The organism is Baekduia sp. (assembly GCF_035685985.1).
Taxonomy (GTDB): Bacteria; Actinomycetota; Thermoleophilia; order Solirubrobacterales; family Solirubrobacteraceae; genus Baekduia.
This window is the reverse complement of the sequence record NZ_DASRZV010000020.1, coordinates 1-56,105: the sequence shown is the minus strand read 5'-3', so window position 1 is coordinate 56,105 and position 56,105 is coordinate 1. Positions and strand designations below refer to the sequence as shown.

Sequence of the window (56,105 nt, the reverse complement as noted above, 5' to 3'; positions counted from 1 at the left end):
CGGCGATGTCGAAGACCTTCTGGATCGGCGCGTCGATCTCGACCGAGCGCTCGCCGGTGATCTTGCCCATGGCGGGACCGTACCCGTTTGCGGTGTCTAGATGTACCGCTCGGCGGCGCGGCGGGCCGAGGCGCCGTAGGAGCCGCCGAACAGCACGGCGTGCACGAGCAGCGGCAGCAGCTGGTAGAGGTCGACGCGCTCGGCATGGCCGTCGGCGCGCGGCCAGACCTCGTCGTAGGCGCGCTCGAACGACGGTCCGGGGTTCCCGAACAGCGTGAGCATCGCCAGGTCGATCTCGCGGTGGCCGCCGTAGGCCGCCGGGTCGATCAGCCACGGGCGGTCGTCGACGTCGGCGTGGACGTTGCCCGACCAGAGGTCGCCGTGCAGGCGCGCGATCGGCTCGGGCGGTCCGGCGAGGTCGGCGATCCGGTCGGCGACCGACTCGACGGCCTTGACCCCTGCGGCGTCCAGCGCGCCGCGGTCGGCGGCCATGCGCGCCAGCGGCAGCAGGCGCGAGGCGGCGTAGAACGCCGGCCAGTCGTCGGCGGGCGCGTTGGGCAGCGTGAGCGGGCCGAGGACGTAGGCCTCGCCGTCGCGGCCCGGCGGCAGCGCGCCCGCCCGCGGCGCGCCCGCGCGGTGCACGGCGGCCAGCCCGCGGCCGAGCTGCTCGGGATCGGGACGGCCGCCGCCCTCGACCCACTCCAGCGCGAGGAAGCCCTCGCCGACGGCCAGGACCTCGGGGACCGGCAGGCCGCCGGCGTCGCGCAGCCAGTCCAGGCCCGCGGCCTCGGCGGCGTAGGCGCCCGGCGCGGCGTCGGACGCGGTCTTGACGAAGAACGGCGTGCCGTCGGCCAGGCCGCCGAGGTAGGCGTCGTTGAGGTCGCCGCCGGGGATCGCGTCGAGCGCGACGACCTCCTGGCCCAGGGCCGCGGCGAGCGCGTCGCGGGTCACGGCGCGGCGGCGCCGCCGCTGATCGCGCCCTCGGCGCGCAGGTGCGCCAGCAGGCCCTCGCAGGCGTCCTGGATCAGGTCCAGCACGTGCTCGAAGCCGTCCGGGCCGCCGTAGTAGGGATCCGGGACCTCGAGGTCGCCCGCCGCGACCGACTTGGGGTCGAACTCCCGCAGCAGGTGGACCTTGGCCGCTGCCTCGTCGTCGGGCGCGCCGGCGCGCAGCGACGCCAGGTTCCGCTCGTCGGCCGCCAGCAGCAGGTCATAGGCCTCGAAGTCGGCCTCGGTCACCTGCCGCGCCGCGCCCGCCATGACGATCCCGCGCTTGGCCGCGGTCGCCGTCGAGCGCGCGTCCGGCGGATCGCCGACGTGCCAGCCGCCGGTCCCGGCCGAGTCGATCTCGATCTCGTCCTCCAGGCCCTCGCGCGCGACGACCGCGCGCATCACGGCCTCCGCGGTCGGCGAGCGGCAGATGTTCCCCATGCAGACGAAGAGCAGGCGCATCGCGTACAGGACTATCGCACCGCGCCTTGGGGTTCTCGCCCTTGACCATGGTGTAGGTGAACGCGCGAGGCGTGGCCCTTGCGCGCGACCGGTGATCGCGAGCTTGGCCTCGGGCGAGAGGATCCCTGGTCCTCCGTCTAGGCTTGCGTGCCGCCATGCCGCCCACCCCGCTGATCACCGCCCTGCGCGTCCGCTACGTCGAGTGCGACATGCAGGGCCACGTCTTCAACGGCCACTACCTGACGTACTTCGACATCGCCCACACCGAGGCGCTGCGGTCGGCGCTGGGCGTCTCCTACGGCGAGTTCGTGGCCGAGCACGGGGTCGACTTCGTGGTCGCCGAGAGCGGGGTGCGGTACCTCGCTCCCGCCCATTTCGACGACGTTCTCGAAATCGTGGTCACATTCGAGCCGCCCACGAGTTCCTCCTTGATAAGCCGGTTCGCGATTCGCCGTGACGGGACGGCGGTCGCGGCCGGCTTCTTACGTCACGTCTGCGTGGACGCGCGCGAACACGTCAAGACGCCGTGGCCGGACGCGTTCCGGCGCGCGCTGGAGCCTTACGTGGACGACGACGCGGGCTCGAACGACGCGGACACGCCGTCGCGGCCGACGTAGCCGTCGGCGCCGCCGACGCAGTAGTACACCGAACTCGCCGTCGCCCACGTTCCTCAGCGCACGGACGGTGGACGGGTCGACGCGGGCCAGGCCGCCCTCCTCCAGGCGGTGGCGCGTGCCGTCGCCGAAGCGGATCTCGATCGCCCCGCGGTGCACGAAGTAGACCTCCTGCTGGCGCTCGTGGGCGTGCGGGTCGGTCTCGTAGCCGGGCGGCAGGACGATCGCGTTGACGCCGAACGCGGTGACGCCCAAAGGCGCGCGGACCTTGCGCATTCCGGGTCCCTCTCCGAGGTCGGAGAGATGGCCGATCGCGTATCCGTCTCCGGTCGTGATGCTCATCGGGTAACTCTATGGGCATGCCCTACGTGCCTGCTGAAGATCGCTACGCGGATCCGACCCTCTACCGCCGCACCGGCCGCTCCGGCCTGAAGCTGCCGGCGATCTCGCTCGGCCTCTGGCACAACTTCGGCGACGACCGGTCGCTGGAGTCCCAGCGGGCGATCGTCCGCCGCGCGTTCGACCGCGGGATCACGCACTTCGACCTGGCCAACAACTACGGGCCGCCGGCGGGCAGCGCCGAGGTCAACTTCGGCACGCTGCTGGCGACCGACCTGAAGGCCTACCGGGACGAGCTGGTGATCTCGACCAAGGCGGGCTACGACATGTGGCCCGGGCCCTACGGCGAGTGGGGCTCGCGCAAGTACCTGCTGTCGTCGCTGGACCAGTCGCTGCGGCGCATGGGCCTCGACCACGTCGACATCTTCTACAGCCACCGCTTCGACCCCGACACGCCGCTGCACGAGACGATGGGCGCGCTGGCCACCGCGGTCCAGCAGGGCAAGGCGCTCTACGTCGGGATCTCCTCCTACTCGGGCCAGCGCACCGAGGAGGCCACGCAGATCCTGCGCGACATGGGCGTCCCGCTGCTCATCCACCAGCCGTCCTACTCGCTGCTGAACCGCTGGGTCGAGGAGGACCTGCTCGACGTCCTGGAGCGCGAGGGCGTCGGCTGCATCGCGTTCTCGCCGCTCGCGCAGGGCATGCTCACCGACAAGTACCTCGGCGGGAAGATCCCGGCGGGCTCGCGCGCCGCCGAGGGGCGCTTCCTCACGCGGGACATGATCACGGCCGACGCGCTGGCCCACGTCGAGGCGCTCAACGGGATGGCCTCCGAGCGCGGGCAGTCGCTGGCGCAGATGGCGATCGCCTGGACGCTACGCGACGAGCGGGTGACGAGCGCGCTGATCGGCGCGAGCAGCGTCGAGCAGCTCGACGAGAACCTCGCGGCGCTCGACAACCTCGACTTCTCCGAGGGCGAGCTGGCGACGATCGACCGGCACGCGGTCGACGCCGGGATCAACATCTGGGCCCAGTCCTCGGCGCGCTGAGCGGGCCGACCACCTGACCCGGGGGTGTGGCGGACCGTACCCGCGACCGGGTGCCTGCTCCGCTGCCCGGAGGCTGGGCGGCGGCGAGGATCCGCCGATGCAGTCGCACGCGCACCACATCCAGGCCATCCTGGCCCGGGAGCTGGACCTGCACGCCCGCCAGGTCGCGCTGGTCCAGAGCCGCCTGCTGACCGTGCCGCCGCGCAGCCCGGGGATTGCTGCGGGGCCGCGAGCGCAGCCGGCGGGCCAGCGAGCCTGAGCACCGGGGCCGGCCTCAGGCGTTGACGACGCGCCTGGCCGGCCCCGCGTCGGCGACCGCATACGTGCCGGCACCGACGACGGCGCTGACGACGGCCACGGACGGCCACGCGCCGATCGCGTGCCCGAGCACGTGCGAGGCGACGAACGCCGCGAGGTAGAGCCCGACCAGGCCGGCCGTGCGACCGACGCCGACGCGCTCGCGCCACCGCAGCGCGCACCAGCCACAGCCGGCGATCAGCACGACGCCGCCCAGCGGCCGGACGCCCGTCGCCTGCGCGACCGCGAAGCCAAGCGCCAGCGAGCCGGCGGCGACGGGCCACGTGGGGGCGTTCGCGAGGCGACGGCGGGGCATGAGGATCACGGTACCGCTCGGGCTCCGCGCCGTGCCCAAGCGGCCGTGCGGGTCACTCTATGACGAACTATTCGTCATAGAGTGACCCGGATCCCCTCGGCTGCCTAGTTCAGCCGCGACAGCAGGCGCTGGTGCATCGCGGTCTGCGCCGCGCGTGACGTCCCGTCCACCGGCAGCGCCAGCAGCAGCGCGCTCGCGGTCAGGCTGCGCGTCAGGTCCCCGGAGCGCTCGGCGGCCGTCGTCACCTGCCGCAGCACCACGCCGGTCGCCTCGTGCGCGCAGCGCCACGACAGGTCCTCGCCCAGCTCGCGCGGATCCAGCAGCGCCTCCACCCGCGAGGGATCGACGACCGCACCCGGGCCGTGCCCGCGGTGGGCGACGTACAGCCGCAGGTTGTGGCCGACGAGGTCGACGGGCCAGCCCGCGCGCTGGGCGACCGCCACCAGCGCGACCGCGACGCCGACCGGATGGCCGCGCCCCTCGCGCAGGACCTCCGGCAGCAGCAGCGCGCCGTCGCGCCGGGGCCGCAGCACCCGCGCGGCCAGCGCCCGCAGCGCCTCCAGCTGCTCGCCCGGCGAGCGGACGTCGCCCAGGCCGCGCGCCAGGACCCCCAGGGAGCGCCGCGCCGCCGACAGCGCCACGCCGTCGACGCCCAGCTCCGCGGCCAGCTCCAGCGCCAGCGACTCCTGCGGCGGGCACTGCTGCCCGGCCAACCGCGCGAACTCGCTCATCGCTAGCGCCGCGAGTAGAACTCGACGATGAGCTGCTCCTCGATCGGCGCGGGGATCTCCCGCCGCTCGGGAAGGCGCAGCACCTTGCCGGTCAGACCGTCGAAGTCGGCCTGCAGCCACGGCCCGACGCCGCTGGTCAGCTCGGTCGCCTCGCGGATCAGCGGCTCGACCGGCGTGTCGGCCTTGAACGTGATCACGTCGTCGGGGCGCACCAGGTAGGAGGCGATGTCGACGCGCCGCCCGTTGACCATCACATGGCCGTGGCCGACGAACTGCCGCGCCTGCGCGCGCGTCGAGGCGAAGCCCAACCGGTAGACCACGTTGTCCAGCCGGCGCTCCAGCGTGACCAGCAGCTCCTCGCCGGTCCGCCCCGCGTGGCGCTCGGCGCGCGCGACGTAGCGGCGGAACTGCTTCTCGCGGACGCCGTAGTAGCGCTTGGCCAGCTGCTTGGCGCGCAGCTGCGTGCTGAAGACCGTCGGCTTGTTCGGGCGCCGGTTGCCGTGCTGGCCCGGCGGCAGCGGGCCGCGGCGCGCCAGCGCGCTCTTGCCGTTGATGGCCCGCAGGCCCTTGAGGTACAGCTCGACGCCTTCGCGCCGCGAGAGCCGCTCGACCGGCCCCGTGTAGCGTCCCACGCTCTAACTCCTACTGTGGCGGTTGGTCATCCTTAGGGCACCCTAACAGCTTGCCGGGGACATGCCGAGCCGCCGGGACCTGCCTTGGCGCGGCGGGCGTCATGATCCCGTCCGTGATCGCGTGACCACGACCGCTCCCGTCGTCGTAGTGGGCATCGACATCGGCACGACCAGCGCGAAGGCCGGCGCCTTCGACGCCGACGGTCGCGAGACCGGCTCGACCGAGATCGCCTACCCGCTCACCGCGCCGCGCCCGGGCTGGGCGGTGCAGGAGCCCGGCGTCGTGGTCGACGCGGTCGTGGCCGCGACGCGGCAGGCGCTCGCCGCGGCGCGCGCCGCCGGGCTGGACGTCGCGGGCCTGTCGTGCTCGACCGCGATGCACTCGCTGATCGGGCTGGGCGACGACGACGCGCCGCTGACCGACATCGTCACCTGGGCCGACCAGCGCGCCGCGCCGCAGGCCGAGCGGCTGCGCCGCGAGCGGCCCGAGCTGCACGGGGCGACCGGCACGCCGCTGCACCCGATGGCGCCGCTGACCAAGTTGGTGTGGTTCCGCGAGGAGGAGCCCGCGCGCCGCGCGCGCGCCGCGCGCTGGGTCGGCGTCAAGGAGCTGATCGTCCACCGGCTGACCGGCGCGTGGCTGACCGACCACTCCACCGCGTCGGGCACCGGCCTGCTGGCGCTCGGCACGCTGGAGTACCACGACGACGCGCTCGCGGTCGCGGGCGTCCGGCGCGAGCAGCTCCCCGACGTCGCGCCGAGCAAGCACATCATGTCGCTCAGCGCCGACGGCGCGAAGGCGCTGGGCTGCCCGCCCGACCTGCCGTTGGTGCTCGGCGCCGGCGACGGCCCGCTGGCCAACCTGGGCGTCGGCGCGACCCGGCCCGGCGTGGCGGCGTGCTCGATCGGCACGTCGGGCGCGCTGCGCCTGATGGTCGAGAAGCCGGTGGTCGACCGCAAGGGCCGCGTGTTCTGCTACGCCTTGACCGAGGACCGCTGGGTCGTCGGCGGGGCCATCAACAACGGCGGCGTCGTGCTGCGGTGGATCCGCGACGCGCTGACGCCCGAGCTGGGCGCCGACGACGATCCCGAGACCGAGCTGATGAACCTCGCCGCGCAGGCGCCGCCGGGCAGCGACCGCCTCGTGATGCTCCCCTACCTGCTCAGCGAGCGCGCGCCGCACTGGTCGACGCTGCCGCGCGGCGCCTACGTCGGGCTGACGCGCGGCCACCGCCGCGAGCACCTCGTTCGCGCGGCGATCGAGGGCGTCTGCCAGCAGATGGCGCTCGTGCTCGCCTCGCTGCGCGACGCGGGCAACGCGGTCGACGAGATCCGCGCCACCGGCGGCTTCGCGCGCAGCGCGCTGTGGCGCCAGATGCTGTGCGACACGCTCGGGCAGCCGGTCGGCTTCCCGGACGGCCACCAGGGCAGCGGCTTCGGCGCCGCGCTCCTGGGCATGGAGGCGCTGGGCGCGATCGGCTCCTTCGACCGCGCCGCCGAGCTCATCGCCCTCGACGAGGTCCGCGAGCCCGACCCCGGCGCCGCCGAGACCTACAAGAAGATGTTGCCGGTCTTCGACGGGCTCTACGACGCGCTCGCGCCCGCCTTCGCGCAGCTGCGCGACCTATAGGCCTCGCTGCAAGTTCCCCTGCAGGTGGCAGGGGTTCACGCCGCTAGCGTGACGCCGTTGCCGCTCCGCCGGGCCCTCATCCTCGCGCTCTGCGCGCTGCTCGTCGTCGCCGTCTCCGCCAACGGGGCCAGCGAGTCCGGCCTGCGCTCGAAGATCCACGCGGGCAAGCAGCGCGAGGCCGCGCTGGGCGACGCCGCCGCGCACCTGCTGCGCCTCGAGCACGCGTCGCAGAAGGAGCTGACGATCATCGAGGGGCGCCTGGCCGACGCGCAGGCGCAGCTGAACGCCGCGCAGGCGCGCCTGACCCGGACGCAGACCGACCTGGCCGCCGAGCGCAAGCGCCTCGCGCGCCTGAAGCGGCGCCTCGCCGAGTCGCGCACGCGGCTGACCGAGCTGCTGCGCGAGCGCTACATGTCCGACAAGCCCGACCTCGTCACGGTCGTCCTCAACTCCCAGGGCTTCGGCGACCTGCTGGAGCGCATGGAGTTCTACAAGCGCGTCGAGGACGCCGACACCGAGATCGTCGACGTCGTCAAGGACGCCCGCGCCGACGCCGGCCGCGAGACCTTCAAGCTGACCAAGTTGGAGGCCAAGCGCCAGGAGCAGACGATCGCCGTCCAGCGCGAGCGCAACGCGCTGGCCGGGATGGAGGCCGCCGCACAGGCCCGCCGCGACGCGCTGGCCCAGGCGCGCGCCGCCCGCCTGGCCGCGCTGCACGCCACGCGCGCGTCCCGCAAGTCCGCCGAGAAGACGCTGCGCAAGCTGCTGGCCGCGCGCGCGAAGGCCGCGACGAGCAACGTCGGCCCCGGCGGACCCTGGGCGATCCCGTGGGCGATCGTCCAGTGCGAGTCGGGCGGCCAGAACCTGCCGCCCAACTTCGCGGGCGCCAGCGGCTACTACCAGATGATGCCCGCGACCTGGGCGGGCCTCGGCGGCTCGACCTCCGCCGCCTACAAGGCCTCCAAGGCCGAGCAGGACCGCCTCGCCGCCAAGTTGTGGAACAACGGCGCCGGCGCCTCCAACTGGGTCTGCGCCGCGCTCGTCGGGATCATCTAGGCCGCCCCGCCCCTACGGCCGCCCGTTGACCTTCAACATCGTCTTGCCGCGCTTGCCGGTCCGCACGGCCGTCGTGTAGACCGACAGCTTCAGCGGCACCGGCTGGGCGCCGGAGAGGTCCGACATCGCCTGGCGCGCCAGGCGGCGCACGCCGTCGGTCGGCACGACCGCGCCGCGCGTGAACGCCACGCGCAGGCGCCGGGCGCCGATGCCGGGCGCGCGGACGACGAGCTTGCCCTTGGCGAACGTCCAGTGCTTGCGCGCCAGCAGCTTGCCGTTCATCCGCGCGTGCACGCCGCGCGCGGCGCGCGCGGTCCGGGCCGACAGGCCCTTGGGCACGACGATCGTCACGCGGCGCAGCGGGTGCGGGTCCGACGGCTCGGGCGTGACGTCGATGCCGACCTGCGGCTTGGCGGTCGACAGGCCCGACGCGTCGGCGCGCACCAGCGCCCCGGTGCGGCAGGCGGCCGCGTCGATCAGCGGCTGCCGCGACACGCGGGCGCCGTCCTGGGCCAGCAGCGACGCGTCCGACGGCGCGAAGCTCGACGCGCACAGGTCCGCCATGTTGGTGAACGGCCCGATGTGGCCCTTGCGGCCGCCGTAGAAGTCGAGCGTGAAGTCGGTCAGCGGCACGTCGGGCAGGTTCTTGAAGTGCGCCTCCAGGCGCCCGGCCTGCGGGCTCAGCCGCAGCTCGCCGTCGAGGCGGATCATCACGCCGTCGCCCTTGAGGTACACGCTGACGTACGGCAGGCCGACCCCTCCCTCGTCGGGCACGGGCGTCCCGGTGTTGCTCAGGTAGACCGGCCCGCTGAGCTTGTCCTTCAACAACGGGCTCACCGCGTAGGCGGTGCCCAGGCGCGCGTCCGGCGGGCACGCGTCGCGCGCGAGCTGGCCGGGGTCGCAGATGCCGTTGTTGAGCGAGGTCGGGTTGGGCTGGAGCCCGGCGGAGACCAGCAGCGTGACGTCGGCCAGCGCCGAGTCGCTCGCGGGCTTGGTGATCCGCGTGCGGAACGGCGGCTGGCCGTTGGCGGCCTTGACGTCGGGGTCCTCGATCGACGTCCGCACCGAGGGCCGGAACTTCAGCGCGCCGCACTGCGTGGCCTGGAACGGCCCGCTGCCCGCGCCCTGCGTGCCGTCGACGCCGGTGATGCCGACGTCGAACGTGCGCGCGCCGCAGCCCGACGGGTTCTGGAGGAAGCCCTTGCGGTCGATCGTCAGCTGCAGCCGCCGCAGCGCGAGCGGGAAGCCCTGGAACGCGTCGGGCAGCGTCGCGGTCACGTGCACGCGCCCGTCGGTCTTGCCGAGCGTCAGGTAGTTGGGCAGGACGAAGTGCCCGAGGTCGATCGGGCCGACCTTCACCGGCAGGTCGAGCCACAGCCGGGCGACCGACGTCGACGTGCCGGTGCCGAGGTAGAGCTTGCCCTTGAACGTCACCGGCAGCGGCCCCGAGCCCGCCTGCGCGGTGATGTCCCCGATCTCGGTGTTCGACGGGCACGCGCTGGCCAGCGCCTTGGCCGTCGGGCACATCGGGACGCTGAAGACCTTGCCGACCAGGCCCGAGGGCATGACGACGTCCAGCGCCTTGGGACGGCGCGAGTCGGCGGGCCGGCGGATGTCCAGCGACAGCGTGCCCGACCCCATGGCCTTGGTCGAGGACATCTTCCCGGTGACCGCCGGCTGCTCCTTGGGCGTGCAGCTCCCGGCGCCGTCGTCGGAGAACGACGTGGTCAGCGACGTCGTCACCGCGTTGCCGGTGCTGAACGGCGTGGCGGTCGTCGAGGACGTGTAGTCGCCGCAGGCCGGCGGCGTGGTCAGCACGCCGCGCGCGCCGCCGAAGAACGTCAGCAGGAAGCGCGTGTAGGGCACCTGCGGCAGGCCGTCGAGGACCGTCGTGATCTGGCCGGTGTCGTCGTTGAGCGTGACGTTGCCGACGAGCTTGACCGTGACGCCCTGCTTCTGGGCGTAGAAGTAGATCTGGTACGGGTGGCCGGTCGTGCGCCCGAAGTAGACCTTGCCCGACACGACGCCCAGCAGCGGGTTGTCGAACGTCACGGTGCCGATCTGGGACTTGTCGGGGCACTTGATCGGGTCGTCGCCCTGCTTGCCGAACTGCGCGGGCGAGCAGAGCAGCAGGCCGCCGTCGGCGAGCGCCGGGTTGAAGCCGAAGCCCGTGGGCAGGCGCACGACGGCCTTGGACGTGTGCGACGGCGCGCGGCCGTCGACGTTCTCGGGCATCGTCAGCCCGATCGTCGCGCCGGTCGGCTGGTCGATCCCGTGGCTGTCGAAGTCGGCGACCTGCTGCGGCGGATAGGGATCGGAGTCGCAGTTGGTGGCCCGGTAGGGCGCCTTGGCGGTGACCGGCTTGCTCGACGCGTAGGAGTCGATCGTCACGCTGACCGAGTTGGGCGCGCACGACGTCGGGTTGACGATGAAGAACGGCCCGGCCGGCGTGGTGCCGTCGAGCGTCAGCGACATCGACGTGATCGTCAGCGGGATCCCGTTGAGCTTGTTCGGGATGTTCTTGATGACGTTGACGAGCCCGTAGTCGCTGTCGTCGCGCACGTCGATGTCGACGGGCAGGACGATCTTGCCCAGCACGCCGCCCACCGGCCGGACGACGATGCCCAGGCGCGCCGGGCGGTTGGACGGCGGGACGACGTTGTAGACCGTGCCGGTCGACGGCACGTTGAGCGGGATGCCGAGCGCCTGCGCCATCACCGTCGTGGAGCCGACCTCGCTGGCCGGCGGGCACGCGTCGGCGTTGAGCTGGGTCTCGGTGCACTGCGGCACCGCGCGCGGGTTGCCGAGCAGGCCGGTCGGCAGGTTGACCGTCACGTCCTTGAGGTCGTCGCTCGCGTTGGTGAACGAGACGCTCAGCGTGAAGTTGCTGTGGGCGCCCGCCGACGGGTCGACCGACGTGAGGCTGACGTCGCCGATCCCGATCGCGTGCGCGCGGGCCGGGAGCGCGACGAGCGTCAGCGCCCCCAGCAGCAGCACGGCGATCAGCGCGCGCGTCGTCCTTGCCAGACCCCGGTCCCCTGCCAGCACACCAAAAGGCGTACCCACGCGAACCGGCGCGAAACGGGCGCGTTTTCTGGAGGTGTCAGTCCACGAAGAGGTCGGCCTGCAGCTCCGCGTCGCTGCCGCCGTAGGAGTAGGCGCTGAGGTCGGTCACGCCCTCCTCGGCCAGCACGTCCTCCACGAGCGCCAGGTTCCCGGTGTACTGCCGGCTGTCACGGGTGAGGATCGCGTAGGCCGCGTCGGCGACGATCTCGGGCTTGCGCGACTTGGCCATCGCCGCGTCGCCGCCCAGCAGGTTCTGGACCGCGGCGGTCGCGACCAGCGTCTTGGGCCACAGCGCGTTGAACGCGATGCCCTCGCCCTTGAACTCCTCGGCCATGCCGAGCGTGCAGAGGCTCATCCCGTACTTGGCGATCGTGTAGGCGATGTGGCCGCCCAGCCAGCGCGGCTGGAGGCTGATCGGCGGCGAGAGCGTCAGGACGTGCGCGTTGGCCGACCGCTTCAGGTGCGGGACGCAGGCCTTGCTGACCACATAGGTCCCGCGCGTGTTGATGCTCTGCATCAGGTCGTAGCGCTTCATGTCCATCGCCTCGGTGCCGGAGAGGTTGATGGCCGAGGCGTTGTTGACGCAGATGTCGATGCCGCCGAACTTCTCGACGGTCCGGGCGACCGCGTCGGCGACCGACGCGTCGTCGCGGATGTCGCCGACGATCGGCAGCGCCTGGCCGCCGGCCCGCTCGATCTCCTCGGCGGCCGTGTACACGGTGCCTTCGAGCTTGGGGTGCGGCTCGGCGGTCTTGGCGATCAGCGCGACGTTGGCTCCGTCGCGCGCCGCGCGCACGGCGATCGCGAGGCCGATGCCCCGCGAGGCACCGGAGATGAACAGGGTCTGGCCTTCGAGCGTTCGGGACACCCGCGCATCCTAAACCGGCGTCACGTCGCTGACGAAACGGTGCAAATCCGCACGTACTTGTACCACTTGATGTAGGCGGAACCTGAGAATGTTGCACCAGCGTGCGCCAACTTCGCCACTTTGGACCGCTAACCGTCGCGCGGTTCACGATTCTGAGCGATGATGTGCACAGCAACAATCCCTGAACCCAAGGAACGCCATGCCATCCATCACCAGCGTCGATGATCAGCGGTACGTCAAGGCGCTCTCCCATCCACTCCGAGTGCGAATCCTGGGCATCCTCGAGGAGCAGCCTGCCAGCCCGGTCGAGCTGAGCCAAGTACTCGACGCCACCCTGGGGACGATCAGCTACCACGTGCGCCAGCTCAACGAGCTGGGGCTGCTGGAGCTCGTGCGCGAGACGCCCCGCCGCGGCGCCATCGAGCACCACTACCGCGCCAAGCCGCGCCCGAAGAGCGGCGGTGAGCAGTGGGACAGCGTGTCGGTCATCGCCAAGCAGGCCGTGATCGGCGCCGAGCTGGCCCAGACGACCGAGGTGGCCACCCGAGCGGCGGGGGTCGGCGGCTTCGACTCCGATCACGCCCGGCTCGAGCGAGTCCGGCTGGCGCTCGACGCCAAGGGCGTCGAGCAGCTCTCCAAGGCCGTCGGCAAGCTCGTCGACGAGGCGCGCAAGATCCAGGAAGCGGCCTCCAAGCGCCTGGGCAACAACGGCGCCAGCGCCACGGATACCGCGCTCGTCGCGATGCTCTTCGACGCCGTCGGCGCGCCTGACCCGAGCGCCGGCCGGCCCGCCCCGACGCAGAAGCCGCGCAAGCCGAAGCGACGTTCGTCCTGAGAGTCCGGTCACAACCCCGCCGCACGTGCGTCCTAAGGGACATGGCCCCAGGACGCAAGGACCGCTGCGGCGCACGCTCCCGGCGCGGGAACCCCGACGACGAGCCCCACGTCCCCGAGACGCAGGAGCTCGGCCTGACCGGGCTCGGCGAAGCCTTCATCGAGGCGCTCAAGCACGACGAGCGCTTCAGCGAGGTCTTCGCCGACCCGTTCGGGGAGAAGCAGGAGGGTCCGGCGGCGACGGCCTGACGACTCGACGTCCCCACCGCGCGGCGCACGTCTTCCGCTTGGGCGTCGCGAGGTCGAGTGAGGACGCGCGAGGCGGCCGTTCCGCGCGCGGGACGGCCGCCCGCCGCGCGTCCTTCACTGAACGCGTACGATCCTTCGACCATGCCCGAGATCTCCCCCGCGCTCTACCGCGCCGGCGAGGGCGAGCCGCTCGTCCTCATCCACGGCTTCACGGCGACCTGGCGGTGCTGGCTGCCGGTGCTCGGGGAGCTCGTGCCCCGCTTCGAGGTGATCGCCCCGACGCTGCACGGCCACGACGGCGGCTCGCCGCTGCCGCCCAGCGACCACCCGCACTCGATCTCGCGTGCGGCGGACTTCCTGGAGGAGCACCTCGACCAGCTCGGCGTCGGCACCGCGCACCTGGCCGGCAACTCGCTCGGCGGCGCGCTGGCGCTGGAGCTGGCCAAGCGCGGCCGCGCGCGCAGCGTCGTCGGGATCTCGCCCGCGGGCGGCATCCGGCCCGACGACACGGCCGCCGCGCTGAAGGTCATCAAGGTCTTCTCGCGCATGCAGTCGACGACGGCCCGGTCGCTGAAGGTGCTGCCGAAGGTCATGGCCCGGCCCGGCCTGCGGCGGATCGCGCTGCGCGACGTGATGACGCGCGGCCACCAGGTGCCGGCCGCCGAGGCGATCGGGCTGGCGCGCTCGTCGGTGCGCTGCGAGATCGTCGAGGACGTCTACACGGTGATCCGCAACGGCGAGTCGCACCTGACCGACCTGGACCAGATCGACGTCCCGACGCTCATCACCTGGGGCTCCAAGGACCGCATCCTGCCGATCGACTCCTTCTCCCCGCGCCTGCGCGCGGAGATCAAGGACGTCCAGTTCCGCGTCCACCCCGGGATCGGCCACACGCCGATGTGGGACGACCCCGGGCTGATCGCGACGACGATCGGCGACTGGGCCTCCGCGGCCGCTACGACGCCGCAGGCGCCGGCGCCCGCCGCGGGCGACCCGGAAGCCGCCGCGACGGCGTAGCCGCGGCGCCGGTCCGGCCGGCGTCGCCCGCCGCCCCGTCGGCCACACGCGCCAGGCCGGTGGAGATCCCGAGGACGAAGAGGCCGCAGAAGGCGAGCATGAGCAGCGCGGCGGGCGTCCAGAGCCAGCCGGGCACGTAGTCCTTGCGCTCGGTCTGCATGACCTTGCTGTCGGCGAGCATCGTCGCGGTGAAGTGGTCGGGGCGCGTCACGCCCGGCGTCGGGATCGAGGGCTCGCGCGGCAGGTGCAGCGGCAGCGCGATCAGCGCGCGGCCCGACTGGACGCGGATGTTCGTCTTGAACGTGCCGTAGAGCGGGACCGCGCCGTCGGTGCGGAAGACGCCCGGCGAGACCTCGACGAGCTGGCGGACGACGCGGCGGCCGCCCTGCCAGGCGAGCACCTCGCGCATCTCGGCCTTGCGCGCGAGCCTGCCGCCGTCGGAGAACCGCACGGTGGCGACCGCCGAGCGCTGCGCCCCGCTGACCGGCGTCAGCGTCACGTCGGCGGTCAGGCCCTTGGGGTTGCTCACCCACAGCGCGTTGGCGCCGAGGACCACGAGCGTCGCCGCCGCGGCCAGGCCGACGCCGCGGCGCACCGGCCGCGCGGGCAGCTCCTGGCGCAGGCCGGCGCCCAGCAGCGCGCCCAGCGCGCCGCCCGCCAGGCCCGCCAGCGCCGCGCTCGGCAGGCCCTCGGCGATCAGCGACGGCGTCCACGGCACCGGCGCCCAGACGTGCGTCCACGCGTACTGCGCGGCGAAGCCGACGGTCCCGCACAGCAGGCCGGCGGCCGCGCCGAAGCGCAGCGCGCCGCGCTCGGGCCGCAGGGCGAGCGCCAGCAGCTCGACGCCGATCGCCTCCACGAGGAACAGCGGCATCGCGGGCACCGAGCGGCCCAGCGCCCACACGGCCAGCTCCAGCGCGCCGCGCAGCACGAGGTACACCGCGACCACGCGCAGCGCGCCGCCGCGGCCGAGCACGACGCGGCCGCACGTCAGCGCGACGCCGCCGGCCAGCGCGAGCAGCAGCGGGTGCCAGACCACGCGGAACTGCGGCACGCCCCAGTCGAACTCGGTCGCCCAGAACGCGATCGCGAACAGCAGCGCGGCGGGCAGCAGCGTGCGCACGACGGTCTCCGCGGTCGGCACCACCGTGCCGCCGCGCGCTCGGCGCGACTCCAGCGCCAGCACGGCGAGGACCGGCACCGAGAGGATCGCGCCGTTGATCATCACCAGGTGCGTCGGGCCCCAGAGCGTGACGTCCTGGCCGAACATCCGGTGCCAGAAGTCGTCCAGCGGGAAGCCGGTCAGCGCGAACGCGCCGCAGGAGATCAGCAGCGCGCCGCCGACCGGCAGCTTCAGGCCGCCCGCCCACGGCGGCAGCCTCACCGCCACCGGCGACGGCGTCTTGGTCTTCTCGTGCAGCGCGCAGGACATCAGCCCGGCGGCGAAGAGCCCGTAGAGCGCAAGCAGGATGAAGTAGTGCGACGGGTTGGCCAGCGGCCCGGGGTCGCGGCCGGTGTCGATGTGCAGCGAGATGTCCCAGAAGACGCCGAATCCGCCGCACACCAGCGCCAGCGAGCCGACGAGGAACGGCAGACCCGCCCACGGCTCCATCGCCAGCAGCCGGCCGGCGGCGTCGCCGGCGCGCGCCAGCACGGTCGAGCGCCCCGAGCGGTGGCGCATGATCAGCGTCAGCAGCACGGCGGTCGTGATGGCGGCGAAGCCCGAGGCGATCGCGATCTGCTCCAGCGGGGCGCCCGCGGCGGGCGTGTCGGCGGATGCGGCGAGGATCATGGTCGGCGCAATGTACACGACTGTACGTACAGCTGTGTACATAGAATGTCCGTCCATGGCCCGGATGAACGCGCAGGAGCGCCGCGACCAGCTGCTCGACGTCCTCTCGGGGATCGTGCTGAGCGAGGGCTACGGCGCGGTCTCGATCGACCGCGTCTCCCGCGACGCGCAGATCGCGCGCACGGTCATCTACTCGCACTTCGACAACCTCGACGGCCTGCTGCACGCGCTGATCGAGCGCACCGAGCAGCGCGCGCTGGGCCAGATCCGCGCGGTCATCCCCGACATCGACTTCGAGGAGGACCCCGACGCGGTCCTCGTCGAGGCGCTGCGCACGTTCCTGACGATGGTCCGCGACGAGCCCGACACGTGGCGGCTGGCGCTGTTCCCCGTCGAGGGCGCGCCGCCCGAGCTGCGCGAGACGATCGCGCGCGTGCGCGGCGGGCTGCTCGGCCTGCTGCAGCCGGTCGCCGTCCAGGGCCTGGAGCGCCGCGGCGGGCCCAAGGGCCTGGACGTCGAGCTGTTCAGCCGGATGCTGATCGCCTGCGCCGAGGAGGGCGCCAAGCTCGTGCTCAGCGATCCGGACGCCTACCCGCCCGACCGCCTGGCCGCGTTCACCGAGACGATCATGGGCGCGGTCGCGCGCGGTTGAGAGTACGGTGACGTTCATGAGCAAGCTGAAGGGCAAGGTCGTCCTGATCACCGGCGGCGCGCGCGGCGTCGGCGCCGAGACCGCGCGGCGCCTGGTCGCCAAGGGCGCCAAGGTGGCGCTCGTCGACCTCGACCGCGAGCCGCTGGCCGCGCTGGAGGCGGAGCTGGGCGCCGCCAACGCCACGTCGATCGTCGGCGACGTGACCAAGCTGGAGGACATGGAGGCCGCCGTCGACCATGCGCTCAAGGCGTTCGGCCGGCTCGACGTCGCGATGGCCAACGCCGGCATCGCCTCCTACGGCAGCGTCCTGGCCGTCGACCCGGCGACGTTCCGCCGCGTGATCGACGTCAACGTCAACGGCGTCTTCCACACGATCCGCGCGGCGCTGCCCGCGCTCATCGAGACCAAGGGCTATGCCTTGGTCGTCTCGTCGCTGGCCGCCTACGCCGCCTCCCCGGGCCTGGTCGCCTACCACGCCTCCAAGGCCGGCGCCGAGCACTTCGCCAACGCGCTGCGGCCCGAGGTCGGCTACCTCGGCGTCAAGGTCGGCTCGGCGCACATGTCGTGGATCGACACGCCGCTGGTCCAGGACGCCAAGAACGACCTCAGCGCGTTCCGCACGATGCTGCAGCGCCTGCCCGGCCCGCTCGGCAACACGACCTCCGTCGAGGCCTGCGCCGACGCGTTCGTCAAGGGCATCGAGCGGCGCAAGACGCGCATCAGCGTCCCCGGCTGGGTCAACGCGATCCGCTGGCTGAAGCCCGCGCTGACCACGCCGCTCGGCGAGCGCGAGACCGCGCGCCACGCGCACGAGATCGTGCCGCTGATGGACCAGGAGGTCCTCGCGCTCGGCCGCTCGATGAGCGCCCGCACCGCCGCGCTGGACGAGGACCGCCAGCCGGTCACGTGACACCGCCATCCGGGGCGCCGTGACGTCTGTCACGCGCGCCTCGGGAGGTGACCTCCTGGCCTGGAGCCGCGCGATCCGCGATCGTGACGGATCATGGAGTCCAGCACGCTGACGACCGGGATCCGCCTGGAGGGCCTGGTCAAGACGTTCCGCACGCCCCACGGCCCCGTCGAGGCCGTGCGCGGCGTGGACATCGCGATCGAGCCCGGCGAGACGGTGGCGCTGCTCGGCCCCAACGGGGCGGGCAAGTCGACCACGATCGACATGCTCCTCGGGCTCGCCGAGCCCGACCAGGGCACGGTCTCGCTGTTCGGCGGCGCGCCGCAGGACGCGATCGCCTCCGGCCGCGTCGGCGCGATGCTGCAGACCGGCGCGCTGCTGCGCGACCTCACGGTCCGCGAGCTGATCGCGATGATGGCCTCGCTCTACCCGCGGGCGCTGGGCGTCGACGAGGTGCTGGAGCTGACCGGCCTGGCCAAGGCCGCCGAGCAGCGCACCGAGAAGCTGAGCGGCGGCCAGGCCCAGCGCGTGCGCTTCGCCTGCGCGCTGGTCGCCAACCCCGACCTCCTGGTCCTCGACGAGCCGACGGTCGCGATGGACGTCGAGGGCCGTCACGCGTTCTGGGCGACGATGCGCGAGTTCGCCCGCGGCGGCACGACGATCGTCTTCGCCACGCACTACCTGGAGGAGGCCGACGACTTCGCCGACCGCGCCGTGCTGATGGCGCACGGCCAGGTCGTCGCCGACGGCCCGACGACCGAGATCAAGGCGCGCGTCGGCGCCCGCACGATCCGCGCGACGCTGCCCGACGCGCCCGACGCGGCGCTGATGACGCTGCCCGGCGTCGCGAGCGTCGATCGCCGCGGCGCGGCGGTGACGCTGCGCTGCTCGGACTCCGACGCCGCCATCCGTGCCCTGCTGACCCGCTTCCCCGAGGCCCGCGATCTGGAGATCAGCGGCGCCGGCCTCGAGGAGGCCTTCCTGGAGTTGACCGCCGCATGAGCGACCTCGCCTACACCCGTTACGAGCTGCTGCGCGCCTTCCGCAACAAGCGCTTCCTGTTCTTCTCGCTCGGCTTCCCGCTGATGTTGTACTTCCTGACCGCGGCGCCGAACAAGAACACCGCCAACCTCGAGAAGACGGGGCTCAGCGCGCCGCTCTACTTCATGGTGTCGATGGCCTCGTGGGGCACGATGACCGCGATGCTCAGCACCGGCGCGCGGATCGCCGGCGAGCGCCAGGTCGGCTGGAACCGCCAGCTGCGGATCAGCCCGCTCTCCGCGTTCTCCTACCTGCGCGCCAAGGTCGCGATCGCCTACCTGATGGCGGCGCTGTCGCTGGTCACGATGTACATCTCGGGCGCGGCGCTCGGCGTGTCGCTGCCGGCGCGGGACTGGCTGGAGATGACCGCGCTGATCGTGATCGCGCTCGTCCCGTTCGCGGCCGCGGGCATCTTCGTCGGCCACAAGGTCACGGTCGAGTCGGTCGGCCCGGCGATCGGCGGCGGCACCGCGGTGCTGGCGCTGGTCAGCGGCACGTGGTTCCCCGTGACGTCGGGGTTCCTGCACGACTTCGGGCAGATCCTGCCGTCCTACTGGCTGGTGCAGGCGGGGCGCGTGGCGCTGGGCGGCGGCGCCTGGAACGCCACGGGCTGGATGGTCGTGATCGGCTGGAGCCTCGTCATGACCGTGCTCGCGGCACGCGCATACCGAAACGATACGAATCGCGCTTAATGGATCCTGGCCGATCAGCGAGGCCTAGCGTTTTCGCCCAGCGGGTTGCTCAGAGGTGAGATGATCACCGATCGTGACACCCACCATTCCGTCAACACGCCGCCAGCAGATCGTCGAGGCCGCCCGCCGGCTCCTTGAGGAGCAGGGGCCGACGGCGCTCTCGATGCGCAACGTGGCCGCGGAGATCGGCATCCGCGCGCCGTCGCTCTACGAGCACGTGACCGACAAGCGGGCCCTGGAGAGCGCGATCATCGCCGACGCGCTCAACGAGCAGGCCACCGCGCAGAGCACCTTCCTCGCGAGCTACCAGGGCGATGACCCGCTGATGGGCATGGCCATGAACTACCGCGACTGGGCGCTGGCCCATCCGCACCTCTACCGCCTCATCTACTCCCGCGACCTGGACCGCGACGAGCTGGCGGTCGCCGAGGCCGAGCAGCATGCCGCGCGGCCGCTGCGGTCGCTGACACGGGGCGACGTCCCCGCCTCGCGCGCGATCTGGTCCTTCGCGCACGGGATGGTCTCGCTGGAGCTGGCGGACCGCTTCCCGCCGGACACCGACGTCGACGAGCTGTGGCGGCGCGGGATGCGGGCGCTGGGGACGATGCTCGCCTAGGCGAGCGGCCCCGACTGCCTAGAAGTCGGTGGCGTCGATCTCGTCGGCCAGCGCGGTCAGCGCGCGCAGGCCGCCGGCGATCGGCGGCAGGTCGAGGTACTCGTCGAGCCGGTGCGCGTTGCCGCCGGTCGACACCCCCACGGTGATCGCGGGGACGCCCGCTCCGTAGGCCGCGTTGGCATCGGTGGACGACGCGGTCTCGAGCGCGACGGGCAGGCCGGCGCGCTCGCGGGCCCGACGGGCGCAGGCCGGCAGCGGATGGCCCGCGGCCAGCGCGCCGCCCGGGCGGTGGCCGAGCTGCTCGACCTCGACGGCCACGCCGTCGGCCCGCAGCGCGCGGCGCAGGTCGTCGGCGAGCGCGCGCAGGTCCGCGTCGTCGCCGCAGCGCAGGTCGATCACCGCGGAGGCCTCCGCGGCGATCGCGTTGACGGTCGTGCCGCCTTCGATCGTCCCGACGTTGAACGCCACGTCGTCGCGGTCGGTCGGCAGGGCGTCCAGCGCGGCGGCGAGCATCGCCACGAGCGCGTGGACGGCGCTCGGCGCGCCGCGGTCGGCCCACGAGTGGCCGCCCGGCCCGAGCACGGTCACGCGGAAGCGCAGCGACCCGACGGCGCCGACCGCGATCGCGTCCAGCATCGTGCCCTCGACGGCGACGAACGCCGCCGGCGCGTGCTCGGCCACCAGCGCCTTGGCGCCGCGCAGGTCGCCCAGGCCCTCCTCCCCCACCGTCGCCACCAGCCACAGCGGCCGCCGTGGCGGGTGGTCGCGCAGGTGGCGGGCGAGGTGCAGCAGGGCGGCGACGCCCAGCGCGTTGTCCCCGATCCCGGGCGCGGCGAGCCGGTCGCCGTCGCGCCTGAACGCGATCTCGGTGCCGGCCGCGAAGACCGTGTCGAGGTGGGCGGCGAAGACGACCGGCGGGGCGTCGCCGGGTCCGAACCGCGCGATGACGTTGCCGACGGCGTCGGTGTCGACCACCGGCGCGCCGGCCTCGGCGAGCAGCGCGGCGACCAGCTCGCCGCGCGGCCCCTCGGCGAACGGCGGTGCCTCCACCGCGCAGATCCGCCGCGCGTCGGCGACCGCCCGATCGGCGGCCGCCTCCGCATCGTTCACAGCACCTTGTCCAGGAAGGCCTTCGTGCGCTCCTCGCGCGGAGCGCCGAGCACCTCGGCCGGTCGGCCGGCCTCGACGATCACCCCGCCGTCCATGAACACGACCGTGTCGCCGACCTCACGCGCGAAGCCCATCTCGTGCGTGACGACGACCATCGTCATGCCGGTCCTGGCCAGCTCGCGCATGACCGCCAGCACGTCGCCGACCAGCTCCGGATCCAGCGCCGACGTCGGCTCGTCGAAGAGCATCAGCTTGGGATCCATCGCCAGCGCGCGGGCGATCGCCACGCGCTGCTGCTGACCACCCGACAGCTGCGACGGGTAGTTGTTGAACTTGTCGCCCAGGCCGACGCGCGTGAGCAGCTCCTGGGCACGCGTGACCGCCTGCGCCTTCGGAACGCCCTTGACGCGCACGGGCGCCTCGATGACGTTCTGCAGCGCGGTCATGTGGCCGAACAGGTTGAAGTGCTGGAACACCATCCCGATCTCGGCCCGCTTGCGCGACACCTCGTTCTCGCGGAGCTCGTGCACCTTGTCGCCCTGCTGGCGGTAGCCGACCAGCTCGCCGTCGACCCACAGGCGCCCGGCCTGGATCTTCTCCAGGTGGTTGACGCACCGCAGGAACGTCGACTTGCCCGAGCCCGACGGGCCGATCAGGCACGTCACCTCGCCCGGCTGGACGGTCAGGTCGATGCCCTTGAGGACCTCGAGGCGCCCGTAGCTCTTGTGGACCTGCTCGGCCCGGACCATCGGCTCGCTCATACGCCGACCGCTCCTTCCGGAGATCGCTGGAAGCCGCGCCCGAAGTGCCGCTCCAGGAAGTACTGCCCGATCGACAGGATCGTCGTGCCGACCAGGTACCACATGCTGATCACGATCAGCAGCGGGATCGTCTTGTAGTTCTGCGCGTAGATGAGCTGCGCCGCGTAGGTCAGCTCGGTCACCGCGATCACCGACGCCAGCGACGTCGTCTTGAGCATCGAGATCGTCTCGTTGCCGGTCGGCGGGACGATCACGCGCATCGCCTGCGGCAGCACGATGCGCCGCATCGTCTGCGTGCGCGTCATGCCCAGCGCCTGCGCCGCCTCCGACTGCCCCTCGTCGACCGAGAGGATGCCGGCGCGCACGATCTCGGCCATGTAGGCGGCCTCGTTGAGGCCGAGCGCGAGGATCGCCGCGGTGAACGGGTTGATCAGCGTGTTGGCGTCGAGGTGGACGCCCGGCAGCCCGAACGTGATCTGCGGGTAGATCGCCGAGATGAAGTTCCAGAACAGCAGCTGGACCAGCACGGGCGTGCCGCGGAAGATCCAGATGTAGATGCCGCTGGCCCCCGAGACCATGGGGTTCGGCGAGAGGCGCATGACGGCGAGCAGGATGCCGCCGAAGACGCCGATCGCCATCGCGATCACGGTCAGCTCGAGCGTCTTGACGATTCCGCGCATGATGCGCGGATCAAACAGGTAGTCACCCACCACTCCCCATTCGAAGCGCGGGTTGGTCGCCACCGACCGGGCCATCAGGACCGCGATGACCACGACGATGGCGGCCGCGATCCAGCGTCCAGGGTGTCGGACCGGAACGGCCTCGATCGCACCGTGGACGCTGCCGGCCGAGCCCTCCCCAGGCCCGGCCGGGTTCTGCGTCGAAGACATCTGACCTCGCTAGCTCTGGGCCCCGTTGATCACGGGGTTCGAGATTGCGCCGGCTTCGATGCCCCACTTCGTGAGGATCTGCTTGTACGTCCCGTCGGCGATCATCTGCTTGACGGCCGCGAGCACCGGCTCGTCGAGCCCGCTGCCCTTGGGGATCGCGATGCCGTAGGGCGCCTCGCCGTACGGCGTGCCGACGAGCTTGAACTGCCCGTTGGACTTCTTGACCTGGTAGGCGGCGACGGGCGAGTCGGCCATGCCGATCTGCGCGCGGCCCGACTGGATGGCCAAGTTGGCGCCGTTCTGGTCGGGGAACGTCGAGACCTTGACCTCCGGCTTGCCCGCGGCCTTGCACTTCTTGGACTGCGCGGTGGAGTCGTCGGCCTGGGTCGTGCCCTTCTCGACGGCGACCGTCTTGCCGCAGAGGTCGTCGAGGCCGGTGACCTCGGTACCACCCTGCGCCTTGGTGTAGAACGACGTGCCCGCGTTGAAGTAGGTCACGAAGTCGACGGTCTGCTCGCGCTCCTTGGTGTCGGTGAACGACGACATGCCAAGGTCGTACTTCTTGGCGGCCAGACCCGGGATGATCGAGTCGAAGCCCACGTTCTTGACCTCGACCTTGAGGCCGAGCTCCTTGCCGATGGCCTTGGCGAGGTCCGCGTCGGCGCCCTCGACGGTCTTGCCGTCGGAGGCGATGAACTCGTTGGGCGCGTAGCTGGCGTCCGAGGCGACGACCAGCGTGCCCTTCGACTTGATCGCCTCAGGGACGGCGATCGTCGAGGAGCCGGTGGACGCCTGCGTCGACGCCGCCGAGCCCGACGACGTCGAGGAGCTGTTGTCGTTCGACGAGCCGCAGGCGCTCAGCCCAAAGGCTGCGACGGCCGAGGTCGCGAAGATGGCGGCGAACCGCTGGTGCTTGATCTGCATGGTTCTGTGGTCCTTATCACAACAGTGAACGGGCGGCGGGAGCATACGCTCGCCGCCGCCCGAGCACATTGGGCTGGGGTTGAGGCGCTACAGCTGCGCCGAGATCGGCTTGACGCGCTGCCTGGACAACTGGTGCATCACACGGCCAATCCAGTGCGGGTGATGGTCGGTTCCCAGGGGGCGGACGCCCTTGACCACGAACGTCACCCGGCCCTTCGTCTTCGCGTACTTGACCTTGCGCATCGCCGACTTCGGCAGCTTGGCCGCCTTGACCGCCTTGCGCAGCGAGCTGAGCTGCTTGGTCTTGACGGCGATCCGCACGTCGCGGTCGGTCGTCGCGACCGCGACGGCCTTGGAGGACGTCGCGACCTTCGGCATCTCAGCCTTGGCCAGCGGCTTCGCGACGGGCTCGATGGCCGCCGCCAGCTGCGACGCGGTCGGCGTCACGGTGCTCCGCGAGGCCGGGAGCGACGCGCCCAGCGGGTAGAGCACCGCGTTGAGCACGATCCGCTCGTCCTGCTCCTTCCAGGCGCGGAAGAACGGGTCGAACCCGATCAGGACCGCGTGGCCGGAGCCGAGCGGCTGGTCGATCACCGCCGGGCGGCCGTCGAGCTTCCCGGCCCCCAGCGCGTTGACCTGGTAGCCGTAGGCCCGCAGGCCGCCGCCGGTCGTCGTGCCGGCGTAGCTCACCACGGCGCTGGCCGCCGGGATCGTCGTCCCGTTGCCGCCCAGCGTCGCCGGGTCGTACGTCGGGTCGCTGTTGGCGTCCCGGTAGATCCAGCCGCCCTCGTCGAAGCCCCACGCGACCGGGTTGGTCGTGTCGAACCGCGCGTCGAACGTCGTGCCCGGCGTGTTGAGGCCGGAGATCGTCGACGTGTTGGCGGTGGTCATGCTCGCGTTGCGGGCCGTCGTCGTGCCGCCGGCCAGGTTGCCGACGTACACGCCGCCGGCGTTGACGAACGCCGAGATCGCGGAGAGCGACGTGGCGTCGGACGTGGCGATGCTCGTCGTCGGGTTGATCAGCGCCGTGAACCTGCCGCTGGCCAGCACGCCGCCCTGGAGGTCGGCGGTCGTCACCGGGACGATCATCGACGTGGGCAGCTTGTCCTTCTGCGTCAGCGTGAAGTACGCCTGGCAGAAGACCGTGGACGTGCACTGGCCGGTGTTGCCGGTGACGTTCGGGCCCGCCTGGTTGATCGGGTTGGTCGGGATCGTCGCGGAGCCCGTGTAGAGGCCGATCTTCGGCTTGGCCAGCGCCTTGCGGGCGACCGGGAAGGCGCCCAGGCCGGTGACCTGGACGTTGCGGGCCTTGGCCATCGCGCGGAGGTCCGCGGCACCCGACTCGAGGTCGGCCCGGGAGACCATGGCCGCGCCGGACGCGTAGCTCACGCCGTTGGCGGTGAACGGCGCCACGCCGCGGTACACCGTGACGCCCTTGTCGAGCAGCTCGGCCACGAGGGCCAGCGACTGCATCGAGTCGGTGTCGAAGGCGTACACGGGGCTCGAGGTCGCCGGGTACGACGACAGGTCGACGTCGGTCACCGGGATCATCGACGCGGTCACGGTCGCCGGCGGGTTCTGCGTGAGCCACCCGTCGCCGGCCAGGCCGCGCTGGGTCGAGTACGACCAGTCGACCACGTCGTAGTAGTAGTTGTACGGGATGAACGGGTCCTGACCCAGGACGGCCTGGACCCAGTGCTTCATCGGCTGCGCCATCGGGATGTACAGCGTCCCGGCGGGCAGCGTCTCGCTCGTCGCGTCCTTGCCGAACTCGCGGACGCCCGGGAGCGTCACCTCGGACGCGAACCGGTACACGTGCACGCCGACCTGCGTGAGGTTCTGCAGCAGCGCCGCGACGTCACCGGTGTGCTCGGACGGCTTGTAGAAGTAGCCGCAGACCGCGTCCTGGCCGCCCTCCGGCACGATCGTCTGGATCGTGTCGTGCAGCGGCGACACCAGCTTGTTGGGCTGGAGCTCGCACGCGGCGCCCTGGTCGATGGCCTGCTGCCACTGCGCGACCCACTTCTTCTGGATGTTGACCTTGTCCTGGACGGTCAGGTTGATCGTGGTGTCGATCGCCAGGTAGTGGTCGTAGACCTGCTTGGAGTAGGACTCGTCGGTCCCCTTCTCGTAGGTCATGCCGGCCGCGCCCATGATCAGCGACGGGACCGTGTCGCCGTACTCCGGCGTGAACATGTCGTAGGAGTTGTAGTTCTGGTACTGGCTGCTCTGGTCGTTGAAGACCCTCTGCAGCGCCGGCCCGATCGTGTTCTGGATGAAGTCCAGAGAGAACGACGAGATCTCGTGGTGGACCGGGTCCTCGTTGGGCGGGAAGAAGTAGCCCGTGGTCTGCTGGTGGGCGTCGATGAAGAAGACGCCCGGGTACTTGTTCATCTCCGGGATGAAGATGTCGTTCTCGACCTGGTTGCGGGTGCCGAAGTCCCGGTTGGGGTCGAAGGCCCACGAGGTCGTGCGGACGTTGTTGTCACGGCCGTCCGGGTTGCGGACGGGCATGAGGAACGTGTCCATCTTCTTGAGGCGGTCGAGGTTCTCGCAGTCGAGGCGGGCCGCCAGCTCGTAGAGCTCGCGGGCGATCGCCTCGCCCGCCGCCGGCTCGTTGCCGTGCGGCGTCGCGGTCACCCAGCCGAACGTCGGGCGCGTCGTCGCCCCCGCGAGGCCGTCGGCCTCCGAGATCGTCCCGCCGCGCACGCCCGCCCAGAACTCGGCGTCGCCGCCGGGCGTGTCGAGGTTGTCGATGTTGGCCTTGGTGCCGATCACCCAGAAGGCGATGTCACGGCCGTCGACCCCGCGGTTGCCCAGCTCGGACTTGCCGAGGTACTTCTTGACGATCCCGACGCGGTCCTTCGTCCCCGGGGACGAGTTGACCGCGGCCGTCACCGCGTCGAAGTAGAGGTCGAGGTTGTGCGTGGTGTTCTTGCCGGTCGAGCGGCCGGGACCGCCCGCCGCGAACGGCTGGATCGCCCCGTCGTCCGGGTGCTGGGAGAAGTACTGATCCCAGGTCGGCACGTTCGGGTCATAGGTCAGCGACGACGTGCAGTCGGCGGCCGACGCGATGCCGGGCAGGGCCGCCGTGGCCACGGTGGCCACGGCGGCGGTGATCAGGGCCCGAGCCCTGCGCGGGAACATCAGGAGGACCTCCGGGTCGAGCTGGCGGTCGACAGCACCGACGTGCCGTTGAACCGCACGGAGTACGAGAACGCCCCCGAGCCGGACGCGACGCGTCGGGCGGTGACGGTCTTGGTGAACGAGCAGTCGCCCTTCACGTCGATCTCGGCGTTGGAGATCGAGCGGCCGTAGCGCTTGACGACGATCGTCGCCGTGCCGCCCTGGCAGCCCTGGGCGGCGGTGACGCCCGTGGGCCGGACGACCTTGCCCTTGATGGTCTTGCGGACCGTCGTGCGGGTCAGGCCCTTGCTCGCGACGCTCACCGAGAGCCGCGGCGTGAACTTGCCCACGACGACGCTCTGCGTCGCCTCGGCGGAGCGGTCCACCGTGTCGACGACGACGGCGCGCAGCACCTGGTCGCCGACCTCGGAGCCGTTCGGGACGACCCGGCAGGACCACGGCGCGGCCGTGAGCGTGCAGACCTTCCGCGTGCCCAGGAAGAGCGCCACCTGCTTGACGCCGGCCGGGGCCGACGGCGTGAGCGCGAGGGTCGCGCCGGAGACCTTCAGCTTCCCGGAGACCGGGGCCAGGCCGATGGTCGGGCTCGCCGGAGCCGCGGGCGTGTCGGCGGGCGGCGCCTGCGTGATGACCGTCTTGGTCTCACCCTCCGTGGTGATCGTCCTGGTCTCGCCCGCGGTCGTGACCGTCGTGGTCTCGCCCGGCGTCGTGACCGTCACCGTCGTCGTCGGCGTGCCGCTGCCGTCGTCCGGATCGGTCGGCGGGGTGTCGCAGCTGACCGTGATCGTGCCCGAGGACACCGTGGTCTGGCCGAGCGAGTCCTCGGCGATCGCGCTCACCGTGCGGGTACCGCACGCGGCGTCGGCGGGGATCGCCTCGGTCGCGCGGTAATCGGGGCCCTTCGAGGTCCCGAGCTTGGTCGTGCCGTCGTAGAACGTGACGCTCTTGACGCCGAAGTCGTCGGACGCCGACGCCACGAGGGTCATCGTGCGGCCGCGGTAGACCGTCGCGTCACCGGCGATCGTCACCGTCGGAGCGGCGTCGTCGACCGGGATCGGCGCGCTCAGCACCGGCCACTCGCCGTTGGACATGTCCGACTGCTGACCGGAGCGGTACGGGTAGTAGTCCACCGAGTTGGAGGTGGTGCCCGAGCCGTCGGCGACCGAGGCCGTGCCGCTGATCGGGTTCTCCGGCACCGGCGGGTTGTCGGTCGGAGCCACCGCCGGCCCGGGGTTGGTCGAGCGGTAGTAGTTCTCGCCCCACCAGTTGTTCTCGGCCTTGAAGACGTTGCCGAGGTTGCCGGTCGACGTCGGCGAGCCGGTGGCGGTCGTCGTGCCGTCGGCGGCGAGGTTCAGGACGCCGTAGGCGTTGTCGGTGATGTTGCTGCTGCTCGCCGAGCTGTAGACGACCTGGCCGTTGGAGCTGCTGTACGAGGTCAGGCTCGCCCCGACGAGGCGGATGCCCGCGCCCAACGCGAGGTTCGCGTTGTTGGTCGAGTTCGGGGTCACCGTGCCCGACGACGAGACCGTCGTGCGGACCGGCGCGCCCGCGCCGTTGACCAGGTTCTGCGAGATCAGCGTGTCGGACACCTTCATGCGGGCGCCGGCGGTCACGCGGATGCCGTCCTGGCCGAACAGCGGCCCGGTGGTGAGCAGGCCGACCGACGAGCAGTTGCCCGTGCCGGCGTAGTTGACGCACTCGGTGCGGCCGACGATCTGGCTGGCCGTGATGACCGCGCTGTTGACCGTCCCCGACGAGGTCAGCGGCGCCGTGTCGTTGGTGGCGCCGTCGATCAGGATGCCGACCTGGTTGTACTTGTCGACGCGGGTGCGGTCGATCGTCAGCTTGCGGGCGCCGTCGACCGGTGCCAGCAGCGCGTTGGAGGTCTGCGCGATGCCGATGCCCGGCTGCGTCCCGCGCCAGCCACCGGTCTTGTTGTAGGCGTCGTTGCCCTCGGAGGTCACGACGTTGGTGACGCGCGAGCGCGAGATCGAGCCCTTCGCGTCCACGAAGACGATGCCCGCCTCGACCGCGATCGGGCGGCCGGCGGAGTCGTAGCCGTCGACCGTGACGCCCGAGATGTCGACGGTCAGCGGCCGGGTCGGGGTGCCGTCGACGGCGATGATGTCGCCGACGCCGTTGCGGATGTTCGGGCTGGCCTCCAGGATCTGCCCGCCGACGGGCGAGGAGGCCTTCGGGGAGATGTGGACCAGGCCGGCGCCGGCGCCCTTGAGCGTCAGCGACTTGGAGATCGTGAGCGCGTTCGTTCCGATCGCGCCGGTGCCCTCTTCGTAGTTGCCGGGGCAGACCGCGACCGTGTCACCGGTCGCGGCGGCGTCGATGGCGGCCTGGATCGACGTGTACTGCGCCGTGGGGCAGTCGGTCCGGTCGTCATCGACGGTCAGCGTCGCGGCGTTCGCCGCCGACGCGAGCAGGAGTGATCCGACCGCGGTGGCCAGCGCCACGGTCGCCCTTCGCGTTCGCAAGTGTCGTCCTCCGTTCAGGTTGGCGCGGATTCGCGCCGGAGCGGAGCGCAACTCTCACACGACCCTTCACACGGGAGCAACCGCCCAAATGGCGAACGTCACGTGGACGCACTACTCCCTCGTGGCAGAGGTGGGGGCAGACGGTTGGGGGGGTCTTGGACCAAAGGTCCAGTGGATTCCCGCAATTTGCGGGGATGATATTTGACTCCTTGTCAGGTTCGTCGCCCCCGATCGGTCGGGCCCCGAGGTCAGCTGCGACGGTCTGGCGCCCCGATCGCCCCCGGCTCGAGCAGCTCGGTGACCTCGATCGCGGGCACCGGCGCGACGAGCGCGGCCTCGATCGCGTCGTCGAGGTCGCGCGATGGCAACGCAACCGTGCAGTTGCGCTAAGCGGCGACCACCAGGTCGTGGACGATCCCGCCCGCCACGCGCGTGCCCGACGCGATGGCGACCGTGATCGACGGCGGGAAGACCGCCGCGTCGCCGGCCGCCCAGACGCGCGGCACCGAGGTGCGGCCCCAGTCGTCGGCGGCGATCGCGCCCATGTCGGTGTACTCGAGGCCCAGGCCGTCCAGCAGCGACGGGCGCTGCGCCAGCGGCGTGTGGATGAGCAGGCCGCCGCGCGGCAGCTCGGCGCCGTCGGCGAAGACGACCGCGGCCAGCTTGCCGCCCTCGGCGCGCACGGCGACGACCTCGCGGCCGTCGACGACCAGGCCGTCGCGGGCGCCCTCGGGCAGCGCGTCCGGATCGGCGAGGACGACGACGTCGTCGCTCCACGCGCGCAGCAGGCGGCCCATCGCGGCGGCGTGCGCGCCCGTGCCCAGGACGGCCAGCGGCAGGCCCGCGACCTCCCAGCCGTGGCAGAACGGGCAGTGGAAGACCGTGTCGCCCCACAGCTCCTCCAGGCCCGCGACGTCCGGGCGGACGTAGTCCATGCCGGTGGCGACGACCAGCTGCTCGGCGCGGACGCCGTCGACCTCGACGCCGTCGGCGTCGGCGCGGACGGAGATCGCGCGCCGCTCGCGCACCGTGACCGTCGGCAGCTCGGCGAGCTGCTCGCGACCGAGCGCCAGCAGCTCCAGCGGCGAGGTGTCGCGCTGGCCGAGCAGGCCGCCGATCGCGTGGGCGGGGGCGTTGCTGGGGGCGCCGTCGTCCAGCACGAGCACGCGGCGGCGCGCGCGTCCGAGGACGAGCGCCGCGGTGAGCCCGGCGGCGCCGCCGCCGATGATGATGACCTCGAAGTCCATGGCCACCCAGGTTGGCGGCGGATCGATGTTCTGGCAAGCTTTCATGCCAAGATGGCAAAACCCGAGGAGCTGGCCCGGCAGCGCCTGCGCGCGCTGCGCCTGGGCGCGGAGCGCACGCTGGAGGACGTCGCCGAGGCCGCCGGGATGGCGGCGTCGACGCTCAGCCGCCTGGAGAGCGGCAAGCGGCGCCTGACCGTCGACCACCTCGGCGTGCTCGCCGCGGCGCTGGGCACGTCGGTCGACGCGCTGCTGGCGCCCGAGCAGCACGACGACCCCCGCGTCCGGCCCCGCGTCCACGAGGCGCACGGCATGCGGATCGCGGCGATCTCGCGCCGCGCCGGCCCGGGCGTGCCCCGCGCCTACCACCTGACGCTGCACGCGGACCGCGGCGCGCCCGACCAGCGCTCGCACGAGGGCCACGAGTGGATCTACGTGCTCAGCGGTCGCGTGCGCCTGCTGCTCGGCGACGACGACCTGGTGCTCGAGGCCGGCGAGGCCGCCGAGTTCTCGACCTGGACCCCGCACTGGATGGGCGCGGTCGACGGGCCCGCCGAGGTCCTGGCGCTGATGGGCCCGCAGGGCGAACGGGTCCACCTGCGCACGTCGTCGTCGTGAGCGCCTGGATGGTTGATGCGAAACCGACCACGGGAATCTCGCATCAACCATCTAGCGTCGCTGGAACGTCACCTTCGTCGTCTTCTTCGCGGTCGTGCCGCCGTTGGGCGTGAAGCTCACGGTCAACGTGGACGACAGCCGCTTGTGGCGCCGCAGCGACCGCTTCCCGGAGGCCGAGAGCGTCGCCTTGACGACGTAGGTCCCGGCCTGGCCCACGTGCCGCTTGACGGCCTTGACGCCCGCGCCGCGGATCGCGATGTCGCCCGGCCCCGGGACCTTCAGCGTCAGGGTCGCCGTCGTCCCGCTCACCTTCGACTTGGTGGTGAACGCGTTGGAGGGCGCCTGGAACATCTGGACGGCGATCGTGTTGGAGACCTTGCCGCAGTTGACCGTCAGCGGCAGGGAGCCCTTCGCGTCGGCGGGCAGGGTGAACGTCAGCGCCGTCGCGGTCCAGCTGGTCGGGGTGAGCGTCCGGTCGCCGAGGGCGATCGTGCCCCCGACGCCGAGGTCGCGACCCGCGACGGTGATCGTGTCGCCGGGCCGCGGGTGCGCGTCGTAGGCGCTGAGCACGGGCGCGACGCAGCCGTACGGGTCGGCGACCTGCGCCGGCGGCGGAGCGGGCGGCTGGACCGGCGGCGCGGGCGGCGTCGAGAACGTCACGGCGTCGCCGACCGCGGTGTAGCCGCTGCTGCGCACCGCGAGCCGGACCGTGTAGGTCTGGCCGGGCAGCAGGTCGCTCAGCGTGCCCGAGACCGGGCCGGACCCCGCGCCCGCGGGGATCCTCGCCTCCGGGGTGGCCGCGATGTAGGCGCTGGAGCTCGCCTGCACGAAGAACCAGTACGCCCCGCCGAGGCCGTGGGTGTCGGCGTCCCCGTGGAACGTCGCGTGGCTCGGGGTGACGTCGGTCACCGTGCCCGTCGAGACCCGCGCGGCGGGATCCGTCGTGAACGTCCCGTCGACGCCCGACGTGGTGATGCCCGTCGCGGTGTCGATCTCGACGGCGCGGACGTGGTAGGTCGTGCCCGGCTTCAGGCCGTCGATCGAGGCCGTGACCGTCGTGTTCCCGGAGCCCGGGCCGACGTCGCGGAGCGGCGTGGCGTTGTCGTAGGACGTGCTCTCGCCGTACTGGAAGCGGTACTTGGCGGGGCCGCCGTGGAGGTCGACGACGCCGGTCAGCTCGGCGCTGACGGCGGTGACCGACGAGGCCCCGGCGGGCGCCGCGGGCGCCGTCCGGAACGTGGCGTCCTGCCCGGGCTGGGCGCCGCCCGTGCCGTTGTCGGCGACGAGCCGGAAGTGGTAGGTCGTGCCCGGCGCGAGGCCGGCGATCGGGACGACGGCGGGCTGGTCGCCCTGCCCCTCCAGGGGCGACGCGGCCGGCTCGGAGGAGCCGTAGGCCGTCGTCGTGCCGTACTCCACCGAGTAGGTCGTGCTGCTGCCCCGCGGGTCGATCGTCCCGTTGATCGTCGCGCCGTCGGGCCCGATGTCGGAGGCGAACGGCGGCGAGACGCCCGACGGCGTGCCGTCGAGAACCGGCGGCGCAGGGTCGGTGGTGAACGTCGCGTCGGCGCCGGAGATCGCGTCGTCGCCGCGGCTCCCGACGACGCGGAAGTGGTACCTGGTGTTCGGCAGCAGGTCGGCCACCGGCGCGGAGACCGGGACCGCCGAGGTGCCGTCGCCGACCGGGAGGCTCGGGGTCCTGGACCCGTAGCTGCCGTCGGTGCCGTACTCGAAGCTGAAGTCGGCGTCGTCGCCCTCGGGGTCGACGGTGCCCTCGAGCGTCGCCGACGTGGCGTCCACCGACGACGCGCCGGTGGTGACGACCGTCGGGCCCGCGAAGGCGGTGGCGGTCAGGCCCATCGCCTGGCCCTGGTCGGCGAGGTAGACGGTCCCGCCGGCCGCGTCGACGGCGAGGCCGGTGACGGCCGCGCCGGAGCTGTCGAAGACGTCCAGGTGGGCGGCGCCGCCGGCGCTGAAGTACTCGACCTGGCCGCCGTTCTCGACGACGTACAGCTCACCGTTGGTGGGATCGGTCGCCAGCGCGCCGAGCGAGACGCCGCGATCGTTGCCGTCGACCACCGTGGCCTGGAACGTGCCGCCGTCGCTGAAGCGGTCGACGCGGTTCTTGGTGGGGTCGGTGACGTAGACGTGGCCGCTGCCGTCCGCGGCGAGGCCGGCGATGCCGCCCAGCGGCGCGTCGTTGCCGTCGCCGCCGTCGAACCGGGTCTGGAAGACGCCGGCGGCGTCGAAGACCTCGACGATCGGCACGTTCGCGTCCGGGTCGCTCGTGTCGGTCGCGCCGACGTAGACGTCGCCGGTGGCCGGATCGACCGCGACGGCCGAGGGGTTCAGCGTGGTGTCGGCGTCGGGGACCAAGGCATGCTGGAAGTCCCCGTCGAGCGCGTACTTCAGGACCGCGCCCTGGTAGCTCTGGTCGGTGGCGCCGACGTAGAGCGCGCCGCTGCCGTTGGGGTCGATCGCGATCGCCTGCGCCGAGATGTAGAGCGCCGGGTCGAGCGGGAACTCGTCCTCGAAGGCCCCGGAGGCGTCGAACCGCTCCACGCGCGGCGCGGGCGCGCCGTCGGCGTCGGTGTGCGCGGTGTCGGTGACGAAGACGTCGCCGGTCGACTGCCGCACGGCGATGCCGGTCGGGCCGCCGTAGGCGAAGCCGCCGGGGTCGCCGCTGCCGGGGATGCCGAAGGGAGCGGCGGCGGTGTGACCCGTCGTCGCCCCGGCGGGCGTGGCGGAGAGCGCCAGGGCCGCGACCGCCGCGGCGAGCGCGGCGACGACCGTCCTGGCGCGTCCTTGCCGAAGGGGCGCCGCGACGGCGGCACCGATGGTGTTCCGACCCAAAACCTTGTCCTTGCTCGTTGCCTGGCTGCCGAGACGTCTCCGCAAACGCTTCGGGCAAGGTTCGGCAACGTAGACGCGACCGTGTTCGGAAGTCAAGGCGCCATGTTTGGCGCACGCACGCTCCAGGAACGACGAAAGCCCCGCAAATGCGGGGCTTTTCGCGACGCGCCCGATAGGATTCGAACCTATGACCTTCGGTTCCGTAGACCGACGCTCTATCCAGCTGAGCTACGGGCGCAGTGACAATCAGTCTAGCCCGGCCCCGCGCGGGGTGCGCTCAGGCCGGGGACTGACAGCGGAGAGGGAGGGATTCGAACCCTCGATGGGGCTCTAAACCCCATACTCCCTTAGCAGGGGAGCGCCTTCAGCCACTCGGCCACCTCTCCAAGGGGGTCGCGGGATTGTACGGCTTCCGGGCCCGGGCGCCGCGTAACGTTCTGCCACGCGGCAGATACGGTGACATCAGATGCTCTTCTCGTCCCGTTCCAAGCTGACCCTGCCGAGCGCGGAGGACGCGCTGCCGGGTCGCGACAACGCCATTCCCGTGACCAGCGACCACACGGTCCTGGGCACGCCGCTGACCGGTCCGTTCCCGGAGGGCATCGAGGTCGCCTACTTCGGCCTCGGGTGCTTCTGGGGCGCCGAGCGGGCCTTCTGGTCGCTGCCCGGCGTCTACACGACGGCGGTCGGCTACCAGGGCGGGTTCACGAAGAACCCGACCTACGAGGAGGTCTGCTCCGGGCGGACGGGCCACACCGAGGCCGTCCTGGTCGCCTACGACCCGAAGGTCGTGAGCTACGACGAGCTGCTCAAGCGCTTCTGGGAGGTCCACGACCCGACCCAGGGCATGGCCCAGGGCAACGACGTCGGCACCCAGTACCGCTCGGCGATCTACACGGTCGGCGACGAGCAGGCCCAGGCCGCCGAGCGCTCCCGCCGCCGCTACGACGACGCCCTCGCCAAGGCCGGCCGCGGCTCGATCACCACCGAGATCGCGCCCGCGGGCCCCTTCTACCACGCCGAGGACTACCACCAGCAGTACCTCTCCCCGGCCAAGAACCCCAACGGCTACTGCTCGATGACCGGAACCGGCGTCTCCTGCCCGATCGGGACCGGCGTCACGCCGGACCCGGCCGCCTGACGCGCCTTCGCCGTTAGCCTGTCACCCCTCCCCTGGAGGGGTGGCAGAGCGGTTTAATGCACCGGTCTTGAAAACCGGAGACGGTGTGAGCCGTCCGCGGGTTCGAATCCCGCCCCCTCCGTCGAGCACCTCCCGCTCACCGCGGCCAACGCCAAGCTCCTGAAGGTCCGGCCCCGCGCTGACGGCCGACCTCCCCAAGGGAACAGGAACGTCTCCTCCCCCTGGCGTCGGGCCCGAACGATCCGGTACGCTGCCGCGCGCCGAGCGCCAGGAGGGCGGCGGCGGGTCTCAGGGGAGAAGCGATGTCGTCAAGACGCAGAACCGCCGTCGCGGTGCCGGCCGTGGCCGTCGCGCTCGCGTGCGCGCTCGGCACGGCGACGACGGCGTCCGCCGCGGGCATCGGCGGCGCCGTCTCGGGCACCGTCACCGACGCCGACACCGGCCTGCCGCTGGGCGGCACCGCGCTGACCTGGTGGGGCACGACGTCCCCGCCGCCGGCGACCGCTAACGACGCGGGCGACTACCTGCTCACGGGCCTGGCCGCCGGGACCGTCGGGACGCTCGCGGTCGCCGGCCCCGCCGGCTACGAGCGCACGTCGATTCCCAACCTCGCGCTCCCGGCCGACGGCGCGGCCACCCGCGACGTCGCGCTGCATCGCGACTGGGCCGCGGGCGCGCCCACGACCGCCGCGCCCGACGCCACCGGCGCCCCCGGCTGCGAGCCGACCAAGGCCACCGACAACGACACGACGACCGGCTGGTCGACCTCCCAACCCGCCACCCTCACCGTGCAGCTCCCCGCACCGGTGGACGTCGGCGCGGTCGTCCTCACCCCCGGCGCCGCGTGCGGCCACCCGGACGGCGCCGCGCTCAAGGACTACAAGATCGAGACGTCGCCCGACGGCGTGACCTGGAGCGCGGCCGCGACCGGCGCGCTGTCCCCCGCCGGCGACCAGGCGGTCGCGGTGACCGCCGCGGCCACGCGCTTCGTCCGCCTGTCGGCGCTGGCCGCCCAGGACGCCGCCGCCGCGTCGATCGACCTGCGCGAGCTGCAGGTCTACGGCGGCGGCCCCAACGTCGCGCCGTCGGGCACCGTCGCCCCGCTCACCCCCAAGAGCTACATCAAGTCGATCGTCCGCCTGCGCGCGGCGTTCACCGACCCCGACTCCACGATCGTGCGCTACCTGTGGGACTTCGACGGCGACGGCCGCTTCGACCAGGCCACCGCCGGCCCGCAGGTCGCCCACGTCTGGAGCGCGGCCGGCACCTACGCCGTGACCGTCGGCGCGCGCGACTTCCGCGGCGCGCTGGGCACGACCACGCTCGCGCTGCGGATCATCGACCCGAGCGTGCCGGTCGAGCCGATCATCCAGCGCAAGCCGCTGATCGCCTTCGACCCCGTCGACGGCATCGACCTCCCGGTGCGCATCGCCTGCTCGTCGATCTGCACGTTCACGGCCAAGCTCGTGCTGCCCAGGTCCACCGCCAAGGCCATCCACGCCAAACGGCGCACGATCCTCACCATGAAGGAGAGGACCGAGGGTCCCGGCCTCGGCTCCTGGACGATCGAGCTGCCGAGCAAGACCATCAAGCTGCTGCGTCGGGCGCACCGCGCATCGGTCAAGGTCCGCCTGACCGCGACCGCCGTCGATCAGCAGCGGCGACGGTCGAACGTGGCGCGCTGGGTCCGCTTCCGCTGACCGCGGTTGACGCGTGACGCCGGAAACGAGAGGGTAGCTCGGGCGCCATCATGTCCTTCGCCGAGCCGAAGTTCCGAACCACTGAGCGCGACGTCGACGATCGCGCGGCCGTCGTCGCCGTCGACGGCGAGATCCACGTGTCGACCGCGCCGGAGTTCAGCGGCGTCCTCGCCGCCGCGGTCGAGAGCGGCCGGACCCGGCTCGTGCTCGACCTCACCGGCGTGATGTTCATCGACTCGACCGGCCTGAGCGTCCTGCTCAACGCGCTGCGGCGCGTCACGCGCGCCGGCGGCCGCATGGCGATCGTGTGCTCCAACCCGACCGTGCTGCGGCTGTTCGAGATCACCCACCTCGACACGACGTTCGACCTGCACACCGAGCTGGAGCCGGCGCTGGCGGCCGTCCAGGCCGGAGCCGCCGGCGGCGGCCTAGTGTCGTGATTCATTCATTCGGTCGCAGCTTTCCGGGATGCTCGGCCCCGTCAGGCGGTCGTCGATGACCGCAGGCGACCCTTTCGGTCGTTGAGGATCAGCGACGAGCGCATGACGGCGGCGAGCGCCCGGAGGCGGCCAGCGAATGAATGAATCACGACACTAGATGGTCGATGCGGGCGGCAGCACCTCGGGCGCGCCGTAGCCGCGCAGCACCTCGGGCAGCGCGACCGAGCCGTCCTCCCGCTGGCCGTTCTCCAGCAGCGCGATCAGCGTGCGGCCGACGGCGACCGCCGTGCCGTTGAGCGTGTGCAGCGTCTCGGGCCGCTTGGCGCCCTCGGGGCGGTACCGGATCTCCAGGCGCCGCGCCTGGTAGTCGGTGGTGTTGGACGTCGAGGTCAGCTCGCGGTAGCGCTGCTGGGACGGCAGCCACGCCTCGCAGTCGTACTTCTTGGCCGCGCTGGCGCCGAGGTCGTCGACGGCGATGTTCACCACGCGGTAGGGCAGGTTCAGCGCCTGCATGATCGACTCCTCGATCGCCAGCAGCCGCTCGTGCTCCTCGACGCTCTTGTCCGGCTCGACGAACGCGAACATCTCGACCTTGTCGAACTGGTGGACGCGGAAGATCCCGCGCGTGTCCTTGCCGGCGGCGCCCGCCTCACGGCGGAAGCACGGCGAGAAGCCCGCGTAGCGCAGCGGCAGCTCGTCGACGATCTCGCCCGCGTGCAGCGAGGCCAGCGCGACCTCGCTCGTGCCGACCAGGTAGAGGTCGTCGGCGGGCAGGTGGTAGATCTGCTGCTCGGTGTCGGGCAGGAAGCCCGTGCCGTACAGGGCCTCCTCGCGGACGAGCACCGGCGGGATGACCGGCTCGAAGCCGTACTCGCCGAGGTGGTCCATCACCCAGGAGACCAGCGACAGCTCCAGCCGCGCGAGCGCGCCGCGCAGGTAGGCGAAGCGCGAGCCGCTCAGCCGGGCGCCGCGCTCCATGTCGATGCGCTCGCCGGCCAGCTCGAGGTGGTCGCGCACGGGCCAGGACGGGACCCACGCCTCGCCGACCTCCTTGACGACCGTGTCCTCGGGCGCCGCGGTCTCGTCGGGCAGGTTCGGCAGGCGCTGCAGCGACTCGGTCAGCTCGGCGTCGACGGTCGCCAGCTCCTCGTCCAAGGCCTTGGCGCGGCCGGCGACGTCGCGCATCTTGGCGACGGCCTCGTCGAAGCCCTCGCCGGACTTCTTGGCGGCGGCGATCGCCTGGTTGGCCGCGTTCTGCTCGGCGCGCAGCGACTCCAGCTCGGGCAGGATCTCGCGCCGTCGCGCATCGGTGCGCACGACCGCGTCCAGCGCGGTGGTGTCGGCGTCGCCGCGGCGCGCCAGCGCGGCGCGGACGGCGTCGGGGTCGCGACGGATCAGCCTGATGTCGAGCACGGCGCCGGAGCCTACCCGGCGGCGGGAGCCGGCCGCCCTCGCGAGGACGGCCGTTCGTCAGGTCGCGCTAGTTGCGCGCGTTCTTGCTCTTGCCGTGTCCGGCGTACTTCGCGAGGAACTCGGCGACCTGCTCGGCCTCCTTGCCCACCACGATGTCCTGGGGCATGATCGCGCCGGAGAAGCCGCCGTTGCGGATCGCGTAGAGGACGGAGTCCTTGTCCTCGACGCGGACGTTGAAGTTCGGGCCGTCGACGCGCTCGCGGTCGGTGACCTTCAGGGCGCCGCCCTCGGCGCCGACGATGCCGAGGTTGTGGCAGCCGGAGCAGCGCTCGACGAAGAGCTTGGCGCCGGCCTCGTACTGCGGCGCGACCGTGGTGATCTTCGCACCCGGCTGCTTCTGATCGCCCTTCTCCGAACCGCAGCCGACGGCGGCCGCGGCGGCGATCGAGAGGGCGGCGATGGCGATGACAGGACGGCGAGGCATGCGGCCGGGCATCATACGGGACCCTTTCATGCGCAGGCTTGCCGCCCTATCCCTTCTGGGCGCGCTGACCATCGCGGGATGCGGCGGAGGACCGTCGTACACCCGCGTCCCGGACGGCGTGTTGAAAATCGACCTCGACGAGTACACGCTGCGTCCGGAGAACGTCGAGGTCCCGGCCGGGACCATCCACCTCGTCGCCCACAACAGCGGCCGGCTGACCCACAACCTCACGATCGAGGCCTGGGACCGCGAGACCGGGGAGGAGGCGACCGTCTACGGCCGCACCGACACCCTGCAGCCCGGCCAGACCGGGCACGAGCGCGAGCCGATCAGGCTCAAGCCCGGCAAGTACCGCCTGGTCTGCTCGATCGGCAACCACGACGACCTCGGCCAGTACGGCGAGCTGAAGGTCGTCGCGAAGGGATCGTGACGTTCGTCGCGAATTGAGGACCGGACGCGAGCGCCGACCTCGAATCGATCGCTTTCCAACGACGTTCACGCGATCGCTCTCGATACGGCGGCAACCTGGTCGGCGCTCGCGTCTTACCCTGCCCAGGCATGGAGACGCGATCGCCCGCAATCGACCCCGCGCGGTACCGCGAGGTCATCGGCAGCTTCGCCACGGGCGTCGCGATCGTGACCGTGGACGGGCCCGACGGCCCGGCCGGCCTGACCACCAACGCGATCACGAGCCTCAGCCTCGACCCGCTGCTGCTGCTGGTCTGCTTCGACAACGGCTCGCGCACGCTGCCGATCGTCCAGCGCGCCGGGCGCTTCGCGGTCAACGTCCTCAGCTCGGACCAGGAGGACCTGGCGCGCGTCTTCGCGTCCAAGCGCGAGCAGCCCGAGAAGTTCGAGGCCGCCACGCACACGGTCGCCCACGGCGTCCCGGTCCTCGACGGCGCGCTGGCCTGGATCGCCTGCGACCTCGACGCCCTGCACCCCGCCGGCGACCACACGATCGGCATCGGCCGCGTCACGCACCTCAGCGCCGACGACGCGCCCGACGGCGCGCGGGACCCGCTGCTGTTCTTCCGCGGCGGCTTCGCGCGGATGGCCTGAGGCCCGGCCGGACGACGCCGTCCGCCCCGGGTCGCCGGCCACGCGATCCGGGCGTTTGCTTGCACGGCGCCCAAGTCAGTGTCAGAACAATGACACCGAAAACCGGGCAGTCGACGCGGAGGCGACGCGTCGGACGCGGTCAACGGCGGTCGCGCGGGCGGTCGCGCCGCCCGATCGGGTGCATCCGGTCGCCCGGCGATCAGACCGTGCCCAGCGCCCGCAGCGCCAGGAAGCACGTGACGAGCGCCGCCGCGGCCATGACGCCCATCTCGCGCCGGACGATCTGGAGCACGATCGACCGCTGCTCGTCGGCCGGCAGCCGCCCGACGGCCTGGGCGTCCTCGAGGTCGCGGACGTCCAGGACCTGCTGCGCGGAGGCCAGCCGCAGCTGCTCGGCGACGAACCCCACGGCCACCGGGAGCAAGGCGTACAACCAGTAGAGGTCGTCGTCCGGATGCAGCCCGAATGCAGCGAGAACGCCCGCGCCGACCGCCTGCGCGACCGCCATCGCCTGGCCGGTGCGGATGAGGACCCATGCGGAGGGATGGGGCTCGACCCGCCACCACAGAAAGCCGGACACGATTCCGGCAAGGCCGTTTGAAACCGCCACCAGGACGGCGAGGATGTGCGCGACGTCGGTCAAAGGGGGTGCCTACAAGTGCGGAGCGCCACTTTGTGGCAGCAAGTTACAAGTTGGTGATACAACGGGAGGCCGAGTGCTTCGGACGTACCTTCCAGCCATCGTCTTCATCTGCCTCGGGGGACTCGTCGGCGGTCTGTTCATCAGCGCCGGCTCTCTGCTCGGGCCCAAGCCGAAGACGCCCACCAAGTACCAGGCAGAGCCCTATGAGTCGGGTATGCCCTCGGAGGTCCACCAGGGCTTCCGCTTCGGGATCAGCTTCTACCTGATCGCGATGTTGTTCATCTTGTTCGACATCGAGGTCGTGTTCCTCTACCCGATCGCCGTGCAGCTGCGGGCCTTCGGGACGTTCGCCCTGATCGAGACCGCGGTCTTCATCGGCCTCCTCGTCGTCGCGTTCGTGTACGTCTGGCGGCGTGGCGCGCTCGAGTGGCGCTAGAACGGAGTTAGGCCATGGAGATCATCAAGCGGGAGAAGGCAGGGACACCGGAGGACTTCCGGATCCGCCAGCTGCGCGCCCAGCAGATGCTGCGGGGCGACCTCGAGGGCGACGACCTCGAGCAGTACGTCCAGGAGCGCGTGATCACCACGACGCTCGACCGCGCCGCCAACTGGGCCCGCGGCAACTCGCTCTTCCCCGCGACGTTCGGCCTCGCCTGCTGCGCCATCGAGATGATGTCCGTGGTCGGCGCCCGCCTCGACATCGCGCGCTTCGGCTTCGAGGCCTTCCGCGCCTCGCCGCGCCAGGCCGACCTGCTGATCCTGTCGGGCCGCATCTCGATCAAGATGGCCCCGGTCGTCCGCCGCATCTACGACCAGATGCTGGACCCCAAGTACGCGATCGCGATGGGCGCCTGCAGCTCGTCGATGGGCGTGTTCAACAACTACGCCATCGTCCCGGCCGACAAGTTCCTGCCGGTCGACGTCCACGTCCCGGGCTGCCCGCCGCGCCCGGAGGCCCTGATGCACGGGATCCTGAAGCTCCGCTCGATGGTCCACAGCGACCCGTCGCTGGGCTGGCGCGAGCGCTACGGCGCCGAGCGCACGGTCGAGGTGCTCCCCGAGGAGGGCGAGCAGCTGCGCGCCGAGCAGGCCGCCGCGGTCAACGTGATGGACGGCGAGGGCTTCCCCGGTGCCTGACGCCCCCGGCACCGAGCTGCTGGCCCAGGACCTCCGCGAGGCCCACGGCGACGACGCCGTGGTCGGCACCGGCTTCTTCCGCGACAAGGGCGCGATCGAGGTCGCGCCGACCGCGATCGTCGATGTCCTGCAGACGCTGCGCGCCAAGGGCTTCAAGCACCTCATGTCGGTCCACGGGGTGGACTACTACCCCGAGGAGCCGCGCCTCGGCGTGCACTACGAGCTGCTCGACCGCGACGCGCTGGACCGCCTGACGGTCAAGCTGCGCGTGACGATCGACGCGCCCAACGTGCCCTCCGTGACGCCGGGCTGGCCGACCGCCAACCACCAGGAGCGCGAGGTCTACGACATGTTCGGCGTGGTCTTCGACGGCCACCCGGACCCGCGCCGCATCCTCATGCCCGAGGACTACGAGGGCCACCCGCAGCGGCGCGACTTCCCCCTCGGCGGCGAGCCCGTGCTGTTCACGGCCGCCGAGACCGCCGGCAAGGACTACACCCTGGGGGCCGACCAGCCCCGCGGGTCGGAGAAGGCCAAGCGATGAGCGACGTCACGACCACCGACTACCGCTCGACCGAGGAGCGCATCGACGTCAGCCAGCGCGTCCAGACGCTGCCGGCGCCCGCGCCCGACCAGGAGTTGCTGACCCTCAACATGGGCCCGCACCACCCCGCCACGCACGGGGTGCTGCGCCTGCTGGTCACGCTCGAGGCCGAGGTCGTCCGCGACCTCAAGCCGATCATCGGCTACGTCCACACCGGCATCGAGAAGACGGCCGAGGACAAGTCCTACTGGAAGGCCATCCCGGTGGTCGAGCGGATGGACTACCTCGCGTACTACTTCAACGCGATGGCCTTCTGCGGCGCGACCGAGACGCTGCTGGACGTCGAGGTCCCCAAGCGCGCCCAGTACCTGCGCGTGATCCACATGGAGCTGAACCGGATCATGTCGCACCTGGTCTGGCTCGGCACGTCGATGCTCGACCTCGGCGCGGTCACCGTCTGGTGGTACTGCTTCCGCGAGCGCGAGACGATCCTCGACCTCTTCGAGTACAGCTCCGGCCAGCGCATGCACACGCGCTACTTCCAGGTCGGCGGCGTCATGGAGGACATCCCGGCGGGCTGGGCGGAGAAGCTCCGCAAGTTCATCAAGATCATGCCCGAGGCGATCGACCAGTACCTCGATCTCCTCAACCGCAACGAGATCGCGCTGCGCCGCATGTACGGCACCTGCCCGCTGGATCTCGAGACGCTGGAGGGCCTCGGCGTCACCGGCCCGCTGCTGCGCGCCGCCGGCAGCAACTGGGACCTGCGCAAGGCCATGCCGTACTCCTCCTACGAGGACTTCGACTTCAAGATCGCGGTCGGCTCGCGCGGCGACAACTACGACCGCTTCGCCGTCCGCATGCAGGAGATGAAGGAGTCGGTGAAGATCATCGAGCAGGCGCTCGACGGTCTCCCCGAGGGCCCCTACATCACCGACGACCGCAAGGTCGCCCTGCCGCCGCGCCACGAGCTGGCGACGTCGATGGAGGCCCTGATCCACCACTTCAAGCTGGTGACCGAGGGCTTCCGCGTCCCGCCGGGCGAGGTGTACTACCCGATCGAGGGCCCGCGCGGCGAGTACGCGATCTTCCTGCGCTCCGACGGGTCCTCCAAGCCCGCGCGCGTGCACATGCGCGACCCCTCGTTCGTCAACCTCCAGGCCACGCTCCCGATGGTCAAGGACGCCTACATCGCCGACCTCATCACCACGCTGGCGATGATGGACCCGGTCCTGGGCGGAGTGGATCGGTAGACCAAGACCACCATGTCGCTTCCCGACGTCAAGCGCTTCAGCCACGGCTCCCGCGTCCCCGGCTGGGACGACGCGGTCGACCTCACCAAGGACCCGCAGGAGATCCCGGACCCGGCGACCACGCCGGTGCCCGCGGACCTGCGCGCCGAGATCGAGCACCACATCGCCAAGTACCCGGACCGGCGCTCCGCCGCGATCCCGGCGCTGGCCGCCGCCCAGCGGCTGCACGGCTGGTGCTCGCCGGAGGCCTTCCGCCAGGTCGCGTGCGTGATGCGCCTCACCCCCGCCTACCTGGTGGCGGTGGCGTCGTTCTACGACATGTTGGACACGCGGCCCGTGGGCCACAAGCGCGTCTACGTGTGCACCAACATCTCGTGCTCGCTGCGCGGCGGCCGCAAGCTGCTGGGCGACCTGCAGGAGGCCGTCGGCGAGAACGTCGAGGTGCAGGTGCGCGGCTTCGAGTGCCTCGGCGCCTGCGACATCGCCCCGATGGTCTCGGTCGACGGCGTCTTCGTCGGCCCGGTCGACGAGGGCGAGGTCCAGGAGCTGGCCGACCAGATCAACTCGGGCGCGGACCCGCTTCCCGCCAAGCAGCTGATCAAGCGCCCGTCGGCCGACCCCAACGCCAACACGCGCGAGTGGGACCGGCCGGGCACGGACTTCGAGCAGGTGGAGTCGGAGATCGAGCGCCCCGCGCCGGGGTCCGACCCGCTGCCGACCGAGCCCTCCTCCTTCGGCCCGCCGATGGGCCGGCCTGACCCCGAGGACGAAGCATGAGCACGCAGCAGCCTCTGATCTTCGACGAGATCGACGAGCCCGGCCTGCACACCATCGAGGTGTACAAGCGCCGCGGCGGCTACGGCGATCGTCTCCACAAGGCCCTGACCATGCCGCCCGAGGCGCTGGTCGAGGAGCTGAAGGCGTCCGGCCTGCGCGGCCGCGGCGGCGCCGGCTTCTCCATGGGCATGAAGGCGTCCTTCATGCCCAAGGGCACGATGGACAAGTACCTGGTCTGCAACGCGGACGAGTCGGAGCCCGGCACGTTCAAGGACCGGGAGCTGATGCAGAAGATCCCGCACCTGCTGATCGAGGGCATGATCATCGCCGCCCACGCGGCGGGCGCCAACCGGGCCTTCATCTTCATCCGCGGCGAGTACGTCCAGCAGGCCGACATCCTCGACGCCGCGCTGGTCGAGGCCTACGACGCCGGCCTGTTGGGCGACAACATCCTCGGCACCGGCCACTCGCTCTCGCTCGCCGTGCACCGCGGCGCGGGCGCCTACATCTGCGGCGAGGAGACCGGCCTCCTGGACTCGCTGGAGGGCAAGCGCGGCAACCCGCGCCTCAAGCCGCCGTTCCCGGCCAACCAGGGCCTCTACCAGGGCCCGACGCTCATCAACAACGTCGAGACGCTGGCCACCGTGCCGCTGATCGTCGAGATGGGCGGCGCGCGGTACGCGGAGATCGGCGCCGAGGGCTCCACCGGCACCAAGCTCATCTCGATCTCGGGCAACGTCCAGCGCCCGGGCAACTACGAGATCGAGCTGGGGATGTCGTCCCGCGACATCATCTACGGCCTCGCCGGCGGTCCCGCGGACGGCCGCGAGATCAAGCTGTGGTTCCCGGGCGGCTCGTCGTCGCCGGTCCTGACCAAGGACGACCTCGACCTCCCCTACGACTTCAACACGCTGGCCAAGGCCGGGTCCATGCTGGGCTCGGGCGCGATCATCGTGGTCGACGACTCCAACTCGGTCGTCGACGTCTGCCTCTGGCTGGCCGAGTTCTACCGCCACGAGTCGTGCGGCAAGTGCACGCCGTGCCGCGAGGGCACCAACTGGACCGTCAAGATGCTGGAGCGCATCCAGTCCGGCCTCGCGACGCCGATGGACCTCGACATCATGGCCTCGGTCCAGGAGCAGATCATCGGCAACTGCCTGTGCGTCCTCGGCGACGCGATGGCGATGCCGGTCGGCTCGATGGTCAAGAAGTTCCGCGGCGAGTTCGAGGCCCACATCGAGGCCGCCCGCGCCGCCAACACCCTCACCGGCGACGAGGACGCGCCCGAGCTGGCGCTCCTCCAAGGCGCCGTCGTCTAGCGACCACAGAGCACCGCCCCCTCTTCATGCCCCGCCCCGAAATCAAGCAGGTCACGTTCTCCATCGACGGCCGCGAAGTCACCGCGCCGGAGAACATCATGTTGGTCGACGGCGCCAAGTACGGCGACGTCGAGATCCCGGTCTTCTGCTACGAGCCGAAGCTGGGCCAGCCCGTGGGCGCGTGCCGCATGTGCCTGGTGGAGATCGAGGGCATCCCGAAGCTCCAGACCGCGTGCTCGACGCCGGTCAAGGACGGCATGGTCGTCCACACCCAGACCGACCGCGTCAAGCAGGCCCAGCAGGCCGTCGTCGAGTTCCTGCTGATCAACCACCCGCTCGACTGCCCGGTCTGCGACAAGGGCGGCGAGTGCCCGCTCCAGGACATCTCCTTCGGCTGGGGCGGCGGCCGCTCGCGCTTCATCGAGCCCAAGCGCCACTTCGAGAAGCCGATCGCGCTGTCGCCGCTGATCGCCATCGACCGCGAGCGCTGCATCCTCTGCTACCGCTGCGTGCGCTTCTCCCAGGAGCTGAGCGAGGACTACCAGCTGGTCTTCCAGGAGCGCGGCGCGCACACGTTCGTCGGCACGTTCGACGGCCACCCCTACGTGGCGCCGTTCTCCGGCAACATCACCGAGCTGTGCCCGGTGGGCGCGCTGACCTCGCAGCCCTACCGCTTCCGCGCGCGCCCGTGGGACATCGAGGGCGCGGGCGGCATCTGCACGCTCTGCCCCGGCCAGTGCAACGTCACCTTCACCGTCCGCGACGAGCGCGTCCTGCGCGTCCTCGGGCGCGACAACGAGGCCGTCGACGACGGCTGGCTCTGCGACCGCGGCCGCTTCGCCTACCAGGCGATCCACGTCGACGAGCGCATCACCCAGCCGATGGTCCGCGACGGCGGCCAGCTGCGCCCGGTCTCCTGGGAGCGCGCGCTGGACGAGGCCGCGGCCGGCCTGCGCCGCGCGGGCGGCCACGTCGGCGTCCTCGCCGGCGGCGGCACCTCCAACGAGGAGGGCTTCCTCGTCCAGAAGCTCGCGCGCGAGACGCTGGGCACCAACGACCTCGACTCGCGCGTGTACGACGCGACGAGCCGCGACGCCACGCTGGCGCTGCACGACCCGGCGCTGCAGGCGACGGTCGCCGACCTGGAGTTCGCCCACACCGTCCTGGTGCTCGGCGTCGAGCCGGTCGACGACATGCCGATCCTCGACCTGCGCATCCGCAAGGGCGTGCGTCGCCGCCGCGTGAACCTGGCCGTGGCCAGCTCGCGCCCGTCGTCGCTGGACGCCAACGCCAAGCAGGTCGTCCGCTTCGCCCCGGGCGACGAGCCGCGCGCCGCCGCGCTGCTGGCCGACGCCCTGAAGCCCGGCGCTTCCGTCCCGGAGCAGCTCGCCGAGCTGGTCGCGCAGCTGCGCGACGGCGGCGAGGACGTCGTCGTCCTCTACGGCGAGCGCGTCCTGGCCGACGCGGCCGGCGCCGCCGCCCTGGTCGCCATCGCCGACACGCTGGGCCTGCGCGGCCGCGACGGCGCCGGCCTGCTCGGCGTCCCGTCCTCGGCCAACGCGCGCGGCCTGCGCGAGGCCGGCGTCCTCCCCTTCTCCGGCCCGGGCCTCGCGCCCGCCGCCGCGACCGGCCGCTCGACGCGCGAGATCGCCGCCGCCGCCGCGGACGGGCAGCTCGCCGCGCTGTGGCTGGTGAACGTCGACCCGCTGGAGACCCACCCGGAGCGCGCCCTGTGGGACGCGGGCCTGGAGCGCGCCTCGACGATCGTGGCGCACGCCGGCTACCTGACCGCGGGCGTCCGCGAGCACGCGACGGTCGTCTTCCCGGCCGAGTCGCACGCCGAGCACGAGGGCACGGTCGTCCACCCCGACGGCCGCGTCCAGCGCCTGCGCCAGGCGATCACCCGCGTCGGCGACGTCCGCCCTGGCTGGTGGATCCTGTCCGAGCTGGCCAAGCGCCTGGGCAACGCGGAGGTCCCGGTGCTCACCGGCCCGCAGGCCTCGCAGCGCCTGTTCGCCGCCGTCCCCTTCTACGAGGGCCTGACGCTCGACCTGATCGGCGGCAAGGGCCTGCGCTGGGTCGCCGAGTCCGGCGCCGCCGCCGCGTGGCCGGCCGCCGACACCGGCGCCGCCGCGGCCTACACGACGCCGGACGCCGGTCCGGAGGCCAACGGCCGCCTGCGCCTGGGCACCTACCGCTCGGTCTGGTCCGGGCCCGAGGTCGCCAACTCCCCCGCCTTGCAGTTCCTGAAGGCCAACCGCGCGCGCGTGGAGCTGTCGCCCCACGACGCCCAGCGCCTGGGCGTCTTCGACGGCGACCGCGTCGCCGTCGGCGGCGAGCGCGGCGCCGCGGAGGCGACCGTCGCCGTGCGCGCGGCGGTCCCGGCCGGATCCGCCTTCCTCGAGAGCAACGCGGTCGAAGGGCCGCTCGTCGAGATCCGCAAGTCCTCCGGCTCGGTCGAGCCGCCCGCGGCCGACACGGCCGCCGTCAACTCCTGAGCCACCGTGATCCTCGCGAACATCTATTACTACGAGCCGTGGTGGATGCAGATCGCCAAGGCGATCGTCATCTTCCTGGTCGGCCTGCAGATCGTCCCCGTCGCGCTGATGGCCGACCGCAAGGTCATGGGCCGCATGCAGAACCGCTACGGCCCGAACCGCGTCGGCCCGTTCGGCGCGCTGACGCCGATCGCCGACATCGGCAAGCTGCTGTTCAAGCAGCAGTTCCGCCCGAACACGTCGATCGGCTGGATGTTCGCGGCCGCGCCGCTGATCTCGATCGTCACCGCGGTCGCCGCGCTGGCCATCGTCCCGTTCGGCGACGTCCACGACATCTTCGGCACGAAGACCGGCCTCTACGGCGTGGACGCCTCGATCGGCCCGCTGTACCTGTTCGCGTTCGGCTCGATCGCGTTCTACGGGATCATGCTCGGCGGCTGGTCCTCGGGCTCGAAGTACTCGTTCCTGGGCGCCATGCGCGCCGCCGCGCAGCTGATCTCCTACGAGGTCTCCCAGGGCCTGGCGCTGGTGGGCGTGATCATGACCGCCCAGTCGCTGTCCCTGGTCGACATCGTCAAGGGCCAGGCGGGCATGTGGTACATCGTGCCGCAGTTCGTCGGGTTCATCATCTTCCTCATCGCCTCGTTCGCGGAGACCAACCGTCCTCCGTTCGACCTGGTCGAGGCCGACGGCGAGCTCGTCGGCGGCTACAACACCGAGTACGGCGGCGGCAAGTTCGCCACGTACTACTTCGCCGAGTACCTCAACATGGTCGTGGCCTCGTTCATCATGGTCACGGTCTTCCTCGGCGGCTGGTGGCTCCCGTTCGGCATCCACCCGCCCGGGTGGGTCGAGCCGATCGTGGTCATCGGCAAGGCGATGCTCTTCATCTTCTTCTTCGTCTGGGCGCGCGCGACGTTCCCGCGTCTGCGCTACGACCAGCTGATGTCGCTGGGCTGGAAGATCCTCCTGCCCCTGGCGACCCTCAACGCCCTCGTGACCGCGATCATCGTGGTGGTGACCGACTAGATGGCCCCTTGGCCTCCCTCTGCTGACGAGATCCACGTCGTCGAAGGCCCCAAGTCCTTCGGCGGCCCCGGCTCGTTCTACCGCGCGTTCGGCGAGACCCTGCGCGGCCTGAAGACCACGCTGCGCCAGTCCGTCGCGCCGGTCTCCGTCATCTCCTACCCCGAGGAGAAGATCCCCGTCTACCCGCGCTTCCGCGGCCGCCATCGCCTCCACAAGTTCGAGGACACCGGCCTGGAGAAGTGCGTCGGCTGCTCGCTGTGCGCGGCGGCCTGCCCCGCGGACTGCATCCGCGTCGTCGCCGCCGAGAACACGCCGGACAACCGCGTGTCGGCCGGCGAGCGCTACGCCGCGGTGTACGAGATCAACCTCACGCGCTGCATCTTCTGCGGCTACTGCGAGGTCGCGTGCCCGTTCGACGCGATCACGATGGGCAACGACTTCGAGCTGAGCGACTACAACCGCTCCGACCTCATCTTCACCAAGGAGATGCTGCTCGCGGAGCCGTTCGAGCGCACGCCGCTGCGGGGCGAGGGCGAGTAGGCCATGGCCGCCGTCTTCTTCTTCATCGCGGGCATCGGCGCGATCGCGGGCGCGATCGGCGTCGCCACGGTCAAGAACCCGTTCTACGCGGTGCTCGCGCTGGTCTGCCACCTGCTGTCGCTGGCCGCGCTGTTCCTGCTGCTGCGCGCGGAGTTCATCGCCGCCGCGCAGGTCGTCGTCTACGCGGGCGCCGTCATGGTGCTCTACGTGTTCGTGGTGGCCTACGTCGGCTCCGACACCGAGCCCGTGCGCCCCGCCGGCGGCCCCGGCCTGCGTGCCGCGTCGATCGTCTTCGCCGCGCTGCTGGCCGTCGAGCTGTTCATCGCGGTCCTGGGCTCCGGCCTGAAGGGCATCGACGCCAAGGGCGCGCCCTACAACCCCGGCTTCGGCACGCCCGGCGCCATCGGCGAGCTGCTGCTCACCCGCTTCCTCTTCCCCTTCGAGGCGGCCTCGTTCCTGCTGCTGATGGCCGCCGTGGGCGCCGTCGTGCTGGCCCGCCGCCGCGGCGGGCTATCGGATCCCGCCCACCCCGACGAGGAGTACGTCCAGCCGATCGCGCAGTCCCTCCCCGAGGGGCAGTTCGGCACGATCGCCGAGGGCGTCGGCGACACCAACCCGACGGCCTCGTTGCAGCCCGCCGCGATCACCGCGCGCGCCGAGGCCGACCCCGACGACGAGAAGGGCTGGTAGCCGACCATGAACATCGGCTGGTACCTCACCGTCTCCGCCCTGGTCTTCAGCATCGGCGCGGCCGGCGTCCTCACGCGCCGCAGCCCGCTGGTGATCCTCCTTTGCCTGGAGCTGATGCTCAACGCCGCCAACCTGGCCCTGATCGCCTTCTCCCGCATGTGGGGCAACGGCGACGGCCAGATCTTCGCGATCATCGTCATGGTGGTCGCGGCGTGCGAGGTCTGCATCGGCCTGGGCCTGGTGGTGGCGATGTTCCGCCGCCGCCTGCCGATCGACGTCGACGAGATGCGGGAGCTGCACGGGTAGATGAGTCCGACCACCGCCGCCTGGCTGGCGCTGGCCTTCCCCCTCGCGGGAGCCATCGTCAACGGCCTGGGCTTCAAGGTCTTCAAGAACAAGACCTCCGGGGTCATCGGCACGGCCGCGCTCGTGGGCGCGTTCGTGTTCGCCGTGATCGCGTTCCTGTCGCTGCAGGGCCGAGGCGAGGAGGGCCGCCAGGTCGTCTCCAACCTCTACGACTACGCCGTGGTCGGGACGATCGACGCCAAGCTGTCGATCCTCGTCGACCCGCTGAGCGTGTTGATGATGCTGGTCGTCTCCGGCGTCTCGATGCTCATCCACGTCTACTCGTTCGCCTACATGAGCGGGGACCGGGGCTACACGCGCTTCTTCGCGTACCTCAACTTCTTCGTCTTCTCGATGCTGCTGCTGGTCCTGGCGGCGAACTTCCTGATCCTGATCGTGGGCTGGGCGTTCGTCGGCGCGGCGTCCTACCTCCTGATCTCCTTCTGGTACCGCCGCACGACGGCGACCAGCGCGGGCATCAAGGCGTTCGTCATCAACCACGTCGGCGACGTCGGCCTGACGCTCGGCACGTTCTTCATCCTCAAGAGCTCGCACACGCTCGACTTCCTGGGGACGTTCGCCCAGGCCAAGGAGATCGGCGCGCACCACCACGGCGACCTCACCGCCGGCCTGATCCTGCTGCTGGTCGGCGCGTTCGCCAAGTCCGCGCAGATCCCGTTCCACACGTGGTTGCCGGACGCGATGGAGGGCCCCACCCCCGTCTCCGCGCTGATCCACGCCGCGACGATGGTCACCGCCGGCGTCTACCTGATCGCCCGCATGCACCCGCTCTTCGAGCAGTCGGTCGCCGCGGCCGACGTCGGGACGATCGTCGGCTGCGTCACGCTGCTGGTCGCCGCGACGATCGGCATGGTCGTCACCGACCTCAAGCGCGTCATCGCCTACTCGACCATGTCGCAGATCGGCTACATGATCATGGCGGTGTCCTCGGGCGCCTACGTCGCGGGCCTCTTCCACCTCATGACGCACGCCTTCTTCAAGGCCCTGCTGTTCATGAGCGCCGGCTCGGTCATCTCCGCCATGGGCGGCGAGCAGAACCTCGACAAGATGCGCGGCTTCAAGAAGGCCATGCCGTTCACCTACGGGTGCTTCGTCATCGGCGGCCTCGCGCTGGCCGGCGTCCCGCCGTTCTCCGGGTTCTTCTCCAAGGACGACATCCTGCTCGTCCAGGCCGAGATCGGCGGCTGGCACTGGATCCTCTACGTCGTCGGCTACATCACCGCGCTGATGACCGCCTTCTACACGTGGCGGATGATCTTCCGCGCCTTCCACGGCGAGCCCAACGAGCAGGCCCAGACGCTGATCGACACCGGCCACGTCTGGCACGCGCACGAGCCGACCAACCCCGCCAGCGGCGAGGTCGAGGACACCGACGTCGGCTTCCCGGGCCCCGAGCACCACATCGCCGAGCAGGCCTTCGGCATGAAGCTCGCGATGGGCACGCTCGCCGTCCTGGCCACCGTCGGCGGCGTCGTCGGCATCCCGCACGTCACCACGTGGCTGGAGAAGTTCCTGGACCCGACGTTCGCGGGCTCGACGATCAACTACACGTCGTCGGACGCCAAGCTCACGTTCGGCCTGATCCTCGGCGCGGCCCTCGGCCTGCTGGGCATCTTCATCGCCTACACCTTCTACGCGAAGGCCAACGGCGAGGCCGCGCAGCGCATCCAGGCGCGCCTGCCCTTCCTGCACAAGCTGTTCGTCAACAAGTGGTACTTCGACGAGCTGATCGACGTCGTGGTCGTCCGCCCGTTCGCCTGGTTCGGCCGCTTCGGCCAGCAGACGTTCGAGCGCATCTTCGTCAACGGCACGCTCGTCGGTGGCACCTCAGGCCTCGTCCGCGCGGGTTCGGCCGCCGTCCGCGCGCTCCAGTCCGGCTTCCTGCGCGCCTACGCGGCGCTGCTGGTCGTCGGCGCCGGCGCGGTGATCCTGTACTTCCTGATCCAGTCCTCGTGAGCCTCCCTCTCTCCATCCCCCTCTGGCTGCCCGCCGCGGCGGCGTTCCTCGGGCTCTTCCTGCCCGGCGCCCTGTCGCGGGTCCTGACCATCGTCGGCGCGGCCGGCACGTTCGCCTGGACGATCTGGGCGATCGCCGACTTCGACCGCGGCGTCGGCAAGCTCCAGGACCTCACCGACGAGGTCTGGATCAAGCAGCTCGGCATCCACTACAAGCTGGGCATCGACGGCCTCAACCTGGCGCTGATCGGCCTGGCCGCGTTCCTGTTCCTGGTCTGCATCGTGTGGGCGGCGATGAAGGAGTGGGACCACGCCCCGCAGTTCTTCTTCTTCCTGGGCCTGGCCGAGTCGGCCGTGCTCGGCGCGCTGATGGCGCAGGACCTCGCGCTGTTCGTCCTGTTCTTCGACCTGATGCTGCTGCCGTTCCTGTTCCTGGCCGGCATCTGGGGCCCGGAGGCCACGCGCGTCCCGGCCATCATCAAGCTCTTCATCTACACCCTGGTCGGCTCGCTGCTGATGCTGGCCGCGGCGATCGCCACCGGCGTGCTGGCCGCCAACAACGCGGGCACCGACCTGTCGTTCGCCTTCAGCGACCTGGCGCGCACCGCGCCGGCGCTCGGCAAGGGCACGCAGGAGTGGATCTTCCTCTGCTTCGCGGCCGCCTTCTGGGTCAAGATGCCGGCCTTCCCGGTCCACGGCTGGATGCCCGACGGCTACCGCAACATGCCGCTGCCGGTGCTGGCGGTGTTCAGCGCCGTGCTGTCGAAGGTCGCCGCCTACGGCTTCCTGCGCGCCGTGCTGCCGCTGTTCCCGGACGCCGCCGCGCACTTCCAGGACCTGATGCTGGTGCTGGCGCTGGGCTCGATCCTGTACGGGTCGGCGATGGCGTTCACCACGAGCGAGTCCCGCCTCGTGCTCGGGTACTCGTCGGTCGCGCAGCTGGGCTTCATCACGCTCGGCGTGTTCTCGCTGAGCGCCGACGGCGCCAACGGCGCGATCCTGCAGGCGGTCAACCACGGCCTGGTCGTCGCGCCGGCGTTCGTGATCGTCGCCTACCTCGCCGAGCGCGCGGGCGGCAGCGAGGACCTGCGCGACATGGGCGGCATCGCGTTCCGCGCGCCCGTGCTCGCCGCGCTGTTCCTGATCGTCGTGCTCGCCAACCTGGCGATGCCGGGCTCGTCGAACTTCGTCGGCGAGTTCCTGATCCTGCTCGGCGTCTTCCACTCCAAGCTGGTCATCGCCGCCATCGCCTTCGTCGGCGTCGGCATGGCTGCCGTCTACTCGCTGCGCCTCTTCATCCGCGCGATGCACAACCGCGTCGGGCCCGAGGTCGAGTCGCGCGAGATCAACTTCCGCGAGGGCCTCGTGCTCGTCCCGCTGGTCGGCGTGATCCTGTTCTTCGCCGTCTACCCGCAGCTCGCGCTGCACAAGGGGCAGCGGACGATCACGGAGTCGGTCGTGCCGGCCGCCGTCGCGACCGGTGACCCCGCGCTCGCCACCCGTCCCGCCGAGACCCAGGTCATCCGATAGCCATGCTCGCCGCCGTTGCCAAGCCGTCCATCGACTGGGCCGGGGCCTCCCCGCTCATCGCCCTGCTGGGCGGCTCGATCGTCGTGCTGCTCGCGGGCCTGCTGCGCGGGCGCGTCATCCGCGAGCAGCTCGTCCCGCTGTTGACGATCGTCGCCTTCGGCGCCTCGATCGGCCTCGGGATCTGGCAGTGGGATCACGCCAAGGACCTGTTCGTGGCCAAGGGCTCGCAGGGCGCGCTGCGCCTCGACGACCTGTCGCTGATGATCCTGTTCATCATCTCGGCGACGGGCATCGGCGCGACGCTGCTGGCGTGGCGCTCGCTGGCGCCGCGCGAGGCCGCCCACGGCGAGTTCTTCGCGCTGATGCTGACCAGCGCCGCGGGCATGTTCATCCTGGCCGCCGCGCAGAACCTGGTCACGGTGTTCCTCGGCCTCGAGCTGCTGTCGGTGCCGCTGTACGTGCTCTGCGCGACCGAGATGCGCCGCGAGCGCTCGCTGGAGTCCGGCCTGAAGTACCTCATCATCGGGTCGGTCGGCTCGGCGACGATGCTCTACGGCCTGGCGTTCCTCTACGGCGCGACGGGCGGGACCGACTTCCGCGAGATCTCCGCCGCGATCGCCGGCGGCGTCGCGCACGACTCGCTGCTGCTGACCGGCATCGCGCTGACGCTCGTCGGCCTGGCCTTCAAGGCCTCGGTCGCCCCGTTCCACCAGTGGACGCCCGACGTCTACGAGGGCGCCCCGACGCCGGTGACCGCGTGGATGGCGGTCGCGACGAAGGCGGCCGCGTTCGGCGCCGCGCTGCGGATCTTCGACGTCGCGCTGATCGACGCCGCCCACGACTGGCAGCCGGCGATCGCGACGCTGGCGACGATCACGATCGTCGTCGGCAACATCGGCGCGCTGGCCCAGTCCTCGCTGAAGCGGATCATGGCGTGGTCGTCGGTCGCGCAGGCCGGGTACCTGCTGGCCGGCGTGCTGGTCGCCTCGCGCCTGGGCGTCAAGGCCACGGTCTTCTACCTGGCGATCTACCTGTTCATGAACCTGGCGGCCTTCGCGGTGATCATCGCCCGCGAGCGCGAGACGCCGTGGGGCGACGACATCCGCTCGATCGCCGGCATCGGCATGTCGCGCCCGCTGCTGGCCTGGCCGCTGACGCTGGCGATGCTCTCGCTGGCCGGCATGCCCGCGACCGCCGGCTTCATCGGCAAGTTCACGCTGATCGACGCGGCGGCCGACGGCGGCTACACGTGGCTGGGCATCGTCATCGTCATCGGCTCGATGATCTCGCTGGCCTACTACCTGCGGATCGTCGCCGCGATGTGGATGCGCCCGTCCTCGGCGGGCGAGGTCTCCACGGTCAACCCGGACGGCTCGCCGCGCCTGGCCGGCGCGGACCCGGTCACCGAGCGCGCCGACTGGGAGATCTCGCTGGTCGCGGTCCTCGCGGGCGCCGCCATCCTGGTCTTCGGCATCATCCCCTCGCCGCTGCTGAACCTGGCCGACTCGGCCGGCAAGGCGCTGGGGCTGCTCTAGTGTCGTGATTCATTCATTCGCCGGCCGCCTCCGGGCGCTCGCCGCCGCCATGCGCCCGCCGCTGATCCTCAACGACCCAAAGGGTCGCCTGCGGTCATCGACGACCGCCTGACGGGGCCGAGCATCCCGGAAAGCTGCGACCGAATGAATGAATCACGACACTAGGC

The 56,105-nt window shown here is 71.6% G+C and carries 53 protein-coding genes, 3 tRNA genes and 1 pseudogene (1 of these 57 running past the window's edge); 34 read left to right on the top strand and 23 right to left on the bottom strand.

Going from position 1 to position 56,105, the window contains the following annotated elements; all coding sequences use genetic code 11:
• The 3 genes in view from VFG42_RS10735 to VFG42_RS10725 are tightly spaced (at most 26 nt apart) and all read right to left on the bottom strand, a layout consistent with a single transcriptional unit that may run on beyond the window.
• Positions 1 to 70 carry the 5' end (the start) of a type II toxin-antitoxin system RatA family toxin gene (locus VFG42_RS10735; protein ID WP_324908170.1) on the bottom strand. The gene continues 377 nt to the left of window position 1, outside the view, so 70 of the gene's 447 nt are visible here — the first part of the coding sequence; it begins with the start codon at positions 68 to 70; its stop codon lies beyond the left edge, outside the window.
• Positions 71 to 96: 26 nt separating this feature from the next.
• Positions 97 to 951, bottom strand: coding sequence for a fructosamine kinase family protein (locus tag VFG42_RS10730; RefSeq protein ID WP_324908168.1), 855 nt, complete (start codon positions 949 to 951; stop codon positions 97 to 99).
• Entirely contained in the window at positions 948 to 1,460 is a 513-nt protein-coding gene (locus VFG42_RS10725) for a low molecular weight protein-tyrosine-phosphatase (RefSeq protein ID WP_349260411.1), read from the bottom strand. The genes VFG42_RS10730 and VFG42_RS10725 overlap by 4 nt, the downstream gene beginning before the upstream one ends.
• 134 nt (positions 1,461 to 1,594) lie before the next feature.
• Between VFG42_RS10725 and VFG42_RS10720 the strand changes: the two genes are divergently transcribed.
• Positions 1,595 to 2,068, top strand: a complete 474-nt coding sequence (locus VFG42_RS10720; protein ID WP_324908164.1) for a thioesterase family protein — start codon at positions 1,595 to 1,597, stop codon at positions 2,066 to 2,068.
• Positions 2,069 to 2,110: 42 nt separating this feature from the next.
• Here VFG42_RS10720 and VFG42_RS27520 read toward each other — a convergent pair.
• A pseudogene (locus VFG42_RS27520) lies at positions 2,111 to 2,341 on the bottom strand (cupin domain-containing protein); the annotation flags it as partial.
• Between the two features lie 83 nt (positions 2,342 to 2,424).
• On the opposite strand from VFG42_RS27520, the gene mgrA reads away from it, so the two are divergent.
• Complete coding sequence (gene mgrA / locus VFG42_RS10715; protein ID WP_324908162.1) at positions 2,425 to 3,456, top strand: L-glyceraldehyde 3-phosphate reductase; 1,032 nt, start codon at positions 2,425 to 2,427, stop codon at positions 3,454 to 3,456.
• Between the two features lie 97 nt (positions 3,457 to 3,553).
• Positions 3,554 to 3,715, top strand: coding sequence for a hypothetical protein (locus tag VFG42_RS10710; RefSeq protein ID WP_324908160.1), 162 nt, complete (start codon positions 3,554 to 3,556; stop codon positions 3,713 to 3,715).
• 15 nt (positions 3,716 to 3,730) lie between these two features.
• Here VFG42_RS10710 and VFG42_RS10705 read toward each other — a convergent pair whose 3' ends face one another.
• The 3 genes from VFG42_RS10705 to rpsD form a co-directional block, all read right to left on the bottom strand.
• A complete protein-coding gene (locus tag VFG42_RS10705) occupies positions 3,731 to 4,069 on the bottom strand; it encodes a hypothetical protein (protein ID WP_324908158.1) in 339 nt (112 codons plus the stop codon).
• A gap of 104 nt (positions 4,070 to 4,173) precedes the next feature.
• Positions 4,174 to 4,800, bottom strand: coding sequence for a transglutaminase family protein (locus tag VFG42_RS10700; RefSeq protein WP_324908156.1), 627 nt, complete (start codon positions 4,798 to 4,800; stop codon positions 4,174 to 4,176).
• A gap of 2 nt (positions 4,801 to 4,802) precedes the next feature.
• The gene (rpsD, locus tag VFG42_RS10695; RefSeq protein WP_324908154.1) at positions 4,803 to 5,432 is read right to left on the bottom strand and encodes a 30S ribosomal protein S4; all 630 of its coding nucleotides are present in this window, start codon (positions 5,430 to 5,432) and stop codon (positions 4,803 to 4,805) included.
• Between the two features lie 121 nt (positions 5,433 to 5,553).
• Here rpsD and VFG42_RS10690 point away from each other — a divergent pair, with 121 nt between their 5' ends.
• Entirely contained in the window at positions 5,554 to 7,062 is a 1,509-nt protein-coding gene (locus tag VFG42_RS10690; RefSeq protein WP_324908152.1) for a gluconokinase, read from the top strand.
• A 57-nt stretch (positions 7,063 to 7,119) separates the two neighbouring features.
• A complete protein-coding gene (locus VFG42_RS10685; protein WP_324908150.1) occupies positions 7,120 to 8,118 on the top strand; it encodes a transglycosylase family protein in 999 nt (332 codons plus the stop codon).
• A gap of 12 nt (positions 8,119 to 8,130) precedes the next feature.
• Here VFG42_RS10685 and VFG42_RS10680 read toward each other — a convergent pair whose 3' ends face one another.
• Both VFG42_RS10680 and VFG42_RS10675 read right to left on the bottom strand, forming a co-directional pair.
• Entirely contained in the window at positions 8,131 to 11,166 is a 3,036-nt protein-coding gene (locus tag VFG42_RS10680; RefSeq protein WP_324908148.1) for a hypothetical protein, read from the bottom strand.
• Positions 11,167 to 11,221: 55 nt separating this feature from the next.
• Positions 11,222 to 12,052 (bottom strand): NAD(P)-dependent oxidoreductase, encoded by an 831-nt coding sequence (locus VFG42_RS10675; protein ID WP_324908146.1) that lies wholly within the window; start codon positions 12,050 to 12,052, stop codon positions 11,222 to 11,224.
• Positions 12,053 to 12,251: 199 nt separating this feature from the next.
• Between VFG42_RS10675 and VFG42_RS10670 the strand changes: the two genes are divergently transcribed.
• The 3 genes from VFG42_RS10670 (at position 12,252) to VFG42_RS10660 (ending at position 14,152) form a co-directional block, all read left to right on the top strand.
• Positions 12,252 to 12,887 carry a winged helix-turn-helix domain-containing protein gene (locus VFG42_RS10670; RefSeq protein ID WP_324908144.1) on the top strand — a complete coding sequence of 212 codons (636 nt, stop codon included), beginning with the start codon at positions 12,252 to 12,254 and terminating at the stop codon, positions 12,885 to 12,887.
• A gap of 41 nt (positions 12,888 to 12,928) precedes the next feature.
• Positions 12,929 to 13,135 carry a hypothetical protein gene (locus tag VFG42_RS10665; RefSeq protein ID WP_324908142.1) on the top strand — a complete coding sequence of 69 codons (207 nt, stop codon included), beginning with the start codon at positions 12,929 to 12,931 and terminating at the stop codon, positions 13,133 to 13,135.
• A 141-nt stretch (positions 13,136 to 13,276) separates the two neighbouring features.
• Positions 13,277 to 14,152 carry an alpha/beta hydrolase gene (locus VFG42_RS10660; RefSeq protein ID WP_324908140.1) on the top strand — a complete coding sequence of 292 codons (876 nt, stop codon included), beginning with the start codon at positions 13,277 to 13,279 and terminating at the stop codon, positions 14,150 to 14,152.
• On the opposite strand, the gene VFG42_RS10655 is transcribed toward VFG42_RS10660, so the two are convergent.
• Positions 14,091 to 15,944, bottom strand: coding sequence for a hypothetical protein (locus VFG42_RS10655; RefSeq protein WP_324908138.1), 1,854 nt, complete (start codon positions 15,942 to 15,944; stop codon positions 14,091 to 14,093). The two genes, VFG42_RS10660 and VFG42_RS10655, sit on opposite strands and share 62 nt — an antisense overlap.
• Positions 15,945 to 15,999: 55 nt before the next feature.
• On the opposite strand from VFG42_RS10655, the gene VFG42_RS10650 reads away from it, so the two are divergent.
• The 5 genes from VFG42_RS10650 (at position 16,000) to VFG42_RS10630 (ending at position 19,855) form a co-directional block, all read left to right on the top strand.
• Complete coding sequence (locus VFG42_RS10650) at positions 16,000 to 16,596, top strand: TetR/AcrR family transcriptional regulator (RefSeq protein ID WP_324908136.1); 597 nt, start codon at positions 16,000 to 16,002, stop codon at positions 16,594 to 16,596.
• Positions 16,597 to 16,612: 16 nt separating this feature from the next.
• Positions 16,613 to 17,506, top strand: a complete 894-nt coding sequence (locus tag VFG42_RS10645; protein ID WP_324908134.1) for an SDR family oxidoreductase — start codon at positions 16,613 to 16,615, stop codon at positions 17,504 to 17,506.
• A gap of 93 nt (positions 17,507 to 17,599) precedes the next feature.
• Positions 17,600 to 18,508, top strand: coding sequence for an ABC transporter ATP-binding protein (locus tag VFG42_RS10640; protein ID WP_324908132.1), 909 nt, complete (start codon positions 17,600 to 17,602; stop codon positions 18,506 to 18,508).
• Positions 18,505 to 19,239 (top strand): ABC transporter permease, encoded by a 735-nt coding sequence (locus VFG42_RS10635; protein ID WP_324908130.1) that lies wholly within the window; start codon positions 18,505 to 18,507, stop codon positions 19,237 to 19,239. Before VFG42_RS10640 ends, VFG42_RS10635 begins: the two co-directional genes overlap by 4 nt.
• A gap of 73 nt (positions 19,240 to 19,312) precedes the next feature.
• Entirely contained in the window at positions 19,313 to 19,855 is a 543-nt protein-coding gene (locus VFG42_RS10630) for a TetR/AcrR family transcriptional regulator (protein ID WP_324908128.1), read from the top strand.
• Between the two features lie 18 nt (positions 19,856 to 19,873).
• On the opposite strand, the gene VFG42_RS10625 is transcribed toward VFG42_RS10630, so the two are convergent.
• The 7 genes from VFG42_RS10625 to VFG42_RS10595 form a co-directional block, all read right to left on the bottom strand.
• On the bottom strand, positions 19,874 to 20,965 hold the full coding sequence (locus tag VFG42_RS10625; RefSeq protein ID WP_324908126.1) for a M20/M25/M40 family metallo-hydrolase: 1,092 nt from the start codon (positions 20,963 to 20,965) through the stop codon (positions 19,874 to 19,876).
• Entirely contained in the window at positions 20,962 to 21,726 is a 765-nt protein-coding gene (locus VFG42_RS10620; RefSeq protein ID WP_324908124.1) for an amino acid ABC transporter ATP-binding protein, read from the bottom strand. Before VFG42_RS10620 ends, VFG42_RS10625 begins: the two co-directional genes overlap by 4 nt.
• Positions 21,723 to 22,616, bottom strand: a complete 894-nt coding sequence (locus VFG42_RS10615; RefSeq protein WP_324908122.1) for an amino acid ABC transporter permease — start codon at positions 22,614 to 22,616, stop codon at positions 21,723 to 21,725. Before VFG42_RS10615 ends, VFG42_RS10620 begins: the two co-directional genes overlap by 4 nt.
• Positions 22,617 to 22,625: 9 nt before the next feature.
• Positions 22,626 to 23,540, bottom strand: a complete 915-nt coding sequence (locus VFG42_RS10610; RefSeq protein ID WP_324908120.1) for an ABC transporter substrate-binding protein — start codon at positions 23,538 to 23,540, stop codon at positions 22,626 to 22,628.
• 87 nt (positions 23,541 to 23,627) lie between these two features.
• Positions 23,628 to 26,648, bottom strand: coding sequence for a M14 family zinc carboxypeptidase (locus tag VFG42_RS10605; protein WP_324908118.1), 3,021 nt, complete (start codon positions 26,646 to 26,648; stop codon positions 23,628 to 23,630).
• Between the two features lie 38 nt (positions 26,649 to 26,686).
• Complete coding sequence (locus VFG42_RS10600; protein WP_324908116.1) at positions 26,687 to 29,149, bottom strand: Ig-like domain-containing protein; 2,463 nt, start codon at positions 29,147 to 29,149, stop codon at positions 26,687 to 26,689.
• Between the two features lie 407 nt (positions 29,150 to 29,556).
• Positions 29,557 to 30,417 carry an NAD(P)/FAD-dependent oxidoreductase gene (locus VFG42_RS10595; protein WP_324908114.1) on the bottom strand — a complete coding sequence of 287 codons (861 nt, stop codon included), beginning with the start codon at positions 30,415 to 30,417 and terminating at the stop codon, positions 29,557 to 29,559.
• A 51-nt stretch (positions 30,418 to 30,468) separates the two neighbouring features.
• Here VFG42_RS10595 and VFG42_RS10590 point away from each other — a divergent pair, with 51 nt between their 5' ends.
• On the top strand, positions 30,469 to 31,032 hold the full coding sequence (locus VFG42_RS10590; protein WP_324908112.1) for an XRE family transcriptional regulator: 564 nt from the start codon (positions 30,469 to 30,471) through the stop codon (positions 31,030 to 31,032).
• A gap of 51 nt (positions 31,033 to 31,083) precedes the next feature.
• On the opposite strand, the gene VFG42_RS10585 is transcribed toward VFG42_RS10590, so the two are convergent.
• The 3 genes from VFG42_RS10585 to VFG42_RS10575 form a co-directional block, all read right to left on the bottom strand.
• The gene (locus tag VFG42_RS10585; protein ID WP_324908110.1) at positions 31,084 to 33,882 is read right to left on the bottom strand and encodes an IPT/TIG domain-containing protein; all 2,799 of its coding nucleotides are present in this window, start codon (positions 33,880 to 33,882) and stop codon (positions 31,084 to 31,086) included.
• A 164-nt stretch (positions 33,883 to 34,046) separates the two neighbouring features.
• Positions 34,047 to 34,120: transfer RNA gene (locus VFG42_RS10580), tRNA-Arg, on the bottom strand.
• Positions 34,121 to 34,178: 58 nt separating this feature from the next.
• A tRNA-Ser gene (locus tag VFG42_RS10575) sits at positions 34,179 to 34,268 on the bottom strand.
• Positions 34,269 to 34,348: 80 nt separating this feature from the next.
• Here VFG42_RS10575 and msrA point away from each other — a divergent pair.
• The 4 genes from msrA (at position 34,349) to VFG42_RS10555 (ending at position 37,163) form a co-directional block, all read left to right on the top strand.
• Entirely contained in the window at positions 34,349 to 35,023 is a 675-nt protein-coding gene (msrA, locus tag VFG42_RS10570; protein WP_324908108.1) for a peptide-methionine (S)-S-oxide reductase MsrA, read from the top strand.
• A 34-nt stretch (positions 35,024 to 35,057) separates the two neighbouring features.
• Positions 35,058 to 35,144 (top strand) — tRNA-Ser (locus tag VFG42_RS10565).
• A 220-nt stretch (positions 35,145 to 35,364) separates the two neighbouring features.
• Complete coding sequence (locus VFG42_RS10560; protein ID WP_324908106.1) at positions 35,365 to 36,723, top strand: discoidin domain-containing protein; 1,359 nt, start codon at positions 35,365 to 35,367, stop codon at positions 36,721 to 36,723.
• 50 nt (positions 36,724 to 36,773) lie between these two features.
• Positions 36,774 to 37,163, top strand: a complete 390-nt coding sequence (locus tag VFG42_RS10555) for an STAS domain-containing protein (RefSeq protein ID WP_324908104.1) — start codon at positions 36,774 to 36,776, stop codon at positions 37,161 to 37,163.
• 153 nt (positions 37,164 to 37,316) lie between these two features.
• Here the strand turns inward: VFG42_RS10555 and serS are convergent, their stop codons facing one another.
• The gene (gene serS, locus VFG42_RS10550) at positions 37,317 to 38,576 is read right to left on the bottom strand and encodes a serine--tRNA ligase (RefSeq protein WP_324908102.1); all 1,260 of its coding nucleotides are present in this window, start codon (positions 38,574 to 38,576) and stop codon (positions 37,317 to 37,319) included.
• A gap of 67 nt (positions 38,577 to 38,643) precedes the next feature.
• On the bottom strand, positions 38,644 to 39,060 hold the full coding sequence (locus VFG42_RS10545; RefSeq protein WP_324908100.1) for a c-type cytochrome: 417 nt from the start codon (positions 39,058 to 39,060) through the stop codon (positions 38,644 to 38,646).
• Between the two features lie 28 nt (positions 39,061 to 39,088).
• On the opposite strand from VFG42_RS10545, the gene VFG42_RS10540 reads away from it, so the two are divergent.
• Positions 39,089 to 39,490, top strand: coding sequence for a hypothetical protein (locus tag VFG42_RS10540; protein ID WP_324908098.1), 402 nt, complete (start codon positions 39,089 to 39,091; stop codon positions 39,488 to 39,490).
• Positions 39,491 to 39,618: 128 nt separating this feature from the next.
• Positions 39,619 to 40,122: a flavin reductase family protein gene (locus tag VFG42_RS10535; RefSeq protein WP_324908096.1), complete on the top strand. Its 504-nt coding sequence runs from the start codon at positions 39,619 to 39,621 to the stop codon at positions 40,120 to 40,122.
• A gap of 199 nt (positions 40,123 to 40,321) precedes the next feature.
• Here the strand turns inward: VFG42_RS10535 and VFG42_RS10530 are convergent, their stop codons facing one another.
• Positions 40,322 to 40,702, bottom strand: coding sequence for a hypothetical protein (locus tag VFG42_RS10530; RefSeq protein ID WP_324908381.1), 381 nt, complete (start codon positions 40,700 to 40,702; stop codon positions 40,322 to 40,324).
• On the opposite strand from VFG42_RS10530, the gene VFG42_RS10525 reads away from it, so the two are divergent.
• The 14 genes from VFG42_RS10525 to VFG42_RS10460 all read left to right on the top strand — a co-directional run bounded on the left by VFG42_RS10525 (position 40,647) and on the right by VFG42_RS10460 (position 55,938).
• On the top strand, positions 40,647 to 41,201 hold the full coding sequence (locus VFG42_RS10525) for an NADH-quinone oxidoreductase subunit A (RefSeq protein WP_324908378.1): 555 nt from the start codon (positions 40,647 to 40,649) through the stop codon (positions 41,199 to 41,201). The two genes, VFG42_RS10530 and VFG42_RS10525, sit on opposite strands and share 56 nt — an antisense overlap.
• Before the next feature lie 86 nt (positions 41,202 to 41,287).
• Positions 41,288 to 41,902: an NADH-quinone oxidoreductase subunit B gene (locus VFG42_RS10520; RefSeq protein WP_414642369.1), complete on the top strand. Its 615-nt coding sequence runs from the start codon at positions 41,288 to 41,290 to the stop codon at positions 41,900 to 41,902.
• Positions 41,895 to 42,446, top strand: a complete 552-nt coding sequence (locus VFG42_RS10515; protein WP_324908092.1) for an NADH-quinone oxidoreductase subunit C — start codon at positions 41,895 to 41,897, stop codon at positions 42,444 to 42,446. The genes VFG42_RS10520 and VFG42_RS10515 overlap by 8 nt, the downstream gene beginning before the upstream one ends.
• On the top strand, positions 42,443 to 43,699 hold the full coding sequence (nuoD, locus tag VFG42_RS10510; RefSeq protein WP_324908090.1) for an NADH dehydrogenase (quinone) subunit D: 1,257 nt from the start codon (positions 42,443 to 42,445) through the stop codon (positions 43,697 to 43,699). The genes VFG42_RS10515 and nuoD overlap by 4 nt, the downstream gene beginning before the upstream one ends.
• A 12-nt stretch (positions 43,700 to 43,711) precedes the next feature.
• The gene (locus VFG42_RS10505) at positions 43,712 to 44,476 is read left to right on the top strand and encodes an NAD(P)H-dependent oxidoreductase subunit E (RefSeq protein ID WP_324908088.1); all 765 of its coding nucleotides are present in this window, start codon (positions 43,712 to 43,714) and stop codon (positions 44,474 to 44,476) included.
• Positions 44,473 to 45,795 carry an NADH-quinone oxidoreductase subunit NuoF gene (gene nuoF / locus VFG42_RS10500; RefSeq protein ID WP_324908086.1) on the top strand — a complete coding sequence of 441 codons (1,323 nt, stop codon included), beginning with the start codon at positions 44,473 to 44,475 and terminating at the stop codon, positions 45,793 to 45,795. Before VFG42_RS10505 ends, nuoF begins: the two co-directional genes overlap by 4 nt.
• A gap of 26 nt (positions 45,796 to 45,821) precedes the next feature.
• Complete coding sequence (gene nuoG / locus VFG42_RS10495; RefSeq protein ID WP_324908084.1) at positions 45,822 to 48,293, top strand: NADH-quinone oxidoreductase subunit NuoG; 2,472 nt, start codon at positions 45,822 to 45,824, stop codon at positions 48,291 to 48,293.
• 6 nt (positions 48,294 to 48,299) lie between these two features.
• Positions 48,300 to 49,322: an NADH-quinone oxidoreductase subunit NuoH gene (gene nuoH / locus VFG42_RS10490; protein WP_324908082.1), complete on the top strand. Its 1,023-nt coding sequence runs from the start codon at positions 48,300 to 48,302 to the stop codon at positions 49,320 to 49,322.
• Positions 49,323 to 49,862: an NADH-quinone oxidoreductase subunit I gene (locus VFG42_RS10485; protein WP_324908080.1), complete on the top strand. Its 540-nt coding sequence runs from the start codon at positions 49,323 to 49,325 to the stop codon at positions 49,860 to 49,862.
• A 3-nt stretch (positions 49,863 to 49,865) separates the two neighbouring features.
• On the top strand, positions 49,866 to 50,552 hold the full coding sequence (locus VFG42_RS10480) for an NADH-quinone oxidoreductase subunit J (protein ID WP_324908078.1): 687 nt from the start codon (positions 49,866 to 49,868) through the stop codon (positions 50,550 to 50,552).
• Between the two features lie 6 nt (positions 50,553 to 50,558).
• A complete protein-coding gene (gene nuoK / locus VFG42_RS10475; RefSeq protein ID WP_324908076.1) occupies positions 50,559 to 50,858 on the top strand; it encodes an NADH-quinone oxidoreductase subunit NuoK in 300 nt (99 codons plus the stop codon).
• Positions 50,859 to 52,874, top strand: a complete 2,016-nt coding sequence (nuoL, locus tag VFG42_RS10470) for an NADH-quinone oxidoreductase subunit L (RefSeq protein WP_324908074.1) — start codon at positions 50,859 to 50,861, stop codon at positions 52,872 to 52,874.
• Complete coding sequence (locus tag VFG42_RS10465; protein WP_324908071.1) at positions 52,871 to 54,403, top strand: NADH-quinone oxidoreductase subunit M; 1,533 nt, start codon at positions 52,871 to 52,873, stop codon at positions 54,401 to 54,403. Before nuoL ends, VFG42_RS10465 begins: the two co-directional genes overlap by 4 nt.
• A gap of 2 nt (positions 54,404 to 54,405) precedes the next feature.
• A complete protein-coding gene (locus tag VFG42_RS10460; RefSeq protein WP_324908069.1) occupies positions 54,406 to 55,938 on the top strand; it encodes an NADH-quinone oxidoreductase subunit N in 1,533 nt (510 codons plus the stop codon).
• Positions 55,939 to 56,105 lie beyond the last annotated feature (167 nt).

Bases quoted from the DNA above. Each gene is read 5' to 3' on its own strand.
- VFG42_RS10700 (WP_324908156.1), bottom strand. From the start codon at position 4,800: ATGAGCGAGTTCGCGCGGTTGGCCGGGCAGCAGTGCCCGCCGCAGGAG.
- VFG42_RS10665 (WP_324908142.1), top strand. From the start codon at position 12,929: ATGGCCCCAGGACGCAAGGACCGCTGCGGCGCACGCTCCCGGCGCGGG.
- VFG42_RS10545 (WP_324908100.1), bottom strand. From the start codon at position 39,060: ATGCCTCGCCGTCCTGTCATCGCCATCGCCGCCCTCTCGATCGCCGCC.
- VFG42_RS10650 (WP_324908136.1), top strand. From the start codon at position 16,000: ATGGCCCGGATGAACGCGCAGGAGCGCCGCGACCAGCTGCTCGACGTC.
- VFG42_RS10645 (WP_324908134.1), top strand. From the start codon at position 16,613: ATGAGCAAGCTGAAGGGCAAGGTCGTCCTGATCACCGGCGGCGCGCGC.
- VFG42_RS10555 (WP_324908104.1), top strand. From the start codon at position 36,774: ATGTCCTTCGCCGAGCCGAAGTTCCGAACCACTGAGCGCGACGTCGAC.
- nuoL (WP_324908074.1), top strand. From the start codon at position 50,859: ATGAGTCCGACCACCGCCGCCTGGCTGGCGCTGGCCTTCCCCCTCGCG.
- nuoD (WP_324908090.1), top strand. From the start codon at position 42,443: ATGAGCGACGTCACGACCACCGACTACCGCTCGACCGAGGAGCGCATC.
- VFG42_RS10670 (WP_324908144.1), top strand. From the start codon at position 12,252: ATGCCATCCATCACCAGCGTCGATGATCAGCGGTACGTCAAGGCGCTC.
- VFG42_RS10520 (WP_414642369.1), top strand. From the start codon at position 41,288: ATGCTGCGGGGCGACCTCGAGGGCGACGACCTCGAGCAGTACGTCCAG.
- msrA (WP_324908108.1), top strand. From the start codon at position 34,349: ATGCTCTTCTCGTCCCGTTCCAAGCTGACCCTGCCGAGCGCGGAGGAC.
- VFG42_RS10635 (WP_324908130.1), top strand. From the start codon at position 18,505: ATGAGCGACCTCGCCTACACCCGTTACGAGCTGCTGCGCGCCTTCCGC.
- VFG42_RS10595 (WP_324908114.1), bottom strand. From the start codon at position 30,417: ATGGACTTCGAGGTCATCATCATCGGCGGCGGCGCCGCCGGGCTCACC.
- VFG42_RS10590 (WP_324908112.1), top strand. From the start codon at position 30,469: ATGGCAAAACCCGAGGAGCTGGCCCGGCAGCGCCTGCGCGCGCTGCGC.
- VFG42_RS10535 (WP_324908096.1), top strand. From the start codon at position 39,619: ATGGAGACGCGATCGCCCGCAATCGACCCCGCGCGGTACCGCGAGGTC.
- VFG42_RS10705 (WP_324908158.1), bottom strand. From the start codon at position 4,069: ATGCCCCGCCGTCGCCTCGCGAACGCCCCCACGTGGCCCGTCGCCGCC.
- VFG42_RS10660 (WP_324908140.1), top strand. From the start codon at position 13,277: ATGCCCGAGATCTCCCCCGCGCTCTACCGCGCCGGCGAGGGCGAGCCG.
- VFG42_RS10480 (WP_324908078.1), top strand. From the start codon at position 49,866: ATGGCCGCCGTCTTCTTCTTCATCGCGGGCATCGGCGCGATCGCGGGC.
- VFG42_RS10485 (WP_324908080.1), top strand. From the start codon at position 49,323: ATGGCCCCTTGGCCTCCCTCTGCTGACGAGATCCACGTCGTCGAAGGC.
- VFG42_RS10620 (WP_324908124.1), bottom strand. From the start codon at position 21,726: ATGAGCGAGCCGATGGTCCGGGCCGAGCAGGTCCACAAGAGCTACGGG.
- VFG42_RS10610 (WP_324908120.1), bottom strand. From the start codon at position 23,540: ATGCAGATCAAGCACCAGCGGTTCGCCGCCATCTTCGCGACCTCGGCC.
- VFG42_RS10540 (WP_324908098.1), top strand. From the start codon at position 39,089: ATGCGCAGGCTTGCCGCCCTATCCCTTCTGGGCGCGCTGACCATCGCG.
- VFG42_RS10460 (WP_324908069.1), top strand. From the start codon at position 54,406: ATGCTCGCCGCCGTTGCCAAGCCGTCCATCGACTGGGCCGGGGCCTCC.
- VFG42_RS10525 (WP_324908378.1), top strand. From the start codon at position 40,647: ATGAGGACCCATGCGGAGGGATGGGGCTCGACCCGCCACCACAGAAAG.
- VFG42_RS10615 (WP_324908122.1), bottom strand. From the start codon at position 22,616: ATGTCTTCGACGCAGAACCCGGCCGGGCCTGGGGAGGGCTCGGCCGGC.
- nuoK (WP_324908076.1), top strand. From the start codon at position 50,559: ATGAACATCGGCTGGTACCTCACCGTCTCCGCCCTGGTCTTCAGCATC.
- VFG42_RS10655 (WP_324908138.1), bottom strand. From the start codon at position 15,944: ATGATCCTCGCCGCATCCGCCGACACGCCCGCCGCGGGCGCCCCGCTG.
- mgrA (WP_324908162.1), top strand. From the start codon at position 2,425: ATGCCCTACGTGCCTGCTGAAGATCGCTACGCGGATCCGACCCTCTAC.
- nuoG (WP_324908084.1), top strand. From the start codon at position 45,822: ATGCCCCGCCCCGAAATCAAGCAGGTCACGTTCTCCATCGACGGCCGC.
- VFG42_RS10640 (WP_324908132.1), top strand. From the start codon at position 17,600: ATGGAGTCCAGCACGCTGACGACCGGGATCCGCCTGGAGGGCCTGGTC.
- VFG42_RS10710 (WP_324908160.1), top strand. From the start codon at position 3,554: ATGCAGTCGCACGCGCACCACATCCAGGCCATCCTGGCCCGGGAGCTG.
- nuoF (WP_324908086.1), top strand. From the start codon at position 44,473: ATGAGCACGCAGCAGCCTCTGATCTTCGACGAGATCGACGAGCCCGGC.
- VFG42_RS10505 (WP_324908088.1), top strand. From the start codon at position 43,712: ATGTCGCTTCCCGACGTCAAGCGCTTCAGCCACGGCTCCCGCGTCCCC.